This is a genomic window from Streptomyces sp. NPDC048142 (genome assembly GCF_043202835.1).
GTDB lineage: Bacteria > Actinomycetota > Actinomycetes > Streptomycetales > Streptomycetaceae > Streptomyces.
In genome coordinates this window covers 172,071-229,741 of record NZ_JBIDBC010000002.1, presented here as the reverse complement: position 1 = coordinate 229,741, position 57,671 = coordinate 172,071, and the positions used below count along the sequence as shown (strand labels likewise).

Genomic DNA, 57,671 nt, shown 5'->3' with positions numbered 1-57,671 from the left:
GAAGAGCTGGCCCGGCTCCAGCAGCAGTTCCCGCAGACCCGCTTCCGCGCCCGTATCGGCACCCGCCTCTGGCTCGGCGACCACGAGGCCACCGAGTACCGGGGGGCCGTCCTGGACGTCACCCCCGTCGTCAAGGGCGACCGGTTCGGCTACCGCCAGCAGAAGACCGCGTCCGACGGCTGGCTGGTCGTCGTGGCCGGCGGTACGTCCCACGGGGTCGGCCTGGAGGCGCCCAAGGCGCTGCACGGCGTGATGCCGCGGGCCAAGGGCGTCGCCCGTGCGGGCCTGGCCACGGTCAACCGCAACCTGTCGCCGTTCGTCTGGGCGGGCAAGCAGCGGTGGTTCGCCGAGCCGCCGCACATGCAGGTGTCGATCCTGTTCGTGCCCTCGGACGCCCAGGAGCCCCGGGTCGGTGACGAGCTGGTCGCCCATCTGCGTCACACGACCACCCAGTACGACCGGCTCGTCGACCGCTGAGCCACCCGGGCGCGGCCGCTCAACGGCCGCGCCCGGCCCCGGCTCAGCCGTCCCGGGTGGGCGTGACGCCCCACTCCACCTGGGGTCCCGTGGCCGTCGGGGCCGTGTGCCCGGACGGACGGGCCTCGGGCGTCAGCACGAACGTGTCCGGAGCCCCGTCGAGGACACCGCCCGACGGGTCGTCCGACCCGTCCCCGCGGACCGGATCCTTCTCCGGCAGGAGGATGTCCCGGACGATCAGCGCGCACAGGTACAGCGTGCCCAGCAGGTGCAGGGCGATCGCTGCCTGGTAGCCCTCCTGCGGCAGTCCCTGGTGCGTGTCGCCGCCGCTGGTGTAGGCGAGGTAGAACCAGATCCCGAGGAAGTACATGACCTCGCAGGCCTGCCAGATGAGGAAGTCGCGCCAGCGCGGCCGGGCCAGGACGGCCAGCGGGATCAGCCAGAGCACGTACTGCGGTGAGTAGACCTTGTTCGTCAGGATGAACGCGGCCACCACCAGGAACGCCAGCTGGGCGAAGCGCGGCCTGCGGGCCGCGGACAGCGCCAGGCCCGCGATGCCCGCGCAGAACACGGCCATCAGGACGACCGAGGCGGTGTTGACCGTGTCCACATCGATGGGCTTGCCGGTGCGCTGAGTGATGATCAGCCAGAACGAGCCGAAGTCGATGGGCCTCTCCTGGCTGAAGGTGTAGAACTTCCGCCATCCCTCGGGGGCGAAGAGCATCACCGGCAGGTTCACCACGAGCCAGGCCGACCCCGCGCCCAGCAGGGCCGTCCCGAACTCGCGCAGCCTGCCCGCCCGCCAGCAGAGCAGCAGGAGCGGGCCGAGCAGCAGGACGGGGTAGAGCTTGGCGGCCGTCGCCAGGCCGATGAGGATGCCGAACGCGAGGACCCGGCCCCGGGACCACATGAGCATCGCCGCGGCCGTCAGGGCGACGGCCAGCAGGTCCCAGTTGATGGTCGCGGTGAGGACGAACGCGGGAGCCAGCGCGACCAGGAGTCCGTCCCAGGGGCGGTGGCGGTGCGTGCGGACGGTGCACACGGCGACGACGACCGCGCAGATCATCAGCATGCCCGCGTTGACCATCCAGTACATCTGCTCGCGCTGCTGGATGGGGTCGCTGTCGGGCGTCAGCGTCAGCCAGGCCGCCACCTGCATGAACACCCCGGTCAGCACGGGGTACTCCAGGTACTGCATATCGCCGCTCAGCCGGTCGAAGTACGGCACCAGGCCGTCGGCGAAGCCGCGTCCCAGAAAGAGGTGCGGAATATCGGAGTAGCAGGCGTGCGTGTACTGCGAGGTGGCCCCGCGGAACCAGGCCCATTCGTAGCAGGGGATCTTCTGCACCATGCCGAGGGCGAACATCCCGATCATGACCAGCGCGACGACCCGCACGGGCGTGAGCGGACCGTCGCCGAGCCGCGCCCAGCGTCCCACCCGGCCACCGAACAGCTCGCTGCCGGCCGCCGCGACCTCGTCCTGATCGGTGGGCCGCACGGCGGGCCGCTCCTGGTGCACGCTCGTGTCTCCTGCGCTGGGGCTTGGCATGCCGCACATCCTGCCGTACGGGGCTGTGCCCGGGGCAGGGACCGCCCGGGGGACACGGCAGGAGAGCCCAGGAGGCCGCACACCGCAGGGAACACGGCGAGGGCCGCCGTACCCGGATGGATACGGCGGCCCTCGCCGCTGTGCTGGGCCGGCCCCGAGAGCTCCGGCCTGCGATCCGACTATCCCGAGTTGCCCCAGATCGAGCCGGTTCCCCCCGGGGTGCCGTTCCCTCCCTGGACTCCGGCGTTGTCTGCGCCGCCGTCGCCCCCGCCGTCGTCTCCGCCGCCCTCGCTCCCGCCGTCCGCACCGCCGTTTGCCCCACCGCCGCCGTCCGCACCGGCGTTCGCCCCACCGTCTGCCGCCTGGCAGTTCGGGTCGAAGATGCCGCAGGTCCTGCTCGGCGTCGGTGTCGGACTCGGAGTGGTCGGCGTCGGGGTCGGCGTCGGAGTCGGCGTCGGCTCCTCGGAGGCCTTCTCCGAAGGCGTGGGACTGGGCGTCGGGCTGGGACTGGCCGCGCCACCGCCCCATACGATCTCGCCGAGGTCCTGCGGCTCCGGGAAGGAGACGACCTTCCTGCCCTTCATCGCCCCGGTCATGTAGTCGTGCCAGATGGAGGCCGGGAACGAGTTTCCGTGGATCTTGTCCTCACCACCCGTGCCGAACATCATCTCGAACTCGCGCTCTTTGTTCGTCTCGTCGTCGTCATACCGGAACATGCTGATGGCGGTCGAGACCTGCGGCGTGTACCCGACGAACCAGGCGGACCGGTTGCCGTCCGTCGTACCGGTCTTGCCCGCGGCCGCACGGCCCTCCAGCCGGGCGGGCTTGCCTGTTCCGTTCTCCACGACGTTCTTCAGCACGTCCGTGACGTTGTCGGCGATGACCGGGCTGAAGGCGCGCTTGGACCTCTTCTCGTGCTTGAAGACGGTCACGCCCCCCTGCTTCACCTCGGTCACCGAGTACGTGTCGTTCTGCTGGCCACTCGTGGCGAAGGTGGCGTAGGAGCCAGCCATGCGGATGGCGCTGGGCGACGAGGTGCCGATGGAGAACGACGGAACGGTGGAGTTCGCCATGAAGGTGTCGTCCTTCAGGCCCGCTGCCACGGCGACGTCCTTGACCTTGTCCGTGCCGACGTCCATACCGAGCTGCACGAAAGGCGAGTTGGCGGACTGCTCCATGGCCTTCCGCAGATCGATCTCGCCGTAGTCCCAGTCGCCGTCGTTGGTCTGGCGCCACTCATCGCCGTTCTCGTTCTTCCAGACCTTCCCGGTGTAGTCCCTGATCTTCAATCCGTTGTCGCCGTTGTAGATGCTCTCGGGCGAGACCTGGGTGCGCTGGGAGTTGTCCTGGACCGGTCCGCCGGACGGGTCGCGCACGCCGTACTGCATGGCAGCGGCCAGCACGAAGGGCTTGAAGGTCGATCCGACCTGGGCACCGGTGGCGTCCGCGTTGTTCGTGAAGTGGGTGGTGGCGTCCTGGCCGCCGTACGTGGCGATGATGGCGCCGGTCTTCGCGTCCACGGACGCACCGCCGAACTCGACATGCGTGTCCGTCTTGGGACGCTCCTTGGGCCGGATCTTGGCCTTGTAGACCTTGTCCACCGCTGCTTCGAGCTCCTGCACCCTCTTCTTCTGGAAGGTGGTGTGGATCTCGAAGCCGCCCAGTTCGAGCTGCTTGCCGTCGATGCCCTTCTCGTTGTTGGCGAGGAAGTACTTCTTGGCGAGGTCCACCAGGTAACCGGTCTGACCGCCCAGCTTGGCGTCCTTCTTCGGCGGCAGCGGGTCCGGGAACTTCGTGTACTTGGCGCGTTCCTCCGCCGTCATGCGCCCGTCCTTGACCTGCTCGTCAAGGATCCACTTCCAACGCTCCTTGGCCCGCTTGGTGTTCTTCTCCCGGGTCGCGTTGGTCTTGTCGATGTCGACAGCGCCGGCGGGGTCGTAGTAGCTCGCGCCCTTGAGCAGGGTGGCCAGGAAGGCGCACTCGCTCGCGTCCAGCTCGCCGGCGTCCTTGTTGTAGTAAGTGCGGGCCGCTGCCTGCAGGCCGGAGGCCCCACGTCCGTAGTACGAGACGTTGAGGTAGCCCGCCATCACGTCTTCCTTGTTCTCCTCACCGGCGACCTTGAGCGTGATGAAGAGTTCCTTGAACTTCCGGGTGAGGGTCTGGTCCTGGGAGAGCCGGGAGTTCTTCACGTACTGCTGGGTGATGGTCGATCCGCCCTGGGTCTCACCGCCCGTGGCCATGTTGAACAGCGCGCGCCCGATGCCCTTCGGGTCGATGCCGCGGTCCGTGTCGAAGCTCTTGTTCTCGGCGGAGATCACGGCGTTGCGCATCGCCTCCGGGATCTGCTCGTACTTGAGGATCTGGCGGTTGACCGCACCACCGGTCGCGACCATCTGCGTGCCGTCGGCCCAGTAGTAGACGTTGTTCTCCGCCTCGGCCGCTTCGTTGATGTTCGGCTTGGACACCAAGGCGTACGAGATGCCCGCCACGCCCATCAGCAAGCCGAGGAACCCCAGACAGAGCCCCGACACCAGCTTCCACGAGGGCACCCAGCGGCGGAATCCGTACTTGCCATGGCGGGGGTAGTCGATAAAGCGCTTCTTGCCGGAGCCGCCGCTGTCCCGTCCCCGGCCTCCCGGTCCGTCGGAACCGCCGCCACCGCGTCGTCGGCCGCCACCGCCACCCGCTCCGTGCCCCCCGGCGTCGGCGCCGCGGCGCCGGCCGCCGCGCTGGGCCGCGCGCCGGGCCTCGGCGCGACTGCCGTACTGCCGCTCCTCACCACCGTGTGACTCGGACGGCGATTCGGAAGGTGACTCAGAAGTGGCTCTGCGTGACGGGACCGCTCGGCGTCCGGTCGACTGCTGGGCGGCTCGTCTGGCCGCGGCACGCCCGCCACCCTGTGGCTGAGGCGTTTTGCGACGGTGCTCGCTCATGGAACGACTACTCCTCGGGCAGGCGAGAGCGCCTGGAAGCGGCAGTTGAGATCCGGTCCCCCCGAATGACGGACAAGCCCCTGCGGAAGGCTCATCCGCAGCACATCCGGCAGTCCGCGATGACTGACGCGCGAAAGCGTCTCGCGGTTCCCGGTGGTCTGCATGCCGCACAGACTACGCACGGTCAAAACCCGCCTAGGGCCGAACTTCACCCCAAACAACGCAAGTCGAACTCTGGGAATCGCGGATGTGACGCCGTTCACGAAGGTCACCCTTGTCGAACCGGCCGGACCGATCTATCGTGCTGATGTATCGAGTCGATACATCAGTGCGGCATAAGTACACCGGTGGTCCCGGTGGACCGTGCCGGCGGAAGCAGCGGGAGAAGGAGGAGGCACCGGTGAGCCGACGCTCCGGCATCCTCGAGTTCGCCGTGCTCGGCCTGCTCCGCGAATCGCCGATGCACGGCTATGAGCTGCGCAAACGCCTCAACACCTCGCTGGGGATCTTCCGTGCGTTCAGCTACGGGACCCTCTACCCCTGCCTCAAGACGCTGGTCGCCAGCGGCTGGTTGATCGAGGAGCCCGCCGGTGACCCGGCGGACACCGCACCGGTCACCGGACGCCCGGCCGCCTCCCCCTCCTCGTCACTGACAGGACGCCGGGCGAAGATCGTCTACAGGTTGACGGCAGAAGGTAAGGAGCACTTCGAGGAGCTGCTGTCGCACACCGGTCCGGACGCCTGGGAGGACGAGCACTTCGCAGCGCGCTTCGCCTTCTTCGGCCAGACCGAACGCGATGTGCGGATGCGGGTCCTCGAAGGCCGGCGCAGCCGGCTGGAGGAGCGCCTGGAGAAGATGCGCGCCGCCCTCGCCCGCACCCGTGAACGACTCGACGACTACACACTTGAGCTGCAGCGACACGGCATGGAGTCCGTGGAGCGCGAAGTGCGCTGGCTGAACGAGCTCATCGAGAGCGAGCGGTCGGGACGGGATCGGCGACGATCCTCGCCCGACGGCTCCGCTCAGCAGGACACACCTGGAGAGACGGGCGGCCTGCCCCGGCATCGGGACAACACCCCGCCGGATCCGTCCGACGACACCGCCAAGTGAAGTCATCGCACTCCGCGGCGACTTCATCGGAAACACCGATTACACAGGGAGCAACCGGAATGGGTTCGGTTCGCGTAGCCATCGTAGGCGTGGGCAACTGCGCCGCCTCGCTGGTGCAGGGCGTCGAGTACTACAAGGACGCCGATCCGGCCGGCAAGGTGCCCGGTCTGATGCACGTCCAGTTCGGCGAGTACCACGTCAGTGACGTCGAGTTCGTCGCCGCCTTCGACGTCGACGCGAAGAAGGTCGGCCTCGACCTCGCGGACGCCATCGGCGCCAGCGAGAACAACACCATCAAGATCGCGGACGTGCCGAACACGGGCGTGACCGTCCAGCGCGGCCACACCCACGACGGTCTCGGCAAGTACTACCGCGAGACGATCGAGGAGTCCGCGGACGCCCCGGTCGACGTCGTCCAGATCCTCAAGGACAAGCAGGTCGACGTTCTCGTCTGCTACCTGCCCGTCGGTTCCGAGGTCGCTGCGAAGTTCTACGCGCAGTGCGCCATCGACGCCAAGGTCGCGTTCGTCAACGCTCTCCCGGTGTTCATCGCCGGCACCAAGGAGTGGGCGGACAAGTTCACCGAGGCCGGTGTCCCGATCGTCGGCGACGACATCAAGTCCCAGGTGGGCGCCACCATCACGCACCGCGTGATGGCGAAGCTCTTCGAGGACCGCGGTGTCATCCTGGACCGCACGATGCAGCTGAACGTCGGCGGCAACATGGACTTCAAGAACATGCTCGAGCGTGAGCGCCTGGAGTCCAAGAAGATCTCGAAGACGCAGGCCGTCACCTCGCAGATCCGTGACCGTGAGCTCGGTGCGGACAACGTCCACATCGGCCCCTCGGACTACGTGGCCTGGCTGGACGACCGCAAGTGGGCGTACGTGCGCCTCGAGGGCCGCGCGTTCGGCGACGTTCCGCTGAACCTGGAGTACAAGCTCGAGGTGTGGGACTCCCCGAACTCGGCCGGTGTCATCATCGACGCCGTCCGCGCGGCGAAGATCGCCAAGGACCGCGGCATCGGAGGCCCGATCCTCTCCGCTTCGAGCTACTTCATGAAGAGCCCGCCGGTGCAGTACTTCGACGACGAGGCCCGCGAGAACGTCGAGAAGTTCATCAACGGCGACACCGAGAGCTGAACCGGCCTCCTCGGCTGACAGCCTCACCGGAGCGCTGAGCGGAGACGCTCGCCTCTTCCTGCCGCGCGTCGGGGGTCCCCGGGCAATCCGCCCGCGGATCCCCGACGTGTGTGACGCTTGCTCCCATGTCTGTCGCGCGTGATCTGCGCACTCTGCTGCGCCTGCGGAACTTCCGCCGCCTGCTCACCGTGCGGCTCCTGTCACAGTCCGCCGACGGCGTCTACCAGGTCGCCCTCGCCGCGTACGTCGTCTTCTCCCCGGAGAAGCAGGCGTCGGCCGCCGCCATCGCTTCAGCGATGGCCGTGCTCCTCCTGCCCTACTCCCTGATCGGGCCCTTCGCGGGGGTCCTGCTGGACCGCTGGCCCCGGCGTCAGGTCTTCCTCTACGGGAACCTTCTGCGGGCCGCCCTGGCGTGCTCCACGGCGCTGCTGATTCTCGCCTCGGTGCCCGACTGGCTCTTCTACGTCTCGGCCCTCTGCGTCACCGCCGTCAACCGTTTCGTGCTGGCCGGCCTCTCCGCCGCCCTGCCCCGGGTGGTCGACACCGATCGCCTCGTCGTCGCCAACTCCCTCTCCCCGACCGCCGGAACCCTGGCGGCGACCGCGGGGGGCGGCCTCGCCTTCGCCGTAAGGCTGCTGGCCGACGATTCCGACGCGGCGGTCGTGCTGCTGGGGTCGATGCTCTACCTGCTGTCCGCGCTGGCGTCCCTGAGCCTGCCCCGCTCGCTGCTGGGGCCGGATACCGACGAGAGCCCCCTGCGACTGCGGGCCGCTCTGGCCGTCACCGCACGCGGGCTCGTCGCCGGGCTCCGGCATCTGGCGCGGCGGAACCGCGCAGCTCGGGCCCTGGCAGCGATGACGGTGATCCGCTTCTGTTACGGCGCGCTCACCGTGATGGTGCTCATGCTGTGCCGCTACGCCTGGTCGGACACCGAGTCCGAAGGGCTGGCGCTGCTCGGCCTGGCGGTCGGGGTCTCCGGTGCGGGATTCTTCGTCGCCGCCGTCCTCACCCCGTGGGCGGTGGGGCAGCTCGGCCGCTACGGATGGATCGTGGCCTGCACCGGGGCGGCGGCGGTCCTGGTCCCCGCCCTGGGCCTCTCCTTCGCTCCCGCCCCGATGCTGATCGCCGCGTTCGTGCTCGGCGTCGTGACCCAGGGGTCGAAGATCGCGACCGACACGGTCGTGCAGACCTCGGTCGACGATTCCTTCCGTGGCCGGGTCTTCTCGCTCTACGACGTGCTCTTCAACGTCGCGTTCGTGAGCGCCGCGGGGGTGGCGGCCCTGATGCTCCCACCGGACGGCAGATCAGCCGCCGTCGTGGCGGTCGTGGCGGTGCTGTTCGCGGTGACCTCGGGGACGATGTTCCGCTGGCGACACACCGATGCCTACCGGTAGCCGCTCATGGATGCGCTGAGGGCGTTGTTTCACGTGAAACAACGCCCTCAGCACACATCCGGCGGGGTGGTGTTTCACGTGAAACACCACCCCGCCGGGCTCAGTCCTGCCTCGCCCACCATTCCTTGAGCGCCGCCACAGCGGCGTCCCGCTCCATGGGCCCGTGCTCCAGGCGCAGCTCCAGCAGGAACCCGTACGCCTTGCCGATCACCGGTCCGGGGCCGACATCAAGGATCCGCATGATGTCGTTGCCGTCCAGATCGGGGCGGATCGAGTCGAGCTCCTCCTGCTCCTGCAGCAGGGCGATGCGCTCCTCCAGCCCGTCGTAGGTGCGGGAGAGCGCGTTCGCCTTGCGCTTGTTCCGGGTCGTGCAGTCCGACCGGGTCAGCTTGTGGAGACGCTCCAGCAGCGGCCCGGCGTCGCGCACGTACCGGCGCACCGCGGAGTCGGTCCACTCGCCGTCGCCGTACCCGTGGAAGCGCAGGTGCAGCTCCACCAGTTTCGACACGTCCTTGACCAGCTCATTGGAGTACTTGAGCTCGGTCATGCGCTTCTTCGTCATCTTCGCGCCCACCACCTCGTGGTGATGGAAGGAGACCCTGCCGTCCTTCTCGAAGCGGCGGGTCCTCGGCTTGCCGATGTCGTGGAGCAGCGCGGCCAGACGCAGTACGAGATCGGGGCCGTCCTCCTCCAGGCCGATGGCCTGCTCCAGGACGGTCAGCGAGTGCTCGTAGACGTCCTTGTGGCGGTGATGCTCGTCACTCTCCAGACGCAGAGCGGGAAGCTCGGGCAGCACATGCTCGGCCAGCCCCGTGTCGACCAGGAGTCCCAGCCCCTTGCGCGGGTGCTGGGAGAGCAGCAGCTTGTTGAGTTCGTCGCGGACCCGCTCGGCGGAGACGATGCCGATTCGCGCGGCCATCTCCGTCATGGCGGTGACGACGTCGGGGGCGACCTCGAAGTCGAGCTGTGCGGCGAAGCGGGCCGCGCGCAGCATGCGCAGCGGGTCGTCGGAGAAGGACGCCTCAGGCGTGCCCGGAGTGCGCAGCACCCGCTCGGCGAGGTCCTTCAGGCCTCCGTACGGATCGACGAACTCCTTCTGCGGCAGGGCCACGGCCATCGCGTTGACCGTGAAGTCGCGGCGCACGAGGTCGTCCTCGATGGAGTCGCCGTAGGAGACCTCCGGCTTACGCGAGGTCCGGTCGTACGCCTCGGACCGGTAGGTCGTGACCTCGATCTGGTAGCCGTCCTTCTGGGAGCCGACGGTACCGAAGGCGATCCCGACCTCCCACACCGAGTCGGCCCAGGGCCGGACGATCTTGAGTACGTCGTCGGGGCGGGCATCGGTGGTGAAGTCCAAGTCGTTCCCGAGTCTGCCCAGCAGTGCGTCGCGGACCGAGCCGCCGACCAGGGCGAGCCCGAAGCCGGCCTCCTGGAATCGACGGGCGAGGTCGTCGGCGACCGGGGACACCCGCAGCAGCTCACTCACCGCGCGGTGCTGCACCTGGCTCAGTGCACTGGCGTTCTCATCGTTGGCGTTCGGCACAACAGAAAAGGGTACGTGCACGGACCGGCCGAGGCGTCATCGTTTACGAGGACCCTGCGGGACAGCCGCGATCATGTGCGATGGACCCCAGCACTTCGGCCCGCCGCACCTCGTTACCATGCGGGGACGCAGGACCGAACGATCGACAGCATCTGACGACGACAAGGGACGGGTAAGCGCGTGGCCGAGGCGGCAGACTTTCAGGGGACGCGTCCCTCTCCTGCCCGCCGGTGGCTCCGGCTCACGGCCTCCGCGGTGCTCGGAGCGCCGCTGCTGGCCGGTCTCCTGGCCGTTCCGGCCGCCGGTGCCGCCCCGGCCGTCGAGCCCGCCAAGGCCCCTACGGGCTCCCGCACCGTCGATGTGTCCCTGGACACGCTCTCCCCGAGTGTTCCCGCCGAGGACGACACCCTGACCGTCTCCGGAACGCTCACCAACAAGGGCAAGGAGACGATCAGCGGCGCCGAGGTCGATCTTCGGGTCGGCCCCCGGCTCTCCGGCCGGGGAGAGGTCGACGACGCCGCCAAGCGCTCCACGTATGTTCCCGGCGTCGACCCGGTCACCGTCGGGGACAAGTACACGGTGAAGTTCCCCGAACTCGCCAAAGGGATCAGCCAGGACTTCACACTCACCGTGCCCGTCGACAAGCTGGGCCTGGACGACCCGGGCGTCTACCAGCTCGGCGTCTCGGTCTCCGGCCGTACGACCACCACCCCCTACGAGCAGGTGCTGGGCATCGAGCGCTCGTTCCTGCCCTGGCAGCCCGAGGCGAGCGACAGCAGGACCAAGCTCACCTTCCTCTGGCCGCTGATCGCGTCTCCCCACGTCACGGCGGAGACCCGCTCGGACGAACAGCAGACACCCGTGTTCACCGACGACGACCTGGCCAAGGAGCTGGCGCCCGGCGGGCGGCTGGAGCGGATGGTGTCCCTGGGTAGCCGGCTCCCCGTGACCTGGGTCGTCGACCCGGACCTCCTGGCGAGCGTCGCGGCGATGGCGGGGAGGTACGAGGTCGAGTCGGGTGACACGACCGTCCCGGGCAAGAACCAGACCGTCGCCAAGCGGTGGCTCACCGCTCTGGAGAAGGTGGTGGAGGACGGCAAGGTGATCGCGCTGCCGTTCGCCGACCCCGACCTGGCATCCATCGCGCACCGCGGAAAGAACGTCTCCGGGACGCTCAGCCGTCTGCAGAACGCCTCCGCAGTGGCCGCGACCACGGTGGAGACCATCCTCCATGTGAAGCCGTCCACCGACTTCGCCTGGCCCGTGAACGGCGCGGTGGACTCCTCCATCGTCGATGTGGCGACCTCGGCGGGCGCCCACAACGTGATCGCCCGCAGCGACAGCTTCCGGGAGACCACACGGCTTCCGTACACGCCGACCGCGGCGCGGCCAATCGGCGGCGGGACCACCGCGGTCGTCGCCGACGCACGGCTGTCGACCTTGTTCGACGGCGACATGTCGAGGGCTGGCCCCTCCACCCTCGCGGTCCAGAAGTTCCTCGCCCACACCCTCGCGCTGACCGAGCAGGCGCCCGACAACGAACGCAGCATCGTCGTGGCCCCGCCGCGCATGCCCTCCACCGCGCAGGCCCAGACGATGGCCCGCGCCCTGGAGGGCCTGACGGGCAACCGCTGGACGCAGCCCCTCGACCTCGTCGCCGCCGCCGAGGTGAAGCCCGACCCGAGGGCCACCTCCAGGGTCCTGCGGGCCGCCGCGTACCCGAAGAAGCTCCGCGCCCAGGAACTGCCCACACAGGCCTTCCAGGACATCCGCACCACCCAGGGCTCACTCGACAGCTTCGAGACGATCCTGACGCAGCCCGAGCGCGTGGTGACGCCCTTCGGCAACGCCGTCAACCGCTCGATGTCGACGTCCTGGCGCGGACGGCCCCTGGAGGCGCAGCAGTACCGGAACGCGGTCCGCGACTACCTCCAGAGCCTCACCTCCGAGGTGCAGCTCATCAAGAAGTCCGACGTCACCCTCTCCGGGCGCAGCGCGACGATCCCGGTCACCGTGCAGAACAAACTGGTGCAGGACGTGGACCGGCTGGTTCTCCGGCTGACCTCGGACAACATCCGGCTCAAGTTCAACGACGACGGGACCACGGCCGAACTGCCGGTCAGCATCGCCGGCGGGCACAGCCAGTCGGTGAAGTTCGACACGGCGACCAGCGCCAACGGCCGGGCCCAGGTGACCGCCCGGCTGTTCACGGAGGACGGCACCCAGTACGGCGAGGCGATGACCTTCACCGTGAAGGTCTCCGAGGTGACGCCCACCGTGCTGCTCGTGATCGCCGGCGGACTTCTGCTCCTGGTGCTGGCAGGCATCAGGATGTACAGCCACCGCAAGCGCGCCGTGGCAAGCGACACGACGGACGGCAACGGCGACGGACCCGAGCAGCCGAGTGACCCGACTCCGGACACCGGTCCGGAAAGCGGGGCCCCGTCGGGAACGGGTGAGAAAGTGGACCGTTGAGCGATGTCTGTCGTGGCCGGTCGGCCGGGGACGATGAGGTAGGGGTTTCGATGAACGCGCCGTACGACGGTGACCGCGGGCAGGGCGCGGGCGGAGCAGCGTCTCCGAGCGGCCCTCCGGTTCCTCCGGGCGCGGGCCAGGACGGCTCCGTGCCGCCGGACCCGTATCTCCAGCACGCCTACGAGGACGACCCCTACCGGGCGCGGGACCTGGCCGCCCAGGACCCGGTGGGCGAGGCGCTCTACGACCGCGCCGCGCACCCCCCGCCGCCTCCCGGCACCTACCAGGAGCCGGGGCCGCTCTACCAGCAGCCGCCCGCCGCCCCGTACGCCCCCGACCCGCGCATCTGGGCCCAGCCCCCGCCCCCCGAGCCGGCGGGGCCCTCCCGGCACCTGCCGTACGGGGACCGCCCGGAGACCACGCAGTTCGTCGGCGTCGACGACCTCGTCACCCAGGCGTCGGACGACCGGCAGGAGCCGGACGCCTTCGCCCACCTCTTCCGGGACCAGGAGGCGTCGGGGAAGCCTCCGGCGCCGCCCCAGCCCGAACCGGCTCCCGCACCCGCGCCCGCCAAGGGCGGCGGCGGCAAGGTCTCCGGACTCCTCAAGTCCAGCGCGGTCATGGCCGCCGGCACCCTCGTATCCCGGCTCACCGGATTCGTGCGGTCCCTGGTGATCACCGCCGCACTCGGCGCCGCGCTGCTCGGCGACAGCTTCACCATCGCGTACACGCTGCCGACGATGATCTACATCCTCACCGTCGGCGGCGGCCTGAACTCGGTCTTCGTCCCCCAGCTCGTCCGCGCCATGAAGGACGACGAGGACGGCGGCGAGGCCTTCGCCAACCGGCTCCTGACCCTGGTGATGGTCGCGCTCGGCCTGATCGTCGCCGCCGCGGTCCTCGTCGCGCCGGTGCTGATCCAGCTGATGTCCAACACGATCGCCGACGACGTGTCCGCCAACAGTGTGGCCGTCACGTTCGCCCGGTACTGCCTGCCCACCATCTTCTTCATGGGTGTGCACGTGGTGATGGGCCAGATCCTCAACGCCCGCGGCAAGTTCGGCGCGATGATGTGGACCCCGGTCCTGAACAACATCGTCATGATCATCACGTTCGGGCTGTTCATCTGGGTCTACGGCACCTCCGCCGAATCGCGGATGGGCGTCGACACCATCCCGCCGGAGGGCATCCGCCTGCTCGGCATCGGCACCCTGCTCGGACTCGTCGTCCAGTCGCTGGCGATGATCCCCTACCTGCGCGAGACGGGCTTCCGCTTCCGCCCCCGGTTCGACTGGAAGGGCCACGGGCTCGGCAAGACCGTCAAGCTGGCCAAGTGGACCGTGCTGTTCGTCCTGGCCAACCAGGCGGGCGTCCTGGTCGTCACCCAGCTCGCCACTGCGGCCGGCAAGCTCTCGGGCAAGGACGGCACCGGGTTCCTGGCCTACTCCAACGCCCAGCTGATCTGGGGCATGCCGCAGGCCATCATCACCGTCTCGGTCATGGCCGCGCTGCTGCCCCGGATCTCCCGGGCCGCCCATGACAACGACCCCGGCGCGGTCCGCGACGACATCTCGCAGGGACTGCGCAACTCGGCCGTCGCCATCGTGCCGGTGGCCTTCACCTTCCTCGCGCTCGGCCTGCCGATGTGCACCCTGCTGTACGCCTCCAGCGGCGCCGAGGCCGCCCGCTCCATGGGCTTCATCCTCATGGCCTTCGCGCTCGGCCTGATCCCGTACTCCGTGCAGTACGTCGTGCTCCGCGGGTTCTACGCCTACGAGGACACCCGCACCCCGTTCTACAACACGGTCATCGTGGCCGCTGTCAACGCCGCTGCCTCCGCGCTCTGTTACATCGTCCTGCCCGCCCGCTGGGCCGTCGTCGGCATGGCCTTCTCCTACGGCCTGGCCTACGCGGTCGGCGTCGGCGTCGCCTGGCGGCGGCTGAGCAACCGGCTGGGCGGCGACCTGGACGGCGCGCACATCGTCCGGACCTACGCCCGTCTCTGCATGGCCGCGGTGCCCGCCGCCCTGGTCGGCGGCGCCGTCGGATTCGGGATCCTGGAACTTGTCGGCCCCGGCGCTTTCGGCTCGTTGGTCGCGCTGATCTGTGGCGGCGCCCTCCTCCTGGGCATCTTCTTCGCCGCGGCGAAGAAGATGCGCATCGAAGAGGTCAACGGCCTGGTCGGCATGGTCCGTGGACGGCTCGGACGCTGAGTGAGCGCCCGCCCGCACAACCATCGCCGCGCTCCGCGTGTCGTGCATAGCGCTGGAGTGTGGGCACAATTGGCGTGACTGTGCAGAGCTGGCTGGCATCGCGCAACGGATGGGGAGGCAGGAACGACGGTGGCGGAACGTAGCACGGCCGCCGTCGACGTGGCCGACAACAGCGGCGACGAGCCGCTGACCGCCAAGGCGGACGAGGCCACGTCCGACGGGACGGCGCAAGCCGAGGACACCAAGGGCGCGAGCCCCAAGGACACCCAGAGCACGGACGGTGAGCGGGAGCGTTCCGAGGCCGTTCCGGCGTCACCCGATCTGCACAGCGGTCACAAACTCGCCGGGCGCTACCGCCTGGAGGAGTGCGTCACCCGTCTGGACGGCTTCAGCAGCTGGCGCGCGGTCGACGAGAAGCTCCGCCGGGCGGTGGGCGTCCACCTGCTGCCCGCGGACCATCCGCGGGCCCGCTCGGTGCTGGCCGCCGCCCGCTCCTCCGCCCTGCTCGGCGACCCCCGCTTCGTCCAGGTCCTGGACGCCGTCGAGGAGAACGACCTCGTCTACGTGGTCCACGAATGGCTGCCGGACGCCACCGAGCTCACCGCTCTGCTGGCCACCGGGCCGATGGAGGCCCACGACGCCTACCAGCTCGTCATCCAGCTCTCCCAGGCGATGGCCGCCGCCCACCGCGAGGGACTGGCCCATCTGCGCCTCACCCCCGGCGCGGTCCTGCGCAGCTCTACCGGGCAGTACCGCATCCGCGGCCTCGCCGTGAACGCCGCCCTGCGCGGCATCACCGCCGAACGCCCCCTCCGTACGGACACCGAGGCCATCGGCGCCCTCCTGTACGCGGCGCTGACCCACCGCTGGCCGTACGGGAGCGACGCCCACGGGCTCGCCGGGCTGCCCAAGGGCATGGGGCTCATCGCCCCGGACCAGGTCCGGGCCGGCGTCCACCGAGGCCTCTCCGAGCTCGCCATGCGGGCGCTCGCCAACGACGGCGCCACCGCCTCCCGGCAGGAACCGCCCTGCACCACCCCGGACGAGCTGGCCAGGGCCGTCGCCGCCATGCCACGCATCCTTCCTCCGGAACCCACGTTCACCGCCCCGCCGGCATACCAGCGCACGACCTATCAGCAGGGCACGTACGGACGCCCGTCCTCCCACCCGTCCGCCGTCACCCAGCCCGTGATGCCGGCCCCTCCGCCCCCGCTGCAGAGCCGTGCCGGCCGAGCACTCAAGTGGACCGTCTCGGCGCTCCTCATCGCCGCGCTGGGCCTCGGAAGCTGGCAGCTCGCGGAGGCCCTGCTCGACCGGACCAAGGGCTCCGACGACACCGGCGTCACCGAGCCGAACGAGAACGACAAGAACAAGGACGGCAAGCCCGCGCCGTCCGCCGAACCTCTGGACATCGCGGGGGCCACGGAGTTCATGCCCGATGGCTCCGGCATCAGGCAGCGGATGGTGCCGAACACCATCGACGGCAATCCCGGAACCCACTGGGTCACCCCGCGGTACGAGAACTTCGCCAACTTCGGCAACCTCCCCCAGCGCAAGCAGGGCAGCGGAATCATCGTCGACCTCGGCAAGGTGCGGGACGTCTCCGGCATCGACGTGTCCATGTACCGGAAGGGGCAGACGACGACCGTGCTCGCCGCTTCCCCGGACGCCTCGTCCCCGTCCACGACGGCCGACTTCGACCAGCCGATCGTCAAGCGGACCGTCTCGGGAAAGAAGATCGAGGAGAAGCTCGACAAGCCCGTCCGTACCCGCTACGTCCTGATCCACATCACGGAACTCCCGTCGGACGGAACGGGCGGATACCGGGGCGGCATCACCGACATCTCCGTCCTCGGCTGATCCACCATCCCGCTACTGTGGGGCGGACCGTTCGCCCACCGAGCGCCCGCGACGCCAGGGTTGCGGCTGTCATACCCGTGACGGCAGGCTTCTCCCCGTCGCACCGCTTCGCCGGGCGCGGCCCACATGTGACATCGGATCCGGTTCGGAGGGGGAGCACGGTGGAGTCCGTTCCACCCGCGGCACCGAGCGACTCGGACCTGCTCGCCCAGCATGTCGCGGGCGACCCCGACGCCTTCGGTGAACTCGTACGCCGCCACCGCGACCGGCTCTGGGCCGTGGCGCTGCGCACCCTGGGGGACAGGGAGGAAGCAGCCGACGCCGTCCAGGACGCCCTCGTCAACGCCTTCCGCGCCGCCCACACCTTCCGCGGCCAGTCCGCGGTCACCACCTGGCTGCACCGGATCACCGTCAATGCCTGCCTCGACCGGGTCCGTAAGGCCGCCTCCCGCAAGACGTCCCCGGTGGACGACGCCGAACGGCTCGATCAGCTCCTGGAGCCCCACGAATCGGCCGAGGCCCCCGCCGTGCGGCAGGACCTCCACCGCCAGCTCCAGGAAGCCCTGGCCACGCTGCCCGCCGAGCAGCGGGCGGCCCTCGTCCTCGTCGACATGCAGGGCTACCCCGTCGCTGAGGCGGCCAGCATCCTTGAGGTGCCGACCGGCACCGTGAAGAGCCGATGCGCCCGGGGCCGCGCGAGACTGGCCCCCCTGGTCCGCCATCTGCGCGCGGGAACCGGGGGGCAGACCCCCGGCAGGGAGAACGACGGGGCCGGAAGGAACCGGACGCCCGGAGCATCCGTCCCATCTGCGTCAGGCCCCAGAGACGCAGGAGCAAGCGATCCTGCCACTACGAAGGGAGGAGGTGGGCGCCCGTGACATCCACGGCCGACACGGCTCAGCACCCGGAGGTCTCCGAGATCTCCGATCTCGCCGAGGGACTGCTCTCTCCTTCCCGTACGGCGGAAGTCCGGCAGCACGTCGCGGGGTGCGACCTCTGCTCCGAGGTCGCTGACTCCCTGGAGGAGATCCGGGAGATGCTCGGATCGATGCCCTCCTCCGAGCCGATGCCCGAGGACATCGCCGCCCGCATCGACGCGGCCCTCGCGGCGGAGGTCCGCCCCATCGCTCCCGCCGTGGACGAGCCGGTCGTTGTTTCACGTGAAACAACGACCGCCGAAGACACGACGACCGACCGTGCGACCAGTGAGCCCACTCCCAGGAGCGTCGGCACCCCCGCCCCGGACCGTCCAGCGGGCCGGTCCCCCGCCGCTACCGGCCCTGGCCGCCGTCCCGCCCGCCGTCGTCGGCGTGCTGTGGTCCTCGGCACCGCGTTCGGCACTGCGGTCATCGGGATGAGCGTCTTCCTTCTTCAGTCCATCGCCCCCTCCGGCGATGCCTCGAAGACCACGGCCGACAGCGGAGTCAGCGCCTCGGAAAGCGGTGCGCACGCCTACGCCGACGGCACACTCGAAGCCCGGGTGCAGGACCTCCTCGGCGGCAGGGCGGGCCAGGAGAGCCAGGGCGCCAAGAAGGTACCGCCCCACGCGGACACCAAATCGACGAGTGAGGCCCTCACTCCCGACGCCGAGGCGTCCAGGAGCCCCTTCCAGGCCTCTGCCGTCGCCGTTCCCCCTTGTGTCCAGCAGGCCACCGGCCGCACCACCCCGGCCCTCGCCCTCGACAAGGGGACGTACCAGGGAACGAACGCCTACCTCGTCGTCCTTCCGCACCCGAGCGACCCCTCACGCGTACAGGCCTACCTCGTGGCCGCCTCCTGCGTGGACACCGCCCCGGAGTCCACCGGGCAGCTGCTGCTCACCCGCGCCTACCACCGCCCCTGAAAGCCGTCCGCGACCGCCGCGGCACGTTCGGGAATGCATCGGCCGTAGGATCCGTTGGGTGGGGTGAGAGTCGTTGAACCGACCCCGTAAGCAGTTAGGCAGTCTGCAGAAACGAGGAAGAAACCCGTGAGCGACGTCCGTAATGTGATCATCATCGGCTCCGGACCGGCCGGGTACACCGCCGCGCTGTACACCGCCCGCGCCTCGCTGAACCCGTTGGTCTTCGAGGGCGCCGTCACGGCCGGCGGTGCGCTGATGAACACCACCGACGTGGAAAACTTCCCCGGCTTCCAGGACGGCATCATGGGCCCCGAGCTCATGGACAACATGCGGGCCCAGGCCGAGCGCTTCGGCGCCGAACTGATCCCCGACGACGTGGTCTCGGTCGACCTCACCGGTGACGTCAAGACCGTCACCGACACCGCGGGCACCGTCCACCGCGCCAAGGCCGTCATCGTCACGACCGGCTCACAGCATCGCAAGCTCGGACTGCCGAACGAAGACGCCCTCTCCGGACGCGGAGTCTCGTGGTGCGCCACCTGCGACGGCTTCTTCTTCAAGGACCACGACATCGCCGTGATCGGCGGCGGCGACACCGCGATGGAGGAGGCGACCTTCCTCTCCCGCTTCGCCAAGTCCGTCACGATCGTCCACCGCCGTGACACCCTGCGTGCCTCCAAGGCCATGCAGGACCGGGCCTTCGCCGACCCGAAGATCAAGTTCGCCTGGGACAGCGAGGTCGCCGAGGTCAAGGGCGACCAGAAGCTCTCCGGTCTGACCCTGCGCAACACCAAGACCGGCGAGACGTCCGAGCTGCCCGTGACCGGACTGTTCATCGCCGTCGGTCACGACCCGCGCACCGAGCTCTTCAAGGGCCAGCTGGAGCTCGACGACGAGGGCTATCTGAAGGTCGAGGCGCCCTCCACCCGTACCAACCTGACCGGTGTGTTCGGCGCCGGAGACGTGGTCGACCACACCTACCGTCAGGCCATCACGGCAGCGGGCACCGGCTGCTCCGCCGCCCTGGACGCCGAGCGTTTCCTCGCGGCCCTGGCCGACGCGGAGCCCGCCGAGCCGGAGAAGATCCCGGCCATCTGAACGTCCGCACCGCACCCCACTACCCCGAGAGACTAAGGAGGCCGCCGTGGCCGGCGACCTGAAGCACGTTACGGATGACACCTTCGACGAGGTCGTCCTCAAGAGCGACAAGCCCGTTCTGGTGGACTTCTGGGCCGCCTGGTGCGGCCCGTGCCGCCAGATCGCCCCGTCGCTGGAGGCGATCGCAGCAGAGCACGGCGACCAGATCGAGATCGTCAAGCTCAACATCGACGAGAACCCGGCCACCGCCGCCAAGTACGGTGTGATGTCCATCCCGACCCTGAACGTGTACCAGGGCGGCGAGGTCGCCAAGACCATCGTCGGCGCCAAGCCGAAGGCCGCGATCCTCCGCGACCTCGAGAGCTTCATCAGCGCGTAACCGCGCAGTAGTTCCTCGGCGCAATGTTTCACGTGAAACGGGCCCACCCCCTCAGAGGGTGGGCCCGTTTCGCATGGCGGTCGGCAGCGGCCCGGCCGACCTCACAGCGGCCGCAACACCGGATCCTTCTGGACCGCCCCCAGAAGCCGGTCGAACGCCATCTCCACGTCTTCCTTCCAGGAGAGCGCCGTCCGCAGATCCAGCCTCAGCCGTGGGTACACGGGATGGGGCCGCACGGTCTTGAAGCCGACGGCCAGCAGATGATCCGCAGGGAGTACGCACGCGGGTTCCTGGGACCGCGTGTCTCCGAACGCCTCAATCGCCTTGAAGCCCCGGCGCAGAACGTCCTTGGCCACCGTCTGCACCATGACACGGCCCAGCCCCTGGCCCTGGTATTCGGGAATGATCAGCCCGGTGATGAGCTGCACGGAATCGGGGGAGACCGGACTGGTCGGAAAAGCTGTCGAACGGGGGACGTACGCGGGCGGGGCATACAGCACGAAGCCGGCCGGCACGTCGTCCACATAGATCACGCGGCCGCAGGAGCCCCACTCCAGGAGGACCGCAGAGATCCAGGCTTCCTTCTCCAGCTCCGGCTTGCCCGCCTTTACCGCAGCTTCCCCACTGACCGGGTCAAGCTCCCAGAAGACGCACGAGCGGCAGCGCTCGGGGAGATCCGGAAGGTTGTCCAGGGTGAGTGGTACGAGCCGACGCCCCATGACGGCGATTCCTCACTTCCTTCGCCCGCCGCATCACGTGCGGCTGCCAGCGCGCTCCGTTCATGAAACAGGCTGCCGACGAACCCCCCGACAACACCCAGGCCCAGCCCGACCGTGACGAGCCGACTGCGGCTCACTCTTCGCAAGGCCTCCGCCCTCCTCCGAGGTCGATCACCGTGGATGCGCCGTCCCAGAACGCATCGTATCCACCCAGAGGTGATGCGGATAGCGAGAGAGAGCAAAGGGCGGACCGTGTTCCGGTATGCACCGGCGCACGGACCGCCCTTTCACGGGTCCCGCTGCTCAGCCCTCGTCCTCCTCGGACGTCTCGGCGAGCCGACGCTCCAGCACACGGCCCTCGCCCGGGGCGAGACTGCCGAGAATCCGGTCCAGATCCTCCATCGAGGCGAACTCCACGACGATCTTGCCCTTCTTCTGCCCCAGGTCGACCTTCACCCGGGTCTCGAAGCGGTCGGACAGACGGGTCGCCAGATCGGTCAGGGCGGGGGACAGACGGCCGCCTGCTCTCGGACCCTTGGGCTTCGGAGAGCTCGTGGGTCGCGAGCCCATGAGCGTCACGATCTCCTCGACCGCACGCACCGAAAGCCCCTCGGCCACGATCCGGTGGGCCAGCCGGTCCTGCCCCTCGGAGTCGTCCACGGACAGCAGGGCACGGGCATGGCCGGCCGAGAGAACCCCCGCGGCGACCCGGCGCTGCACCGGAGGCGAAAGCCGCAGGAGCCTCAGCGTGTTCGTCACCTGCGGACGGGAGCGGCCGATCCGGTCGGCCAACTGGTCATGGGTGCACTTGAAGTCCTTGAGCAGCTGGTCGTACGCGGCGGCCTCCTCCAGCGGATTCAGCTGAGCCCGGTGGAGGTTCTCCAGCAGCGCGTCCAGCAGCAGCTTCTCATCGTCCGTGGCGCGGACGATGGTGGGAATCCGCTCCAGACCCGCTTCACGGCAGGCCCTCCACCGACGCTCACCCATGATGAGCTCGTAGCTGTCCGGGCCCGCCTTCCGGACGACGACCGGCTGGAGAAGACCGACTTCCTTGATGGAGACGACCAGCTCGGCCAGCGCGTCCTCGTCGAAGACCTCACGGGGCTGGCGGGGGTTCGGGGTGATCGCCCCGATCGCCAGCTCGGCGAAGTACGCGCCGGACGTCCCGGCATCCTGCTCGGCCCGGTCCTCCGGGGCGGAGGCCGGCTCCGGCACCACGGGGACGGACGGCAGCGCGGTCACCTTCGCTGCGGCCACCCCACGCTCCGTCGTCAGAACCGGACTCATGCCGGACGCGGCCGCGCCGCCTCCGTGCGCCGATGCCTGCTTCTCCTGGGGAGCGGCGGGGATCAGCGCACCGAGCCCACGCCCCAGCCCTCTACGACGCTCACTCACTGAATGCCCTCCGAAACGTTCTGCTGGCTGTTCTGACTGCTCGTGTGGGCGTGCTGAGCCTCGTAGTGCACCCCGACCCCCCGCAGAGCGATCTCCCGGGCGGCTTCGAGGTACGAGAGCGAACCACTGGATCCCGGGTCATAGGTCAGCACGGTCTGCCCGTAGCTCGGCGCCTCCGAGATGCGCACCGACCGGGGGATGCTCGTCCGCAGCACTTCCTTGCCGAAGTGAGTACGGACCTCCTCGGCGACCTGGGAGGCGAGCCTCGTCCGGCCGTCGTACATCGTCAACAGGATCGTCGAGACGTGCAGATCCGGATTCAGATGGCCCCGCACCAGGTCGACGTTCCGAAGAAGCTGCCCCAGTCCTTCCAGCGCGTAGTACTCGCACTGGATCGGGATCAGCACCTCGGCCCCGGCCACCAGCGCGTTCACCGTCAGCAGGCCCAGGGAGGGCGGGCAGTCGATGAGGATGTAGTCCAGCGGCTGCTCGTACGCCTGGATGGCTCGCTGAAGCCTGCTCTCCCGTGCCACCAACGAGACCAGCTCGATCTCCGCACCGGCGAGATCGATGGTGGCGGGGGCACAGAAAAGACCTTCGACGTCCGGTACGGGCTGGACCACCTCGGAGAGCGGGCGGCTCTCCACCAGGACGTCGTAGATCGAGGGAACATCGGCATGGTGATCGATGCCCAGAGCCGTGGAGGCGTTGCCCTGCGGGTCGAGGTCGACCACCAGAACGCGCGCACCGTGCAGCGCCAGGGAAGCGGCGAGGTTGACCGTCGTGGTCGTCTTGCCGACTCCGCCCTTCTGGTTGGCCACCACCATGACGCGGGTGCGATCAGGACGGGGCAGCCCTTCGCCGGCGCGGCCGAGGGCCTCGACCGCCAGCTGAGCGGCACGGCCGATGGGTGTGTCGTCCATCGGCGGCGGTGTTTCACGTGAAACACCCTCACCCACGGACTCGGTTCGGGGACCGGGGACCGGGTCGGTCATCGGTCCCGCGATGTTGGCGTCGGACCGCAAGGATTCACTCTCCTCGACTTCAGGCTCGCAATGAACAGAGCCTGCCATGCTTTCGGGGTCGTGAACCAGCGAGGCCCGCTGTTCTGTGGATGGATCCGTGCGTGTGGACAACTCGGCAACCCGTCCGGGCTTGCGGTCGCGCGGCGTGGCGGCCGCACGACCGCGGCCGATGATTCCCTGCAGCAGAGAGCGACGTTTCACGTGAAACACGATGCCCCCGCGGAGCAACTACCAGGCCACGACACTCCGCACGAGGTACGTATCGCTACGTTACGGAAGAACTACCGCTAAGCGGCACAAAAGGCCATAGATTCCGTATACCGGACGACCGATCGGGACCCTGGCCGAACGGCAACGGCACGCTGCGATGCCCCTCAGCGACGCCTGCGCGTGCGGCCCGTCCGGGCCGCCTTGGCCCTCTTTGCGGCGAACCTCACACCGCCCGGACTCTCGCCCACCACGACACGGACCACGGTGGAGAGCGGATCGACCACGCCCTCGCCGACTTGGAGCACCTCGGTCTCCAGCACACCGAGCTTGCTGAGCGCGGCCCTGGCGCCGTTGAGCTCCTCCTCGGCGGTGTCCCCCTTGAGCGCGAGCATCTCCCCGTACGGCTTCAGCAGGGGCACACCCCAGCCGGCCAGCCGGTCCAGCGGCGCGACCGCACGGGCGGTCACCACCTGAACGGGCTGAAGTGTCCCGAGGACCTCCTCGGCCCGGCCGCGCACGACCGTCACATGGTCCAGGCCGAGCAGCTCGACGACCTCCTGGAGGAAGTTCGTCCGCCGGAGCAGCGGCTCCAGCAGGGTGATCTTGAGATCGGGGCGCACCAGCGCCAGCGGGATTCCGGGCAGACCCGCGCCCGAGCCCACATCGCAGACGGTGACGCCTTCGGGCACGACCTCGGAGAGCACCGCACAGTTCAGCAGGTGCCGCTCCCACAGCCGGGGCACTTCACGCGGCCCGATCAGGCCTCGCTTGACCCCGGCATCCGCAAGAAGCTCCGCGTACCGGACAGCCTCCGGGAAGAGCTCTCCGAACACCGCCTGTGCCTCCGCAGGTGCCTGGGGGAGCTCTGCTGCCTCCGTCACGGGGACCGTCCTTCCATACCGCACTAGCGCACTGTGGGTGGCTGACTTTCAGGCTGACAAAGATCGGCCCCGCCTGCGAACAGACGGGGCCGACAGTACAAGGATCCGGTCAGGCCGGGAGAACGACGACGAAGCGCTGCGGCTCCTCGCCCTCCGACTCGCTCCGGAGACCGGCTGCGGCGATCGCGTCATGCACGACCTTGCGTTCGAACGGCGTCATCGGGTCCAGCTTCACCGGCTCGCCCGAGCTCTTGACCTCGTCCGCGGCCTTGGCACCCAGCTCCGCGAGGATCTCGCGCTTCTTGGCCCGGAAACCGCCGATGTCCAGCATCAGACGGCTGCGGTCGCCGGTCTCCCGGTGGACGGCCAGCCGCGTCAGCTCCTGGAGCGCCTCCAGGACCTCACCGTCGCGGCCCACGAGCTTCTCGAGGTCGCGTGCCGACTCGCTGATGATCGACACCGCGGCCCGGTCCGCCTCGACGTCCATGTCGATGTCGCCGTCGAGGTCGGCGATGTCGAGCAGTCCCTCAAGGTAGTCGGCCGCGATCTCGCCCTCCTGCTCCAGGCGGGTCAGGGTGTCGCTGCCGGCCTCAGCGGCGGCCGTGGAAGTGGTGCCTTCCGTCACGGATGGACTCCTTCTTACTTCTTGGACGGGTGCTTGGGCCGCTGCGGGCCCTTGCGCTGTCCGGACTTGGCTTGGCGTGAGGAGCCGGAGGCGGGCTTGCCCGCCGACTTCGGCTGGTCGTCCTGCGGTGCGTCCTGCTTCTCGAGCGAGGTCTTGGAGCCGGCTGCCGCAGGCTCCGAGTCCTTGGCTCCACCGGCCGTCTGGCGCTTCGCCTTGGTCTGGCGCTTGGGCTGCTGACGCTTGTGCGCCTGGCTGCCCTCGGCGTCGGCGGCGGCCGTCTCGCTCTTGTGCACCGTGCCGTCCTCCTGGGCCGCGAGACCCAGCTTGCCGAGACCGGTGATGAACTTGCGCTCGATGTCGTTGCGGTCGGGACCCTTGGCGACGATCGCCTTGACGGTGTTGCGCCGAGTACGGCCGCGTACCTGCCCGTGGGAGGCCACGCTCTTGAGAACCCGCTGGAGGTAGGCGTCCTGCGCCTTGCTGCCCGGCGTCGGGTTCTGGTTGATCACGTACATCTGCTGACCCATGGTCCAGACGTTCGTGGTCAGCCAGTAGACGAGGACACCGACGGGGAAGTTGATGCCCATCACGGCGAAGATGACCGGGAAGATGTACATCAGCATCTTCTGCTGCTGCATGTACGGGGTCTTCACCGTCAGGTCGACGTTCTTCGTCATCAGCTGGCGCTGGGTGAAGAACTGCGACGCGGACATCAGCACGATCATGATCGCGGTGATGATCCGGACGTCCAGCAGATCGGCGTTGAGCGAGGTGACCTTCTCGACGCTGTCCGTGAACTTCGCGGCGAGCGGGGCACCGAAGATGTGGGCCTCACGGGCGCTGTCCAGCAGGTCCTGGTTGATCGCCCCGATCTTCTTGCCCGAGGCGATGGACGAGAGCACGTGATACAGGGCGAAGAAGAACGGGGACTGCGCCAGGATGGGAAGACACGAGGAGAGCGGGTTGGTGCCCGTCTCCTTGTACAGCTTCATCATCTCTTCGGACTGACGCTGCTTGTCGTTCTTGTAGCGCTCCTGGATCGCCTTCATCTTCGGCTGGAGCACCTGCATGTTGCGGGTCGACTTGATCTGCTTCACGAAGAGCGGGATCAGGCAGATCCGGATCAGCACCACCAGGGACACGATCGACAGACCCCAGGCCCAGCCGGAGTCGTCGCCGAAGAGCGCCCCGTAGATCTTGTGGAACTGAACGATGACCCATGAGACAGGTGTGGTGATAAAGCTGAACAGACTGGCAATCGTGTCCACTAATCAGGCTCCTTGAGCATTGGGCGAGGTCTCTGCGGCCGGGCTCGGAGGTTCGGAGACCGACCCCCCGGACGGCACATCAGCGGCGGACTCCCCGCCCTTTTCGCCGCGCAGGGCATTGCGCAGCAGCTCGTGCCACCGTGGGCGCTTGCGTGGCGGAACATGATCCACACCGCCGGGTGACCACGGATTGCACCGCAAGATACGCCAGGCTGTCAGCGCTGTTCCCTTGATGGCACCGTGCCTGTCGATCGACGTATATCCATAGTGGGAACACGACGGGTAGTAACGGCAGACAGGTCCCAGGAGTGGACTGATCGTCCACTGGTACAGCTTGATGAGAGCAAGCAGCGGATACTTCATCGCGCGCCCCCTCCCAGCAGCCGCTGAAGAGCGGCGTCCAGGTCTCGGGCCAGCTGTGCATGGTCAGCGTCGCCCGCACCGGGCAGCGCCCGTACGACAACAAGGCTACCGGGGGGCAGCTGAGCCAGCCGGTCGCGGACCAGGTGGCGAAGCTTCCGCTTCACCGCGGTACGGACGACGGCGCCCCCCACGGCCTTGCTGACAACGAAACCCGCACGCGGCGGGGGAACAGTCTCCCCCGTCACGTGCGGGTCCGTTTCACCGCTGCGTAGATGGACGACGAGCAGCGGACGTCCGGCTCGACGTCCTCGTCGTACCGCGGTCGCGAAGTCCTCGCGCCGCCTCAGCCGATTCTCGGTAGGCAGCACGTCATGGACCTGTAAGCGATATCAGGCGGACAGGCTGCTGCGGCCCTTGCCACGGCGGTTCGCGAGAATCGCACGGCCGGCACGGGTACGCATACGCAGCCGGAAGCCATGGGTCTTGGCGCGACGACGGTTGTTCGGCTGGAAGGTGCGCTTGCTCACTCGGGGGCTCCAGAACTGATTCGTGTGTTGGCGGGACATCGCCTGGCTGTCACCGTGCGCCCACGAGGAACTCGCGTAAACGCCTTAGTGCACCGCTTCACAATCACAGATCGTGATCTTTGCCCATCGGAGGCAGGCGGCAGCAGCCATCGACAACTCGACCTGGTCACGGTACGCGCGGCTACGCCATCCGGTCAAACCGGCTTCGCGTGACCCCTCATTGTGCACAGCCTGTGGACAACAACTTGAACCGCGCGGGTCGGCCTGACTACCGTGGCTGAACTCCGGTTCTTTTCCTTCCCGACTGCCGGGCCTCACCCGACCCGACCCATCCCGTCCCGAGAACCACACATTCGTGGGACATGCGAGAGAGCGTGCCTTGTGGCTGACGTACCTGCCGATCTTGCCGCAGTGTGGCCGCGAGTGCTGGAACAACTCCTCGGGGAGGGTCAGCAGGGCATCGAGCCGAAGGACAAGCAGTGGATCGAGCGCTGCCAGCCGCTGGCACTCGTCGCCGACACCGCGCTGCTGGCCGTTCCCAATGAATGGGGCAAGCGTGTCCTGGAGGGCCGGCTCGCGCCGCTCATCAGCGAGACCCTGACCCGCGAGTGCGGCCGCCCCATCCGCATCGCGATCACCGTCGACGACTCCGTGGGCGAGCAGCCCGCTCCGCCGTCGCCCCCGATGCACCAGTCGCACCAGAGCCAGCAGGGCCACCGCTACCCGGCGCAGCAGCCGCGTGAGGACGCCCAGCGCAACGACGCGTACGACGGATACGGCCACCGGCCCTCCGACGACGGGATGCCGACGGCCCGGCCGGCCTACCCCGACTACCAGCAGCAGCGCCCGGAGCCCGGCGCCTGGCCGCGTACCCAGGAGGACCTCTCCTGGCAGCAGCCGCGGCACGGCGGGTACCAGGACCGCGAGCAGCCCCCCGGCGAGCCGTACCGCGAGAGCGAGTCCTACCGGGAGAACGAGCAGTACCGGGAGCAGCCCTCCGAGCAGTGGCGCGAGCCGTACGGCACCGGGCGCCCCCAGCAGCCGCAGCACGACTACCGCTCGCAGCCGCCCGAGCACCAGGGGTACGAGCAGCAGCGTCCCGACCGGCAGGACCAGCAGCCGCAGCACCGCCAGGGCGGTCACGGCCCCGGGCGGACCGGCGGATCGGTTCCCGGTCCGATGGGCGCGCAGCCGGCCCCCGCGCCGGGACCGGGCGAGCCGCACGCCCGGCTGAACCCGAAGTACCTCTTCGACACCTTCGTCATCGGGGCGTCCAACCGGTTCGCGCACGCCGCGGCCGTCGCCGTCGCCGAGGCGCCCGCGAAGGCGTACAACCCCCTCTTCATCTACGGGGAGTCGGGGCTCGGCAAGACCCACCTGCTGCACGCCATCGGGCACTACGCGCGGAGCCTCTACCCGGGGACCCGGGTGCGGTACGTGAGCTCGGAGGAGTTCACCAACGAGTTCATCAACTCCATCCGCGACGGCAAGGGCGACACCTTCCGCAAGCGCTACCGCGACGTGGACATCCTGCTGGTCGACGACATCCAGTTCCTGGCGAGCAAGGAGTCGACGCAGGAGGAGTTCTTCCACACCTTCAATACGCTGCACAACGCGAACAAGCAGATCGTGCTCTCCTCGGACCGGCCGCCCAAGCAGCTGGTGACGCTGGAGGACCGGCTGCGCAACCGCTTCGAGTGGGGCCTGACCACCGATGTCCAGCCGCCCGAGCTGGAGACCCGGATCGCGATCCTGCGCAAGAAGGCGGTGCAGGAGCAGCTCAACGCCCCGCCGGAGGTCCTGGAGTTCATCGCCTCGCGGATCTCGCGCAACATCCGTGAGCTGGAGGGCGCCCTGATCCGGGTGACCGCCTTCGCCTCCCTGAACCGGCAGCCGGTGGACCTCGGGCTGACCGAGATCGTCCTGAAGGACCTGATCCCGGGCGGCGAGGAGTCGGCGCCGGAGATCACCGCGCCGGCCATCATGGCGGCCACCGCGGACTACTTCGGCCTCACCGTGGACGACCTCTGCGGATCCTCGCGCAGCCGGGTCCTGGTGACGGCGCGCCAGATCGCCATGTATCTCTGCCGGGAGCTGACCGACCTCTCGCTGCCGAAGATCGGTGCGCAGTTCGGCGGCCGCGACCATACGACGGTGATGCACGCGGACCGGAAGATCCGGGCGCTGATGGCGGAGCGCCGCTCCATCTACAACCAGGTCACCGAGCTGACCAACCGCATCAAGAACGGCTGACGCCGGCTTCGAGCGGCCGGCACCTGCTTACCCGGGCTTCTCCGGGAGCGCTTCTCAGGGCGTCTGCCGCGGACCTCCACGGTCCGCGGCAGACGCCTTTCCGCGTTCCCGGAGCCCGTGGAAGGCCTTCCCAGCAGCCCGGCGAATGCGTTCCCGCCGCCCGTGGAAGGGGTGCCCAGGCCCCGTCGAAGGCGTGCCCGGAGCCCGTGGAAGGGATTCTCAGGGCCCGTGGAGGGGTTCCCGGCGCCCGTGGAGGGGTTCCCGGAGCCCGTGGAAGAGGCCCCAGGGCCGCCGGAAGAGGCTCCCGGCGCCTGCGACGAGCCCTCCCGAGCGTCACCGAGGCCCGCGACGAGTGCCCCGACGGACCCGTGCTGTTCGAATACGGGCTGCTCAGAGGCCCTTCTCCACAGATGTGCGGGAAATCTTCCGTCCACAGCCTGGGGACTGGGAAGTTGTCCATATTGTGTCCACAGGGCGCGCTGCCGATACTCCATCAGGCCAGGTCACGTGGTTGGGGATTTGTGGTCAACCGCTGTCCACAGGCTGTGGACAGTTTTTTCGTCCACAAGGGGCCATCGAGGTTGTCCACCGGCAGCCCACAGGCTGAGCCCTGTTGTCCCCAGCTTCGCCCGGCTTCTCCACACCTCTGTCCACTGTTCGGCAACGCAACACACGCTCTCACCGCCCGGAGTGAACCGCGTCACACCAAGGTGGTCGGTTGGGCTGTGGGGAACATGGGTAAAGCTGGGGACAGGCCTGGGGAGAAGTGGCCCCCTCCTGTGCATCGGGTGTGCAGAACTTTCGCCCGTCCACAGAAAGCCCCGGTTGTCCACGGGCGCCACCCACAGGACCGGTGGACAAAAAACCGTTGCTGACCTGCGCAAACGACGTTATCCACGGTATCCACAAGGCCTACTACTACTACCACCCAGAGTTAGCCAGGAATCAGCTTCGAAGTGGGTCCTGTGTACAACTCGGCCTTCGACCGCCGCGGAGCTCCTGGCCCGACTTGACCCCGAGCAGCAACGACTGTCGGTGCCGTACGTCAGACTGGACCCCGGAGCCTCCCCAGCCCTCGGCAGGGAGCTCCGGTCCAGACGACGAAGGCCAGCAGGGCGAGCGAGCAACAGCAGGAGGCGGTTCCGGTGAAGATCCGGGTGGAGCGCGATGTACTCGCGGAGGCGGTGGCCTGGGTGGCCCGCAGCCTCCCGGCCCGTCCGCCGGCGCCCGTTCTCGCGGGCCTTCTGCTGAAGGCCGAGGACGGGGCTCTCAGCTTCTCCAGCTTCGACTACGAGGTCTCCGCCAGGGTCTCCGTCGACGCGGAGATCGACGAGGACGGCACGGTGCTCGTCTCCGGCCGGCTGCTCGCCGACATCTGCCGCGCCCTGCCCAACCGCCCGGTGGAGATCTCCACCGACGGTGTGCGGGCCACGGTCGTCTGCGGCTCCTCCCGCTTCACCCTCCACACCCTGCCGGTGGAGGAGTACCCCGCGCTGCCGCAGATGCCGACCGCCACGGGCACCGTCCCCGGCGAGGTCTTCGCCTCGGCCGCCGCCCAGGTCGCCATCGCCGCGGGCCGTGACGACACGCTGCCGGTGCTCACCGGTGTGCGGATCGAGATCGAGGGCGACACGGTCACCCTCGCCTCCACCGACCGCTACCGCTTCGCGGTCCGTGAGTTCCTGTGGAAGCCGGAGAACGCCGACGCGTCGGCGGTCGCCCTGGTGCCGGCCAAGACTCTCCTGGACACCGCGAAGGCGCTCACCAGCGGCGACACGGTCACCCTGGCGCTCTCCGGCTCCGGCGCGGGCGAGGGTCTGATCGGTTTCGAGGGCGCCGGACGCCGGACGACCACGCGTCTGCTCGAAGGCGACCTGCCGAAGTACCGCACGCTCTTCCCGACCGAGTTCAACTCCGTCGCGGTGATCGAGACGGCCCCCTTCGTCGAGGCCGTCAAGCGTGTGGCCCTGGTCGCCGAGCGCAACACCCCCGTACGGCTCAGCTTCGAGCAGGGCGTCCTCATCCTGGAAGCCGGTTCCAGTGACGACGCACAGGCTGTGGAGCGCGTCGACGCGGTGCTGGAGGGCGACGACATCTCGATCGCCTTCAACCCGACGTTCCTGCTGGACGGTCTGAGCGCGATCGACTCCCCGGTCGCCCAGCTCTCGTTCACCACGTCCACCAAGCCCGCCCTGCTCAGCGGCCGCCCGGCCGTCGACGCCGAGGCGGACGACGCGTACAAGTACCTGATCATGCCGGTGCGCCTCTCCGGCTGATCCCGGCATCCCCCGGCCGATCGGGGGACGTATGCGCGGCAGTTTCCGGCGGGCCCGCTCGGCGCGGAGCGGGCCCGCCGTGCTGTCCCCGGCCGGGCGTAGGCTCGGTCCTGGGCGCACCTGCCCCGACGCTTATCGCCACGACGCTTAAGGAATCTCTGATGGAGCTCGGTCTCGTCGGCCTCGGCAAGATGGGCGGCAACATGCGCGAGCGCATCCGCCGCGCAGGCCACACCGTCATCGGTTACGACCGCAACCCGGATGTCGCCGATGTCCACAGCCTCGAAGAGCTTGTGGGCAAGCTGAAGGGCCCGCGGGTCGTCTGGGTCATGGTCCCGGCCGGTGCCGCGACGCAGTCCACGATCGACGAGCTGGCCGAGCTGCTCTCGCCCGGCGACGTCGTCGTCGACGGCGGGAACTCGCGGTGGACCGACGACGAGAAGCACGCCGTCGAGCTGGGCCTCAAGGACATCGGCTTCGTCGACTGCGGTGTCTCCGGTGGCGTCTGGGGCCTGGAGAACGGCTACGCCCTGATGTACGGCGGCACCGAGGAGAACGTGGCGAAGGTCCAGCCGATCTTCGACGCACTGAAGCCCGAGGGCGACTTCGGCTCCGTGCACGCGGGCAAGGTCGGCGCCGGCCACTTCGCGAAGATGGTCCACAACGGCATCGAGTACGCCATGATGCAGGCCTACGCCGAGGGCTGGGAGCTGCTGGAGAAGGTCGACTCCGTCACCGATGTGCGCGAGGTCTTCCGCTCCTGGCAGGAGGGCACGGTCATCCGTTCCTGGCTGCTCGACCTCGCGGTCAACGCGCTCGACGACGACGAGCACCTGGACAAGCTCCGGGGCTTCGCCGCCGACTCGGGCGAGGGCCGCTGGACGGTGGAGGCCGCGATCGACAACGCGGTGCCGCTGCCCGCGATCACGGCGTCGCTGTTCGCGCGGTTCGCCTCGCGTCAGGACGACTCCCCGCAGATGAAGATGATCGCCGCGCTGCGCAACCAGTTCGGCGGGCACGCGGTCGAGAACAAGAAGTAGCCCCGCCGCACCACCAGGAAAAGCGGCACCAGCACCAACAGCGGAACAGAAAGGCCCGGGAGGTCGGCGCACATGCATGTCACCCATCTCTCGCTGGCCGACTTCCGCTCGTACGCCCGGGTCGAGGTCCCTCTCGACCCGGGCGTCACCGCGTTCGTGGGGCCCAACGGGCAGGGCAAGACCAACCTCGTCGAGGCCGTCGGCTATCTCGCGACCCTCGGCAGCCACCGGGTCTCCTCGGACGCCCCGCTGGTGCGGATGGGCGCGGAGCGGGCGGTGATCCGCGCGGCGGTCACCCAGGGCGAGCGTTCGCAGCTGATCGAGCTGGAGCTGAACCCCGGCCGCGCGAACCGGGCCCGGATCAACAGGTCCTCGCAGGTCAGACCGCGTGACGTGCTCGGTATCGTCCGGACGGTGCTGTTCGCGCCGGAGGATCTGGCGCTGGTCAAGGGCGACCCCGGTGAGCGGCGGCGGTTCCTGGACGAGCTGATCACGGCGCGTTCCCCCCGGATGGCCGGGGTCCGCTCCGACTACGAGCGGGTCCTCAAGCAGCGCAACACCCTGCTGAAGTCCGCGGCGATGGCCCGGCGGCACGGCGGCCGCTCGATGGACCTGTCCACCCTCGACGTCTGGGACCAGCATCTGGGCCGGGTGGGCGCCGAGCTGCTCGCGCAACGTCTCGATCTGATCGCCACGCTCCAGCCGCTGGCCGACAAGGCGTACGGGGACGTCGCGCCGGGCGGCGGTCCGGTGGCCCTGGAGTACCGCAGCTCGGTCGGCGAGGACGTGGGCCCTGCGCGCACCCGTGACGAGCTGTACGAGCAGTTGATCGCGGCGCTCGTGGGGGTCCGCAAGCAGGAGATCGAGCGGGGTGTGACCCTGGTCGGTCCGCACCGCGACGATCTGGTGCTCGGACTGCGGGGGATGCCGGCGAAGGGGTACGCGAGTCACGGCGAGTCCTGGAGTTACGCGCTGGCGCTGCGGCTGGCCTCGTACGAGCTGCTGCGCTCCGAGGGCAACGAGCCGGTGCTGGTCCTGGACGACGTCTTCGCCGAGCTGGACGCCCGCCGCCGGGAGCGGCTGGCGGAGCTGGTGGCCCCGGGCGAGCAGGTGCTCGTGACGGCCGCGGTGGCTGAGGACGTGCCGGGTGTGCTGGCGGGGGCGCGGTACGCGGTGACCGCGGGCGAGGTGGAGCGGGTATGACCGGCCGGGGCGAGAGCGGGGCGGGCCGACGGGGTGCGGCCTCCCGCGCGGGCGGTACGGGTGCGGCTCGGGCGAAACGTACGGGCGCGGACCGGCCCGGTGGGACCGGTGGCACGGGAGACGCGCTGCCGGATCCGGGAGCTCCCGGGGCGTCGTCCGGGGTGTCTTCCGGGGTGTCGAGTCCGCCCGAGGTGACCGGGGTCGATCTCGCCCGGGTCGCGTTGCGGGCGGCGAAGGAGCAGGCCAGGGCCCGGGGTGCGGCGGCGCAGCAGAAGAAGCAGGCCCGGCGGGGCGGCGGGCTGCGCTCGGGGGCCCGGTCGGACGGCCGGGATCCGCTGGCCCTGGGCTCCGCGATCAACCGGCTGATCACCGAGCGGGGCTGGGAGACGCCCGCGGTGGTCGGCGGGGTGATGGGGCGGTGGCCGCAGATCGTCGGCGAGGACCTGGCGAAGCACTGCGTGCCGTTGCGGTACGACGACGATCCGGATGCCCGGGTGCTGACCGTGAGCTGTGACTCGACGGCGTGGGCGACGCAGCTGCGGCTGCTGGCTCCGCAGCTGGTGGCCCGGTTGAACGCGGATCTGGGGCAGGGCACCGTACGGCTGATCAAGGTGGTCGGGCCGGGCGGTCCGGAGCGCCGGTACGGGCCGTTGCGGGCGCCCGGCAGCAAGGGCCCCGGGGACACCTACGGGTGAGGTTTTGGGCCGGCCGCCGGAAGCGGCCCGCCCGCAGGGGGTCCCGCGGTCGGTTTCCCGCTTTCCCGCCGCCTGCCCACGGATCGTCGCTCGGCAAGGCTGAGCTGCACTTTCGGCATAAAATTGTCGTGTACCGGGCGGGCTTTGCGTCGGGTTCGTCATGGTTCGCGCCGGAGGAAACCGGACGGTACGGCCGGGGTGTCCCGCACCGTAGCGGGAGATTGACAGGCCGAAGCGCTCAAAGCCCGCCAGGGCCTCTTGGAGCCCCTTCCCGAATATGGGGAGTCGTCAGCCGCTCATTCAGGGCGGCACATGCGTACTCAGGTACCGGCAAACCCCCATTCATGTCAGTGCTACCGGTAGACTGGTGAGTAATCCCGCCGCTGAGGCGGGAGTCGTTGATACAAGCCGAACGACGCAGCCGCTCCCGCCTGTCCGGAGAACGGCCTGTGCTGTGCCAGAAAGGGCGCTTCGTGGCCGATTCCGGCAACCCCAACGAGAACATTCCGTCCCCAGCCGGTGAGCACGGCGAGGTCACCGCCTCGTACGACGCCAGCGCGATCACCGTGCTGGAAGGGCTGGACGCGGTCCGCAAGCGACCCGGCATGTACATCGGCTCGACCGGTGAGCGCGGTCTGCACCACCTCGTGCAGGAAGTCGTCGACAACTCGGTCGACGAGGCGATGGCGGGCCACGCGGACACCATCGACGTCACGATCCTCGCCGACGGCGGGGTGCGCGTGATCGACAACGGCCGCGGCATCCCGGTCGGCATCGTGCCGTCCGAAGGGAAGCCGGCCGTCGAGGTCGTGCTGACCGTCCTGCACGCGGGCGGCAAGTTCGGCGGCGGCGGTTACGCCGTCTCCGGCGGTCTGCACGGCGTCGGCGTCTCCGTCGTCAACGCCCTGTCCACGCGGGTCGCCGTCGAGGTCAGGACGGACGGCTACCGCTGGACCCAGGACTACAAGCTCGGCGTCCCGACCGCCCCGCTGGCCCAGCACGAGGCCACCGAGGAGACCGGTACGTCGGTCACGTTCTGGGCCGACGGGGACATCTTCGAGACCACCGAGTACAGCTTCGAGACCCTTTCGCGCCGCTTCCAGGAGATGGCGTTCCTCAACAAGGGCCTCACCCTCAAGCTCACCGACGAGCGGGAGTCGGCGAAGGCGACGGCGGGCGCGGACAGCGCGGACGCGGTCGAGCCCACCGAGGAGGAGGCCGCCCGCTCGGTCACGTACCACTACGAAAACGGCATCGTCGATTTCGTGAAGTACCTCAACTCCCGCAAGGGCGACGTCATTCACCAGTCGGTGATCGACATCGAGGCCGAGGACAAGGAGCGTCTCCTCTCGGCCGAGATCGCCATGCAGTGGAACACGCAGTACACCGAAGGCGTCTACTCCTTCGCCAACGCGATCCACACGCACGAGGGCGGCACGCACGAGGAGGGCTTCCGGGCGGCGCTGACCTCGCTGGTCAACCGGTACGCGCGCGACAAGAAGCTGCTCCGCGAGAAGGACGACAACCTCACCGGCGAGGACGTCCGCGAGGGCCTCACCGCGATCATCTCGGTGAAGCTGGGCGAGCCGCAGTTCGAGGGCCAGACGAAGACCAAGCTGGGCAACACGGAGGCCAAGACCTTCGTGCAGAAGGTCGTCCACGAGCAGCTGACGGACTGGTTCGACCGGAATCCCAACGAGGCCGCCGACATCATCCGTAAGGGCATCGCCGCCTCGACCGCCCGGGTGGCGGCCCGCAAGGCGCGCGACCTGACGCGGCGCAAGGGGCTCCTGGAGAGCGCCTCGCTGCCGGGCAAGCTCAGCGACTGCCAGTCGAACGACCCCACCAAGTGCGAGATCTTCATCGTCGAGGGTGACTCCGCCGGTGGTTCGGCGAAGTCCGGCCGTAACCCGATGTACCAGGCGATCCTGCCCATCCGCGGCAAGATCCTGAACGTCGAGAAGGCCCGGATCGACAAGATCCTCCAGAACACCGAGGTCCAGGCGCTGATCTCGGCGTTCGGCACCGGGGTCCACGAGGACTTCGACATCGAGAAGCTCCGCTATCACAAGATCATCCTGATGGCGGACGCCGACGTCGACGGTCAGCACATCAACACCCTGCTGCTGACCTTCCTCTTCCGCTTCATGCGGCCGCTGGTCGAGGCGGGGCACGTCTATCTCTCGCGCCCGCCGCTCTACAAGATCAAGTGGGGCCGGGACGACTTCGAGTACGCGTACTCGGACCGGGAGCGCGACGCCCTGGTGGCCCTCGGCAAGCAGAACGGCAAGCGGATCAAGGAAGACTCGATCCAGCGCTTCAAGGGTCTCGGCGAGATGAACGCCGAAGAGCTGCGCGTCACGACCATGGACGTCGACCACCGGGTCCTCGGCCAGGTCACGCTGGACGACGCGGCGCAGGCCGACGACCTGTTCTCGGTGCTCATGGGTGAGGACGTCGAGGCACGGCGCTCGTTCATCCAGCGCAACGCCAAGGACGTCCGCTTCCTCGACATCTGAGTCGGCCGTACCAGCGACGCCGCAGCTCGAAAGGACTTTGACCAGCAATGGCCGACGAGAACACCCCTGTGACACCTGAACCCGTGATGCCCGAGGAAGCGATCGTTCCCGGTGTGGGCATGCGTGTCGAGCCCGTCGGGCTCGAGACGGAGATGCAGCGCTCCTACCTCGACTACGCGATGTCCGTCATCGTCTCGCGTGCGCTGCCCGACGTACGGGACGGCCTCAAGCCCGTCCACCGCCGGGTGCTGTACGCGATGTACGACGGCGGCTACCGCCCCGAGAAGGGCTTCTACAAGTGCGCCCGCGTCGTCGGCGACGTCATGGGTACGTACCACCCGCACGGCGACTCCTCCATCTACGACGCCCTGGTGCGCCTCGCGCAGCACTGGTCGATGCGCATGCCGCTGGTGGACTCCAACGGCAACTTCGGTTCCCCGGGCAACGACCCGGCCGCCGCCATGCGGTACACCGAGTGCAAGATGATGCCGCTGTCCATGGAGATGGTCCGGGACATCGACGAGGAGACCGTCGACTTCCAGGACAACTACGACGGCCGCAACCAGGAGCCGACGGTCCTGCCGGCGCGCTTCCCGAACCTGCTGGTCAACGGTTCCGCGGGGATCGCGGTCGGCATGGCGACCAACATCCCGCCGCACAACCTCCGCGAGGTCGCCGCCGGCGCCCAGTGGTATCTGGAGCACCCCGAGGCCTCGCACGAGGAGCTGCTGGACGCGCTTATCGAGCGCATCAAGGGCCCCGACTTCCCCACCGGCGCGCTGGTCGTGGGACGTAAGGGCATCGAGGAGGCGTACCGCACCGGCCGCGGCTCCATCACGATGCGCGCGGTCGTCGCGGTCGAGGAGATCCAGGGCCGCCAGTGCCTGGTCGTCACGGAGCTTCCGTACCAGACCAACCCCGACAACCTCGCGCAGAAGATCGCCGACCTGGTCAAGGACGGCAAGGTCGGCGGGATCGCGGACGTCCGCGACGAGACCTCCTCGCGTACGGGTCAGCGGCTGGTCGTCGTCCTCAAGCGGGACGCGGTCGCCAAGGTCGTCCTGAACAACCTGTACAAGCACACCGACCTCCAGACGAACTTCGGCGCGAACATGCTGGCGCTCGTCGACGGGGTGCCGCGCACGCTGTCGATCGACGCGTTCATCCGCCACTGGGTGACGCACCAGATCGAGGTCATCGTCCGGCGGACGAAGTTCCGGCTGCGCAAGGCGGAGGAGCGGGCGCACATTCTGCGCGGCCTCCTGAAGGCCCTGAACGCCATCGACGAGGTCATCGCCCTCATCCGGCGTTCCAACACGGTGGACATCGCGCGTGAGGGCCTGATGGGCCTGCTGGAGATCGACGAGCTCCAGGCGAACGCGATCCTGGAGATGCAGCTGCGCCGGCTGGCCGCGCTGGAGCACCAGAAGATCACCGCCGAGCACGACGAGCTCCAGGCGAAGATCAACGAGTACAACCAGATCCTGGCCTCGCCCGCCAAGCAGCGCACGATCGTCAGCGAGGAGCTGGCCGCGATCGTCGATAAGTTCGGCGACGACCGGCGCTCCCAGCTGGTGCCCTTCGACGGTGACATGTCCATCGAGGACCTGATCGCCGAGGAGGACATCGTCGTCACGATCTCCCGCAGCGGCTATGTGAAGCGCACGAAGACGGACGACTACCGCTCGCAGAAGCGCGGCGGCAAGGGCGTGCGCGGGACGAAGCTGCGGGAAGACGACATCGTCGACCACTTCTTCGTCTCGACGACCCACCACTGGCTGCTGTTCTTCACGAACAAGGGCCGGGTCTACCGGGCCAAGGCGTACGAGCTCCCGGACGCCGGCCGGGACGCGCGCGGCCAGCACGTCGCCAACCTGCTGGCCTTCCAGCCGGACGAGAAGATCGCCCAGATCCTGGCGATCCGCGACTACGAGGCCGTGCCGTACCTGATCCTGGCGACGAAGGGCGGTCTGGTGAAGAAGACCGCGCTCAAGGACTACGACTCGCCGCGCTCGGGCGGTGTCATCGCGATCAACCTGCGCGAGATGCCGGACGGCGGCGACGACGAGCTGATCGGCGCCGAGCTGGTGTCGGCCGAGGACGATCTGCTGCTCATCAGCAAGAAGGCCCAGTCGATCAGGTTCACCGCGACGGACGACGCGCTGCGCCCGATGGGCCGTGCCACCTCGGGTGTGAAGGGGATGAGCTTCCGCGAGGGCGACGAACTGCTCTCGATGAATGTCGTCCGGCCCGGTACGTTCGTGTTCACCGCTACCGACGGCGGGTACGCGAAGCGGACCCCCGTCGACGAGTACCGCGTCCAGGGTCGCGGCGGCCTCGGCATCAAGGCCGCCAAGATCGTGGAGGACCGCGGATCGCTCGTCGGTGCGCTGGTGGTCGAGGAGACCGACGAGATTCTCGCCATCACGCTCGGCGGTGGTGTGATTCGTACGCGAGTCAATGAAGTCAGGGAGACGGGCCGTGACACCATGGGCGTCCAACTGATCAATCTGGGCAAGCGCGATGCCGTCGTCGGTATCGCGCGCAACGCCGAGGCCGGTCGTGAGGCGGAAGAGGTCGATGGGGCCGATGACGCCGATGACGCCCGCGGCGAGATGGCCGAGGTTCGCGCCGAGGGCGTGAGCGAGGGCACTGTCGAGGGCACGGAGCCTTCGACCGGGGAGCACGAGGAGTAGAGCGTGAGTGGAGCCACGGGCGCCGGTTCGGCCGCTTCCGGAGCCGGCGCGAACGGTGCCCGTGGCCCTGCCACGGACTCCCAAGGGGGCACTGTGACGGACACACGAGGACCTCAGCCCCAGTACGAGGGTTACGCGACCGGGCCGCTGCCCGGCGAGCGTGAGCCCGCACCGGGGCCTTCGGGGCCGTACCACCCGCCCCGGGCGTACCAGGCGCCCGAAGGCGGTACCCAGGGCGGCCGGCAGCGCCCCGGACAGCCGGCCGACGGCACCCTGGGCGGTGCGCAGGGTGTGGGCGGCGCCCAGGCGGCGCGCAAGCCGCGCACGGGGGCGCGGACCACTCCGCGTACCCGCAAGGCCCGTCTGCGCGTGGCCAAGGCCGACCCGTGGTCGGTGATGAAGGTCAGCTTCCTGCTGTCGATCGCGCTGGGCATCTGCACGGTGGTGGCGGCGGCGGTGCTGTGGATGGTCATGGACGCGATGGGCGTCTTCTCCACCGTGGGCGGCACGATCAGCGAGGCCACCGGCTCGAACGAGAGCAACGGCTTCGATCTGCAGTCGTTCCTGTCGCTGCCGCGGGTGCTCATCTTCACCTCGGTCATCGCCGTGATCGACGTGGTGCTGGCCACCGCGCTGGCGACGCTGGGCGCCTTCATCTACAACCTGTCGGCGGGCTTCGTGGGCGGCGTCGAGCTCACGCTGGCCGAGGACGAGTAGCGCGCCGGGTATCGATTTTGGGACTGGCCCCGACGTGCGCTAATCTTCAGAAGTCAGCGCGACAGCGCGACAGCGCGGCGGGGCTATAGCTCAGTTGGTTAGAGCGCATCCCTGATAAGGATGAGGCCACAGGTTCAAATCCTGTTAGCCCCACAGAACGAAGACCCCCAGTCACCAGGTGGCCGGGGGTCTTCGCGTTGGCGTGATCAGTCCGAGGGGTTCAGCTGGACGAGGTAGCCGGGCTGGACTCCGTCGATGGTCTCCAGCAGGTTGCCGGACGCGACCCAGACCGTGGTGGGCTCGGCGTCGACCGGGATCTGGAAGACGCCGTGTTCCGGGCCCCTGCTTTTGGGGTTGATGCCGGATGACGGGTCGGGCTTTCCCTGGTCGGACCAGTAACGCGCGTAGTGGTCCGCGAGTTCGTTGTCGCTCTGGGTCGGGCTGTACGCGGTGTCGTCGACGTTGAGGGTGGCCGCGTCGTCCGCGCTCCAGTCGGCCTCGCTTTTTCCGACGTTCAGTACCTCCATGCTGACCACGCAGTACTGCTTGCCCTCCTCGGGCGTCGGCTCGGTCACTCGGTCGCCCGCATGAGCGCGGACTTCCGGGGCCAGTGGTTCTCCGCACCGGACTTCGTCGACCGTCACCTCGAACTCGTCCAGCTTGGGTGTGTTCGAGTACGCGATGGTCAGCTTGAACGGCTCTCCGGTCATGGGCCTGCCCAGGACCTCCGCGCCCGGCGGCGCGCCGACGTCCGGGCTGCTGGTCGCCGCCGCCGGTACGGCGCTGCCGGGGCTCGACGCCGTGCCGACGGATGCTGCCCCGCAGGCCGGGAGCGTGAGGAGCGCGAAGGCGGCGCCGAGTGCCGCGCAGGTACTGCCACGAGAGCTCATCGGACGGTCCTTTCGGCGGTGCGCCGGACCTCTCCATGGTCATCCGGTCCACCGGGAACCGCTCGTCGGCGGTTCCGGAGGCGTACGGAAAGTGCCCCCGGGCGCGCGAGAAGAGCCCCCGTGCGCACACGAAGGCCCCCGGTACGCGAAAAGGGCCCTCGGCCGGTGTGAACCGGACCAGGGGCCCCGGAGTGCGGTGGCGCCGGGATCAGGGGGGTGGCGCCGGGGAGTCGCCTTCCGGGGCTGTGGGGTGGGAGCCGGCCGGGCCGGTCGTACGCGCGGTGTCCGCGGGGTCGAGCGACAGGTGGCGGGTGGCCGGGGAGGAGCCGTGGGCCTCGGCGCGGATGCGCTGCTTCATCGTGGGCGGAAGGGCCCGGTCACGCGGAAGGGTCCATCGGACCGAGGGGGCGAGTGGGGTTGCCGCGGTGGCACCCGTGTGCTCCTGGGTCGTGGCGCTCGGCTGCGCGGCGGCGTTCGTGGCGTTCGTGGCGCTCGCCGTGGCGGTGGCGAGGCCCAGCGACGCCAGGAGGGCGAAGAAGGCGGTGATGAGGGCGGTCCAGATGTTCTTGGGCTGGAAGGTGCTCATGGCCCCTCGCTTTCGGACGGTCCGGTTGCTGACTTCTCCGATCATGTGGATCCGGGCCGCGATTCCGGGGAGCGACGCCCGCACTGTGCCGATCTTCGGATGAACACCACTCGTATGGTGCAACCGGAGTGGACAGACCCTCGCGGGCGGTCGGAAGGGGGTGCCGGGAGGCCGTTCGGGAAGCCGCGGAGGGGTCGTTCAGGGGTTCCGGGCAGGTCACCGATCGGTATCGGCCGGTGTGTATAGTCGGCGGCAGAAGGCCCTTACGCCAAGGAAAGACGAGGTCGCGCGGTGAAGAAGCTTCTCCTGGTCGCACTGGCCGCCATCGGCGGGCTCCTCGTGTACCGCCAGATCCAGGCGGATCGCGCCGAGCAGGATCTGTGGACGGAGGCGACCGACTCCGTGCCCGCAGGTTCGGGTGTGTGAGACGGCACAGTCTGTTACGGGCCCCGGTCGCTGAGCGGCCGGGGCTTCGTGCTGTTCGGGACCCGATCGCTCTGTTCGGGGCCCGTTCGCTGCGCGGGCCCTTTGTGGTGCCGCCGGCTCCCGTGCGGCTCGGGCCCTTGGTGATGCGCCGGCTCCCTGCGGCTCGGGGCTTCGTGGTGTGTGGGCGGGAGGACCGTATCTCCCGGAGGGCCCGTATCTCCCGGAAGGGCTGTATCTCCTGAGTTCACTTGTCTCTTGGGTTCATTTGAGTACCTGCATGAATTGCTCAAGTGAACTGCCTCGCGGCGTCGGCGAGGGCGGGAACGCGACAAGAAGGGCAATCCGGCTATGGCCGGAGACAGCGGCGGTGCGGGCGGGGCAGGATGGACCGGCATCGCGGCCCGGTCGACGGGTACCGGCGCGTGTGGACGACGAGGGGAAGCGCGTGAAGAGGCAGCGCAGCAGGGGGCGGGTGGCGGCCGCGGTACTCGCGGCGATGTGCGCGGCGGCGGTCCTGCCGGGGCAGGCACACGCGGCGGGCCCCGGACCGTACGCGTTCGACCCCGACGCGAAGAACGTGCAGGGCGCGACGGCGAACGTCGAGGCGTCCGAACTCGACGAGGGCGTTGCGTACCGCAGCACGATCAGGCCGGGCGAGAAGCTCTACTACCGGGTCACGCTGGACGACGTCTCCGCCGCCTATGTCTCGGCGGTCGCGGTGCCCGGCGACAGCGGCCCGGCCGCCTACGGCGACGGCATCACCCTCAGCCTCCGGGAAACCGACGACACCCGGTGCGACTACCGGCGGGCGAACTTCGGACCGGGCAAGTACACCCGTCCCATCGCCGCGTACGTCTCACGGACCGTCGGGGAAGGCCGCACCACCTGCCAGGAGAGCGGCCAGTACGACGTCCTCGTCGAGCGCGAGAGCAAGGAGACGTCCGACACCGGGGCCTGGGACCTGGAGTTGCGCTTCCTCCAGGAGCCGCAGCTGAAGAGCGGGTCGGCCATACCGACCGACGGGCCCGACAACTGGCCCTCGGCCTCGGCGAAGCCGCTGACCGGGGAGCAGCGGAAGCGGTCCGGCGGGGCCGGGTACTCCGAGGCCACCAGCCTGGAGAACGGCCGCTGGCAGGACACCGTCGCCCCGGGGCAGACCCGCTTCTACCGGGTGCCGGTGGACTGGGGCCAGCAGATCCACGCCACCGCCGGGCTCTCCAACAGCACGAGCGCCGAGAAGGACTTCGTGGGCAGCGCGCTCACCCTGTCGCTGGACAACCCGGCCCAGGGGCATGTCTCCGACGCCACGCTCTCGTACTCCGGAGGGCCCGCTTCCGCTTCCCTGCGGCCGCTGCCGCCGGTGGCGTACCGCAATCGGTTCGACTCCTCGGCCCAGGTCAGCGCCATGCGGTTCGCGGGCTGGTACTACCTGTCGGTGTCCCTCAGCCCGAAGCTGAAGGAGTCCTACGGCTCCGAGCCGATCCCGTTCGAGCTGTCGGTCCAGGTGAAGAACACGGCCGAGGAGTCCCCGTACGAGGGTGATGCCGGGGTCTTCGGTGTCACCGACCAGGACCGGGAAGTGGCCCGGAAGGGGAAGAGCGCCCGGGAGGCCGCGCGGAGCGGCCCGATGACCGTGGTCGCGGCGGCCGGGATCGGCACGGGGTCCGTGCTGGTGCTCGGGCTGGGCGTCTGGACGCTGCTGGCCCGCCGCCGCGCCACGGCCGCCGGCTACCCGGCCGGTGGGGGGCACCAGCCGCCGCAGGGCTGGTAGCCGGCCCGCCGGCGGCCCGCGCCGGGCCCCCGGGAGGGCGGCTGCCGCTCCTCCGGGGCGTCGGCTGCCGTTCCCCCGGCGCCGGACCTGGGGTGTCGCACCTGGGTCCTTCAGCTCTGGAACCGTCGACCTGGGGCCGTCAGACCTGGGTCAGGGCCCAGATCCCGACCGCGAAGCAGATCAGCGCCACCACCAGCACCGGGACCGCCACCTTCGGGGGCGGTCCCGGACGCGTTCGCCGTACGGGTGCGTGGGGTGCATGCGGTGCGTGCGGTGCGGCGTGCTGTGCCGGCGCCTGCGGGTGCTGCTGCTGGGCGGTGTACGCGCGGGTGGCGGCGGGATCCTGCGGTACGCCGGAGGGCGGCGCCTGGGAGGGGGCCGGCGCGCCGACGGCGTACGGGGGTGGCGGGTCCGGGGCGAACGGTGCGGCCGGCGGCTGCTGGAACCCCGGCTGCGCGTACGGCTGTGGCTGTGGGGGCGAGGCCCCGGGCGAGGCCCCGGGCGAGGCCCCGGGCGAGGCTTTGGGCGGCGGCGCGAGGCGGAAGCTGCCCGTCTCCGACATCGAGGCGGGGGGCGGCGCCGAGGACTGCTGACCGGACGGCTGCGCGAGGGCCTGCGGTGAAGCGGCCTGCGGTGAAACGGCCTGCGGTGAAACGGACTGCGGCGAAACGGACTGCTGCGCCGGTGCGGGCGCGGGTTCCGCGGGCTGCTGGGGGGCGGTTACGGGTCCGTCGGGGCCGAATCCCGCCGGCAGGGGCCCGATCTGGTCGAACACCTCCACCGGCTCGTCGTCCGGGCCGGATTCGGGCAGCATCTCGACCGCCGCGGTCAGGGCCTTGCGCGCGCCCGTCGCGGTCCGGAACCGGGCGTGCGGGTCCGGCTGGAGCAGTCCGGCGAGAACCTGCCACAGCGGCTCGGGAATGCCGTTCGGGGCGCTGGGGGTGCCGTGCGCGGCGAAGTGCTCGACCAGCGCCTGGGCGTCGGGCTTCTGGCCCTGGAGGAGGTAGAGCGCGACCAGGCCGACCGCGAAGAGGTCCGCGGGGAAGTCGGGCTCGGCGCCCAGCATCTGCTCGGGGGCGAAGTAACCCGGCGTACCGACCACGTAGTTGGTCTCGGTCAGCCGTGGCTCGCCCTTGCGCATCGAGATGCCGAAGTCGGAGAGGCGCAGATGCGGGCGGCCCGTTCCGGTCGCCTCCATCAGGATGTTGGCGGGCTTGATGTCGCGGTGCACCACCCCTTCCGCGTGCACCGTGGAGAGGCCGGAGAGCAGCTGGTCCAGCAGCAGGCAGACGAAGCGCGGGGGCAACGGGCCGTAGTCGCCTATGACATGGGCGAGCGAGCCGCCGCTCACCAGGTCCATGGTGAACAGGACCTTGTCGTCGTCGGCGGCCCAGCTGGCCGGGGCCAGCACATGCGGGTGCTCGATGCGCAGGGCCTGCTCGCGGACGAAGCGCAGCAGCGTGTGCGCGTCGCTCTGCTGGAGCACCTTGGCCGCGACGTACCTGCGGCGGCGGTGGTCCCAGGCCCGCCAGACGGCACCGGCCCCACCCCGTCCGACCGGATCGATCAGCTCGTACCGACCAGCGAAGACCTCACCCATCGCGCTGCGCCCGCTCCCCGTTCCTGTGGTGCCGCGGCGTCCGCCGCGGCCCGTGTCCGGCCCCCGTGTCCGGCCCCCGTGTCCGGCCCCGTGTCCGGGCCGGCACCAGGGCGCCACGCGGTGCGCGTGCCCTGGCTCCGCCGTCCGTCGTTCCGGAGCCGCTAGCTCTGGTGCCCCTCGTAGTGCGCGACCGCGTCCGCGGTGCGTCCCGCTCCGTACACCTTGAGGAACTCTGCCAGCTCCGGGTGGGTCGGGGCGAGGGCATCCGAGGCGTCGATGATGTCGCTGGCCGCCGCTACGGACCGCAGCAGGGACTGGATCTCGCGCACCACACGGCGGACGGTGGGCGCGCCGCTGGTGGAGCCGGTCTGGCCGGTGGCGGTCAGGACCGACCCGCCCTGCGACTTCTTGATCTCCTCCATGCGGTCGGTGGCCTCGCCCGCGCTGACGCTGCCGTCGGCCACCTGGCTCGCCAGCTCCTGGAGGGCCTGGACGCGCTGGACCACCGCGGGGTTCCCGATCTTGGCCCGCTGGCCGCTCATCAGCTGGGAGAGCATCGGGGCGGAGAGCCCGAGAACAGCGGCCAGCCGGGCCTGGTTCAGGCCGAGGTCATCGATCAGCCGACGGAAGAGCGCCCCCAACGGCTCTCCGTACCAACTGCGTTGAAGCTCTCTGGCTCTTGCCGTCGCCTCTTGTTGCGCTGCGTCCATGGCGTCTCCCCATCGCTGCGGCTTCGCTGCTGCGAACCTTGCGAGCATCCTACGGAGCGTGGTCGTTCACCGGGAGTCCCTATCCTTTTGCAGGATCACGGGGGTGACCCGGTACTCTGGTCTGCGACGGTAGCCCTGGCGCGGACGTGCTGGGCGTTGCCTTCGTTCGTTGTGGCCCGGGGCCTTAGCTCAGTTGGTAGAGCGCTGCCTTTGCAAGGCAGATGTCAGGAGTTCGAATCTCCTAGGCTCCACTCGCTTCGCACCCCTCTGACCTGCGGAAACGCGGTCAGAGGGGTGTTTTTTGTCTCCGCCGGTGGGCACATGGTGGGCACATCGAGTCGTCTACGGTCGTTTCATGGCCTACATCGAAACCAAGGAGCGAAGGGGCGGAGACACCACCTTCGTCGTCCGCTGGCGCTCAGCTGGCGCGCGGAACGGCAAGCGGGAGTCGGAGTCGTTTGACGATCTCCCGTCCGCTGAGAAGTTCCGCGACCTCGTGAAGGCGCACGGGGAACACTGGCCGCCCGGGTGGACCCGCGGTCACGGGTTCGTTGCAGACCGCCGCCGCAAGGAGACGATGTTCGAGCCCTTCGCGCTCGCCTATGTCGACCGGCTCACCGGTATCCAGGGCGACACACGCAGTAAGTACAAGACGCGCATACGTGCCAACATGACGCCCTGGTTCGGTCCCTACTCCGTGGAGGACGGGGAGGGCTCGATCCGACGAGAGATGGTGCAGGACTGGGTCAACGACCTGGAGGCCGGACGGCTCGCCCCGCTCGACCCTTCAGACCGGAAGCCTCGAACGAAATACCGGCCGAAAACCATTCAGAACGAGCACGGCTTGCTCTTCTCGATCCTTCAGGCAGCGGTGGACGCGGAGCCGTCCCTGCGGGCCTCGAATCCGTGCGCGAAGACCCGTCTCCCGCGGCTTGACGGCGCTGAGGACGAAGAAGAGATGGTCTTCCTCGAACGCGAGGAATGGGCCTGGATCTACGAATGCCTCAGCGACGATGCCAAGGACCTCGGCGAGGCCATCGCGGAGACCGGTTTCCGGTGGGGCGAGGCAACAGCGCTCCAGCCCCGTGACCTTCGGCGGCGCAACGGCCGACCCGCCATCCGTGTCCAGAGGGCCTGGAAGAAGGACGAGAACGGTAAATCCATTCTCGGCGCCCCGAAGACCAGGAAAGCGCGGCGGACCGTCGTGATCACTCACAAGCTTGACCGGATGCTGCGGCGCCGTGCCAAGGGCTTGGCTCCCAACGCCCTGATCTTCACGGGCCCTGAAGGGGGCAAGTGGGACCCCGGCACATTCCGCCGTCTGCGCTGGCTGCCCGCGATCGAACTGGCCGCCGAGAAGTACGGACTCCTCAAGCGACCGCGCATCCACGACCTCCGCCACTCTCATGCGTCGTGGCTGATCGCCGCGAAGGTTCCCCTGCCGGCCATCCAGGGGCGGCTGGGGCACGAGTCCATCACCACCACCGTGGACCGCTACGGCCACCTCCTGGACGCCCTGGACGACGAGGTCATGGCCGCCGTCGAATGGGCCATGGATCCCACCGCGCAGCTACCTGGAATGCTTCCAGGTCCCATCCTCACATCTGCGACTGATCAGGTTTCCCTCCCGCAGCAGCGGTCGGCCGCCGGACCCATAACGGTTTAGGCCACCGGGCAAGCATGAGTAGGTAAATCCGCTCGGATTACTGGGAAGATGGCAAGAACGGTGTGGTGTGCGAGCTGCTGCTGGCTTCACGGCTTCCAGATGTTCGGCTCGTTATCAGGACCGGAATTAGCTTCCTGTACGTCTCCGGCAGGATATTCGTTCGGGAGCAGCATTCCCGGTTTTCCATTTACTAGGTTTGGCTTTAGGTGGACGCGGCAGCCAGCCTCCCGTGCTTGGTTGACCAGATTCACCACCCACTCAAATGGGGGAGAGAACGCAGGAACCTGCTTCCTTTGGTCGCCTTCCCCTTGCCAAGTTTCTGTTTGTGCACCGATTACGACCCAGTCAAACATGGAGAGGTCGGTAAACTTCAGTGGCTCTTTGAGAGGTTCGATCGAGAGCCATTTCACCTTGACTCCGTCAATCTGGCGAAAGGCGTCTTCCGCGATGCGTACGCGTTTTTGTTCATCCACGCTGGTTCCGACCCACGCAGACGGCGGAAGGTCCACCTTATTGTATCTAGCTGGAAATTTTGTGAGTAGCAAGTACTCCCACTGAGGATTTGCAAGCATGGATGAGTGGACCTGGAGAATCCATTCCTCGGGTACCCAGCGGCCGTAGAGGTCAGCCATGGAGCAAACGAATACTCGTTTCCAGGATGGGTCGGAAATATGATGCTCTGGAATACGGGTATTCTTGGGCGCGTTTAGGCGTTCATGATGAAGCAACGGAGTGAATCCAGCGGGATTCACTTGTTTGAAGCGCAGGGTGATTTCTCGGGCGTAACAGTAGTCGCAGCCGTGAAGGCAGCCCGTTACTGGGTTCCATGACCAGCGAGCCCAAGAGATTCCCTCCCCGTCGGTGTTATTGAAAGTGGCCTGTCCTATCGGCTTGTTGTAAGAGACTTCCTTTCCGTCGTACGTACGCAATGTCAGGATGACAGGACCGGGCTTGCTGAGTGGAGCTGCTTCTGGCATATCGCGGCGGCGTTGGCGAGCTTGCTTATCGGCCTGATCCAAGGCCATTTCGCCAGACTTGACCTTCTCGACTAGTTCTGGTGCGTAGGTCTCGACGGTCTTAGCCCGCTGTACGGAACGTTGCGATGCCCCTACGGTCCGTGCAGCTGTGGCCGTAGCTTCCCGATCGTGACGTTCTGTTACTGCTTCCCGCCGATCGGCGGGAAGCTGCATCCCTGTGACCTGCGCATCTGCTTGGGCCGCGCGTTGACGGCCGGCCTCGCGCTGTCGCTCCTTCGCTCCTTCTTCGAACGCCTTCTCGTACTCAAGGGCCAAGAAGGCACGTTGCCCAGCGGTGAGCTGACGGCGGGAGATATTTTTGGAGACAATGAGGTCGAGGATTTCGGCCTCACTTTGTTCGGCCGGCAAAGCCTCAAAGAACATTTCGGCGTTCGCCGCCTCGCAAGCACGATACCGATTTCGCCCATCGATGAGGACCGTACGGTCGTGGTTAAGAAGGATTGGGTCCCTCAGTCCGTTGCGTTTGACGTCCAATACCATTTCGTCGAATTCTTCGCCCTCAATCAAGGGGAAAACGTCGGCAAAGGCATGGACGTCGTAAGAACCAAGCTTGCTCATGTGGGTGAGTCCTCGTTACTGCGCGGCAATTCGAATAATGTGTCCTGCTGCTGTGGGATTGACGACAGGGGTCTTACCCGCTTGACCTCCGGTCCAAGGAGGTTGAGGCGACCCTCGTAGGTAGCCGCCACCCATTCGGATTCTCTTCCTCGAACGGAGGAGTACTCTGCCTTGGTGAGTGACATACGCATGCGCGCGTTACGGAACCGAACTGGGTCGTCCCGATACCAGGTGATGTGTACTTCTAGCTTGTTGCGGATGAAGGCTCGCCGGATTTCATCTTCCGTGGCTGTGCGCCAGTCGTGAGGGGTCTCCAGGAGGTAAGACCACTGGGCATCGTCGCGATCGATCCAAGCCAGACAAAGATCACGCTGTCGGGCGAGATTCAGCAGCTGAGGCGTGATCAGGTCGTAGCGTTCGATACGATCTTTGCGACTCGCCCACGCTTTGGCGCCTTTTGCGTTCCAGCCGATGGTTGAAAAACTACGGAAACGTTCGGTGCGTCGGCTGATCTCTGTTGGTAGAGTTTCACGCATGGCCCAACCGTTAACGCCATTAGGGTCATTGAGAACAAGTACGGCGTCAGCGGGCCGGATGAAGTCCACGGAGATATCCCGACCATCCATGTTCAGCGCTCGTACCGTAACTCGTTCGCCACAGCGCCAAACGTTCTCCTCCAGCTGGGAGTATCCGAGGGCGGGCAGGCGTAGAGCGAGATTGACGAGCAGCCGGTCGTAGGTTTTCGGGTTGATCTCGACAAGTCGGACTTCTACCGGCTTGACTCCGCGCTCCCATCGAGCGTGATGGGCCAAGATTCCCGGTGAGGAGTTCTTGTGCCAGTCGTCCGTCTCATCTTGCAGGCTGGCGTCACCAGCGGTCAGGTCGAGCCACACGAGCCGTCTGCAGCTCTGTAGGAACCTCGAACCGCCTCGGTTGACGACCCCGATCTCCTTGCCGACGAAGCGACTGAGCGTCTCGTGCTTGCTGTAGGTACGGGCTCCACTCCGCCCAACGCGGTCAGTTTGCGCAGACAACCGAGTGCTCTCCTCTTGATGTCCTGATTCCCGCCCGTAACAGCCGTATGGCTGAGCGTCACAGTAGCTGCAACAAAGGTGCTATGAGGGCCAGTTGCCTAAAAATCACTCACTTGTGTACGAACAGCGTGATCTTGGTTGAAGATGATCATTCGTTGCTGGACTGTCTCACCAGAGACTCAGCGGGCGTCCAGCTGCGACGGCGGCTTCGATGCGACTGAGGAGCTGTCTCTCCGTTTCACGTTCTGCTCGGTCAGCGCGAATAGCGGCACCGATGTTGCGTGCCCGGCCAGCGGGCCCTCGGAGGTCGGCCAAAGGGCTGGCGGGATCGCGGCGCCTGGCGAGCCATTCGGCTCGGTTCTCCGCGGCGGTCCCCAACCGGAGGTGTGTCGGTTGCTGGCAGGAGTGGTTGTCGCAGGTGTGGCAGACGGTCGGGCTCTCGGTTCCCCAGCCGAGCCGAGGGATGACACCGTGCGCGAGCTGGTACCCGTAGAGGTGGCCTGGCACCGTGCCGCGTCGCGTCCTGCCCGGCCGCGACGCCGCCCTGAAACTGGCGTGGCCAGTGCTGGAGATCCCGCCGAAGAAGAACCAGCAGTCCTCGGTTGACGAGGTTCGGTAGACCTTCGCCCAGTACCGGGCCCGAACGGACTCGTTGGCCAGCCAGGACATCCACTCAACAGCGGTTATACGAACGGGCGTTGGCTCGCCGATGAGGGAAAGTTGCTCGTCAACGTGAACGGGCCCGGACCCGTTCACCGCCGCGAGCGGGAAGAGTCCGGGCCCGATGTCGTTCTCAGGCGGCATCAGCCCGGCTGTCGTCCGGCGTGACGACCGGGGCCGGGGCGCCCGAGGTCGAGGAAGCTGCGTCTGCCGCATCTGTCCGAGGCTTTCGGATTCGGGTTGTGCGGGGCCGCTCGGCGCGGGCACGCAGCGATTCGATGATCTCCTTCGCCCGAGCAGCGGTAACAGGCTTCGCCTCCCGTTCCAGCTCCTCCGCCGGGACGCCCAGCAGTTCCGAGACCAACTCGGCATCGTTGTCGAAAAGCCGCAGGACTACAGCAGCAGCCTCCCGTGCCGTGACGTCGGCTTCCTCCTTCGCCTTGGCCGCCTTCACCGCAGCCTCGCGTGCAGTCAGCACGTGCTCGGCGGCCATCTCCCGCGTTTTCGCCTTCACCGCTTCAGCAGCGCGAACCCGCCGCCGCAGCTCCGATGCGCTCACCGGTCCTGCCGAATTCGTGCTCACCCATGCCCCCAGTTCTGTTCGAAATCAGTGCTCGTCGTGCGCACCGTAGGCACAGGTCCGCGGACATCTCGAACCACGCCTTCGTTGGGTGCCGGCGAGGGCGAACAGGCTGCCTCCGGCGGGTCCTCCTCGGAGGGGGTGGGGGCTGGTTGGTCGGGTGCCGCGCCGTCGTGGTGCAGGTGGTGAAGGCGGGGTTCCCTCCTCGGCCGGACACCCCAAGGGGCGTACCAGGAACCCGGACACGGCGTCCAGGCCAAGCCGCTACGCGGTCGCTACGCGAGCCAGGACACCGCGCCCGGAACCCTGGTACGGCGGAGCTGTCCGACCGAGGAGGGAACCCCGCCCAGGTGCGTGGTGTGCCGGGCCCGGCAGGGCGGGTGCGGGCAGGTGGGGGCGGGAAAAGGCCAGGTCAGAGCGCCTATTCAGGTTGACCCAACCCATAGAACATGGTTTAATTAGTGATGTCGGAAGGGGAGGGCAACCCCCGATCGGCACACGGCAGGCCGACCGGCCGCCGACAACCTCTCTCACCAGGAGAACGAACGTGAGCACCACGAAGGCACCCGCGAAGCTCGAAACCATCCGCGCCCTGCTCGCCAAGGCGGAGGACCCCCGCACGCCGGAGTCGGAGGCGGAGTTGGCCCGGAAGCGGGCGTTCGAGATGATGGCGAAGTACGGCGTCGAACAGGCGATGCTCAACGACGCCAACCCGGCCAGCGACGGCCCGACGGACCGCAAGATCGTTCTGGATAACCCGTGGGCGATGGAGCGGGTCCGCCTCATCAACCGCATTGCGCTCGCCCTCGGCTGCGAGCTGATCCACCTTGGCCGGGACGGCAGTGGCCCGGCACGCCGGGTACACATCTTCGGGTACGCGAGCGATCTTCAGCGTGTCGAACTGCTCTACACCTCTCTTCTCCTCCAGATGAACAGCGGACTGGCCGCTCAGTCGGTCCCGCCGGGCCAGGGTGCGCGTGCCTGGCGTCGATCCTGGCTTCTCGGCTTCATCAACCGGGTGGGCGACCGCATCGAGGAGGCCGAGCGCGGCGCACGCGACGAGGCCAGGGGCGAGACCACCGCCACCGGCCGCAGCGCGGCCCTCGTGCTCGCGGACCGCAAGGCCGTCGTCTCGCGCAGCTATCAGCAGGCGTACCCCCGTGCACGGAAGGGTGGCACCACCACCATGACCGGCAACGGGTACGGAGCCGGATGGATGGCGGGAAGCCGCGCCGACATCGGCGGTAAGCGGATCGGCCGCTCCACGGCCGGGTCCATAGCCGCGTAACCCCGTCAAGGCCGGGGGGTGGTCATCCGCCGCCCCCCGGCCGCCGAGCCCGCGACCTAACCCAGGAGGCATGACCGTGCCCGCTCGAAAGCCACTGGCCACCCCCGCCCGCATCCTCACCGCCGCCGCCGACCACATCGAACGCGTCGGCCTCTACCAGGGTGACCACCTCTGGCAGCCCGGCCGGATGGGAGACACCGCCCCGTGCACCGTGCTGCACGCATGGGAGCGCGGCGTGCGTTCCGTCCGGCCCCGCTGGTCCGTGCGCGGTGAACCGTGGAACATCTTCCAACGAGCCCTGTTCGACTCCCTTGTGGTGCTCAGCAACCAGGTCAACGGCCGCCCCGTGTCCGGGGTCCGGTGGCGAAAGCTACGGCTCACCGAGGACGCCTACCGGCGCACCCTCCTGTGGTGCTGGGGGGACGAGCCCGAGCGGACCACCGCCGAGGCCACCGCGATGATCCGCACCGCCGCAGCCCTGCATTCGAGTGACGGCGATCACAGCACCCCGGGTTGTCCCACCCTCAAGAACATGGTTTAATTAATGGTGTCGGAAAGGGGAGGGCAACCCCCCGACCGACACCGGGCCGAAGGGCCCGAACAACTCTCACCAGGAAGAGAAGGACCGATGACGAACACCAAGACCCAGGCCGGCGTCCAGACTGCTCCTGCCCCGTGGCCGACCCTCATGGTCTCCGAACTTGCCGCGCACCCCGGCAACGTCCGCGACATCGAGGCCCCGGCCGATCTGCTGGCCGACGTGAAGGACAACGGTGTCGTCGAGCCGCTGTACGTCGTGCGCACCCACGGTGACGTGCCGCAGGTCATCGACGGATTCCAGCGACTGGCCGCCGCCGTCGCGGCAGGGCTGGAGACTGTGCCGGTCACTCCCCGCCCCGTCATCCGGATCGACGCGCTCACCCCGCACCCGAAGAACGCCCGTGAAGATCTCGACCTCAACGCGCCGTTCGTGGACTCGCTCCGCACCGAGGGGTGCCGCATCCCCGTCAAGATCCAGCGGCTCGACGGCGGAGTCCTCCAGGTCAACGACGGAAACCGGCGCTACCACGCAGCGACGGACGCGGGTCTCACCCACCTGCCGTACGAGTGGGAGGAAGACGACCGCGACGCGGCCGGACAGTTCCTCGACATGATTACGACCGCTCAGCACCGTAAGAGCCTCACCACATCCGAGATGAACCAGGCTATGTTCAGCGCGGCCGAGGCGGGCGCGCAGGTCGGCCGAATCGCCAAGGCCGCAGGCGTGCGGCAGAAGGACGTCAAGACGCTGGTCAAGGTCAGGTCTGACGAGAAGCTGAGCGCCGCCGTCAGCGGCGCGGGCAGCTACGAGTGGACTTTCGAGCACCTGGCCGCGCTCTCGGAGTTTGCCGACGACGCCGAAGCGCTCGCCGCGATCACCGAGGCCGCCGCCGAGGGCGACGCCGACGAGGGAGACGTTGACTGGGCCATCGCCATCGAGCGGACCAAGCGCGACAAGCGGAACAAGGCGGAGGCGCACCGCGCGGAGCTGGAGACGGCCGGGCAGAAGATCAGGGACGCCGAGGAACTGTCCGAGCGGGCTATGCCCGTGTGGCGACTGCGCGGCATCAGCACCGAGGGGCACGCCGAGTGCAAGGGGCTTGTCTGGGTGTTCGATGAGCGGCGGGGGGACCGGTACGAGCCTTACTGCTCCGCCCCCGGCCTGTACGGGCACACGGTGCCCGAGGGTGCCATCGCCAGCGGCAGCACGATGACCGCCGCCGACAAGGAGGCCGAGCGCGCCGCCCGCGCCGCCGTCAAGAAGGGGAACATCGACTGGGACGCGGCCGAGGCCCTGCGCCGGAAGTGGATCACGGACCTGATCAAGCGGCGCAACCTCCCCAAGAACACCACCAACACTCTGATAGGGCACGTCAATAACGCTCTGCTGAACGGTAGTTGGGGTATCGCCGACGACCTGAACAAGGAGGGCACCACGGAGATTCTGGCCGGATTCCTGGGGCTGAACGCCGAGCAGGCGAAGGACCGGAGCAGCTTTGCCGGGCACGTTGCCAAGGACCCGCGCCGGGCCCCGCAGCTCCAGTTCGCCGCCATCGCGGCCGTCCGGGAGAAGTGCGCGAACCGATCGGCATGGCGGACGGACAGCCAGCACGCCCCGTGGACGCGGAAGCCCACCGGCCGGTGGTTCCAGGTGCTCGCGTCCCTCGGGTATCCGCTCACCCCCATTGAGCAGTCGGTCGTGGACGAGGAGCCCTACGACCCGTCGAAGAAGAAGCCCCGCGCCGCGATCACGTCCGGCAGTGAGCCGGAGACCGAGCAGGAGCCCGGCACCGACGAGGAGACGGGCGAGCCGGAGGCCGAGGAAGCCGACGACCCGGCCAGCGACGACGAAGCCACCGCCTAACCACCTCAGCCGCCCGACGCCGGGGGCGGGAACCGCCCCGCTCCCGGCACCCCCAGGAGCCCCACAGTGACCCGTACAGTTCTGTTCGAGACCCACGCCGACGACCACGGATGCGGATGCGTCCCCGCCCCCGCCGAGCCCGACCCCGGCACGACCGCCGACATCATGCAGGCCCGCGCCATCGCGGGCGGACTCGCGGAGTTCGGCGTAGGTCCCGCCCGCTGGTCTGCCGCCTACGACCACGAGGCCGCCGCCGTCGTCCTGCGCGTGGACACCTCGCGCGGACTGTACGCACTCGCCATCCCGGCCCCCGGCCAGCCGTTCCCCGTCCGCCACCGGGGCGAGCGCATCGGCGCGCTGGACTGCCGACGCACGTACGGCACCGCCGACAGCTACACCGCCGCCCTGTTCGCCGCGTTCCTACGCGACCGCGCCGCACTGGACATCCCTGGCCGGGATGCTTGCCCCACACCTAAAAATATGGTTTAATTAATGATGTTGGAGGGGGCGGGCAACCCCCCTCCAACCGTACGGGCCGCTATCCGGCCCGACCCCGGCCGCACGCGGAGGGCAACCCGCCCGGCCGGGCCCCCAATTCCTCTCTCACCAGCAGGAGCACCCACGATGACCAGCGCAGCCATGCGGTTTTCCATCCCCGCCACGGCTCAGTCTCGCGTCCGTCAGCTTGTCGAGGCCACCAACACCCGCGCCGCCGTCCATCACCTCAGCGCGTACACGCTCGACATCTCCGCGCCCTTCCTGGCCGACTACCACGACATCGACGGTCGCCTGATCGGCAAGCGTCCCACCATCACCGTGACGATCTCCGGTGACATTCCCCGTCACCAGGGCTGGACCGTCATCGCCCGCCTGGACCACGACGAGGAGGGCGAGACGATCACAAGCCTGTTCCCCGGTCTGCCTGAGCAGGACGCGGAGGCCGCGCGCCAGTACCGGGCCATCGAGAACTTCTGCCACGGGTGCGCCGTCGCCCGCCACCGCACCGCCACCTACCTCGCCCGCCACGAGAACGGCGAGATGCGGCAGTTGGGCACGACGTGCGTGGAGCCGTACACCGGTCTGCCGATCAAGGGATTGGAGGCGTTGTGGCGGTTCGGCACGCTGAAGGACTCCGATTGGGACGGCGAAGAGGGCGGCATCCCGGCCGATCTCCGCGTCCCGGTGATCGAAGTCCTGCGGGTGACCGCCGCCATCGTCAAGACGGAGGGCCGGTTTTACAGCCGGTCCGAGCAGTGGAAGAACTCCATGCCGACCGCCGACGGCGTCGAAGCGTACTTCTTCGACCGCAAGGCCCCGATGGAATGGCGGGCCGACATCGACGCCGACACCGACGCGCCGACCACGGCCGCCGCCGTCCGGGCATGGGCCGTCCAGGGATACGGCAGCCTCTCCGACTACCGCCACAAAGTAGGCCAGTTGGCGAAGGGCGAAACCGTCGACCCGCGCCACCTGCCGACGCTCGTGTCCGCCATCGCGGGTTGGTACCGCGACCAGGAGAAGGAGGCCACCGAGCGGGCCGCGCAGAACAGCAAGCCGCAGGGCACCGTGGGCGAGCGCATCACCACCCCCGCCACCGTCACCACCGTCATCGAGCTGGAGGGCCGGACGTACGGCTACCAGACCCAGCGCCGCCGACTGGTGAAGTTCCAGGACCCGCAGGGCAATGTGTTCGTCTGGTTCAGCAGCGCCGCCGACGTCCCCGACCAGGGCGACGAGGTCGAGCTGACCGGCACGGTCAAGGACCACAGCATCTACGGCGAGACCGCACAGACGGTTCTCACCCGGTGCCGCGTCGCCGCACGCGAACCGGTCGCCGCTTAGCAGGTCCGGCCGGGCGGGGAAGACCGCCCGGCCGGACCCCGGCCGCCGGGCCGTGGGGGGGGGGGGGGGGGGGCGCCCCCCCCCCCCCCCCCCCCCCCCCCGCCCGGGGCGCCCCCCCCCCGGGGCGGGGGGGGGGCGGCGGGGGCGCCGCCGGGGGGGGCCCCCGCGGCGGGGGCCCCACGCCGCCCGC

The 57,671-nt window shown here is 68.7% G+C and carries 47 protein-coding genes and 2 tRNA genes (1 of these 49 only partly in view); 30 read left to right on the top strand and 19 right to left on the bottom strand.

Annotation, left to right across the window (positions count from 1 at the left end; translation table 11 throughout):
* Positions 1 to 477, top strand: the 3' portion of a protein-coding gene (locus ACGF2Y_RS03610; RefSeq protein WP_392942937.1) for an alanine racemase. The gene continues 555 nt to the left of window position 1, outside the view; 477 of the gene's 1,032 nt are visible here — the last part of the coding sequence; the start codon falls outside the window, past its left edge; the stop codon is at positions 475 to 477.
* Between the two features lie 43 nt (positions 478 to 520).
* Here the strand turns inward: ACGF2Y_RS03610 and ACGF2Y_RS03605 are convergent, their stop codons facing one another.
* Both ACGF2Y_RS03605 and ACGF2Y_RS03600 read right to left on the bottom strand, forming a co-directional pair.
* Positions 521 to 2,035 carry a glycosyltransferase family 87 protein gene (locus tag ACGF2Y_RS03605; RefSeq protein WP_392942936.1) on the bottom strand — a complete coding sequence of 505 codons (1,515 nt, stop codon included), beginning with the start codon at positions 2,033 to 2,035 and terminating at the stop codon, positions 521 to 523.
* A 170-nt stretch (positions 2,036 to 2,205) separates the two neighbouring features.
* A complete protein-coding gene (locus ACGF2Y_RS03600) occupies positions 2,206 to 4,575 on the bottom strand; it encodes a transglycosylase domain-containing protein (RefSeq protein WP_392942935.1) in 2,370 nt (789 codons plus the stop codon).
* Positions 4,576 to 4,599: 24 nt separating this feature from the next.
* Between ACGF2Y_RS03600 and ACGF2Y_RS03595 the strand changes: the two genes are divergently transcribed.
* The 4 genes from ACGF2Y_RS03595 to ACGF2Y_RS03580 all read left to right on the top strand — a co-directional run bounded on the left by ACGF2Y_RS03595 (position 4,600) and on the right by ACGF2Y_RS03580 (position 8,606).
* A complete protein-coding gene (locus ACGF2Y_RS03595; RefSeq protein ID WP_392942933.1) occupies positions 4,600 to 4,815 on the top strand; it encodes a hypothetical protein in 216 nt (71 codons plus the stop codon).
* Between the two features lie 544 nt (positions 4,816 to 5,359).
* On the top strand, positions 5,360 to 6,070 hold the full coding sequence (locus tag ACGF2Y_RS03590; RefSeq protein ID WP_392942932.1) for a helix-turn-helix transcriptional regulator: 711 nt from the start codon (positions 5,360 to 5,362) through the stop codon (positions 6,068 to 6,070).
* A gap of 59 nt (positions 6,071 to 6,129) precedes the next feature.
* Positions 6,130 to 7,212 (top strand): inositol-3-phosphate synthase, encoded by a 1,083-nt coding sequence (locus ACGF2Y_RS03585; RefSeq protein WP_069752210.1) that lies wholly within the window; start codon positions 6,130 to 6,132, stop codon positions 7,210 to 7,212.
* A 125-nt stretch (positions 7,213 to 7,337) separates the two neighbouring features.
* On the top strand, positions 7,338 to 8,606 hold the full coding sequence (locus ACGF2Y_RS03580) for an MFS transporter (RefSeq protein ID WP_392942929.1): 1,269 nt from the start codon (positions 7,338 to 7,340) through the stop codon (positions 8,604 to 8,606).
* 100 nt (positions 8,607 to 8,706) lie between these two features.
* Here ACGF2Y_RS03580 and ACGF2Y_RS03575 read toward each other — a convergent pair whose 3' ends face one another.
* On the bottom strand, positions 8,707 to 10,149 hold the full coding sequence (locus ACGF2Y_RS03575; RefSeq protein ID WP_392942927.1) for a CCA tRNA nucleotidyltransferase: 1,443 nt from the start codon (positions 10,147 to 10,149) through the stop codon (positions 8,707 to 8,709).
* A gap of 180 nt (positions 10,150 to 10,329) precedes the next feature.
* On the opposite strand from ACGF2Y_RS03575, the gene ACGF2Y_RS03570 reads away from it, so the two are divergent.
* From ACGF2Y_RS03570 to trxA, 7 genes are all read left to right on the top strand, one after another.
* Positions 10,330 to 12,624 (top strand): DUF6049 family protein, encoded by a 2,295-nt coding sequence (locus tag ACGF2Y_RS03570; RefSeq protein WP_392942926.1) that lies wholly within the window; start codon positions 10,330 to 10,332, stop codon positions 12,622 to 12,624.
* A gap of 50 nt (positions 12,625 to 12,674) precedes the next feature.
* Positions 12,675 to 14,837: a murein biosynthesis integral membrane protein MurJ gene (murJ, locus tag ACGF2Y_RS03565; protein WP_392942924.1), complete on the top strand. Its 2,163-nt coding sequence runs from the start codon at positions 12,675 to 12,677 to the stop codon at positions 14,835 to 14,837.
* A 129-nt stretch (positions 14,838 to 14,966) separates the two neighbouring features.
* Complete coding sequence (locus tag ACGF2Y_RS03560) at positions 14,967 to 16,697, top strand: protein kinase family protein (protein ID WP_392942922.1); 1,731 nt, start codon at positions 14,967 to 14,969, stop codon at positions 16,695 to 16,697.
* A 161-nt stretch (positions 16,698 to 16,858) separates the two neighbouring features.
* Complete coding sequence (gene sigM, locus ACGF2Y_RS03555) at positions 16,859 to 17,575, top strand: RNA polymerase sigma factor SigM (RefSeq protein ID WP_392942920.1); 717 nt, start codon at positions 16,859 to 16,861, stop codon at positions 17,573 to 17,575.
* Positions 17,572 to 18,540 (top strand): anti-sigma factor family protein, encoded by a 969-nt coding sequence (locus tag ACGF2Y_RS03550; RefSeq protein WP_392942918.1) that lies wholly within the window; start codon positions 17,572 to 17,574, stop codon positions 18,538 to 18,540. Before sigM ends, ACGF2Y_RS03550 begins: the two co-directional genes overlap by 4 nt.
* A gap of 126 nt (positions 18,541 to 18,666) precedes the next feature.
* Entirely contained in the window at positions 18,667 to 19,638 is a 972-nt protein-coding gene (gene trxB / locus ACGF2Y_RS03545; RefSeq protein ID WP_392942916.1) for a thioredoxin-disulfide reductase, read from the top strand.
* A 46-nt stretch (positions 19,639 to 19,684) separates the two neighbouring features.
* On the top strand, positions 19,685 to 20,017 hold the full coding sequence (gene trxA, locus ACGF2Y_RS03540; RefSeq protein ID WP_392942914.1) for a thioredoxin: 333 nt from the start codon (positions 19,685 to 19,687) through the stop codon (positions 20,015 to 20,017).
* Positions 20,018 to 20,118: 101 nt separating this feature from the next.
* Here trxA and ACGF2Y_RS03535 read toward each other — a convergent pair whose 3' ends face one another.
* From ACGF2Y_RS03535 to rpmH, 9 genes are all read right to left on the bottom strand, one after another.
* A complete protein-coding gene (locus ACGF2Y_RS03535; RefSeq protein ID WP_392942912.1) occupies positions 20,119 to 20,736 on the bottom strand; it encodes a GNAT family N-acetyltransferase in 618 nt (205 codons plus the stop codon).
* 303 nt (positions 20,737 to 21,039) lie between these two features.
* The gene (locus ACGF2Y_RS03530; protein ID WP_392942910.1) at positions 21,040 to 22,131 is read right to left on the bottom strand and encodes a ParB/RepB/Spo0J family partition protein; all 1,092 of its coding nucleotides are present in this window, start codon (positions 22,129 to 22,131) and stop codon (positions 21,040 to 21,042) included.
* Positions 22,128 to 23,204: a ParA family protein gene (locus ACGF2Y_RS03525; protein WP_078585112.1), complete on the bottom strand. Its 1,077-nt coding sequence runs from the start codon at positions 23,202 to 23,204 to the stop codon at positions 22,128 to 22,130. The genes ACGF2Y_RS03530 and ACGF2Y_RS03525 overlap by 4 nt, the downstream gene beginning before the upstream one ends.
* 326 nt (positions 23,205 to 23,530) lie before the next feature.
* On the bottom strand, positions 23,531 to 24,247 hold the full coding sequence (gene rsmG / locus ACGF2Y_RS03520) for a 16S rRNA (guanine(527)-N(7))-methyltransferase RsmG (RefSeq protein WP_392942908.1): 717 nt from the start codon (positions 24,245 to 24,247) through the stop codon (positions 23,531 to 23,533).
* Positions 24,248 to 24,356: 109 nt separating this feature from the next.
* Positions 24,357 to 24,872 carry a protein jag gene (locus tag ACGF2Y_RS03515; RefSeq protein WP_392942906.1) on the bottom strand — a complete coding sequence of 172 codons (516 nt, stop codon included), beginning with the start codon at positions 24,870 to 24,872 and terminating at the stop codon, positions 24,357 to 24,359.
* 14 nt (positions 24,873 to 24,886) lie between these two features.
* The gene (gene yidC / locus ACGF2Y_RS03510) at positions 24,887 to 26,140 is read right to left on the bottom strand and encodes a membrane protein insertase YidC (protein WP_392942904.1); all 1,254 of its coding nucleotides are present in this window, start codon (positions 26,138 to 26,140) and stop codon (positions 24,887 to 24,889) included.
* A 3-nt stretch (positions 26,141 to 26,143) separates the two neighbouring features.
* On the bottom strand, positions 26,144 to 26,503 hold the full coding sequence (yidD, locus tag ACGF2Y_RS03505) for a membrane protein insertion efficiency factor YidD (RefSeq protein ID WP_006125986.1): 360 nt from the start codon (positions 26,501 to 26,503) through the stop codon (positions 26,144 to 26,146).
* Complete coding sequence (gene rnpA / locus ACGF2Y_RS03500) at positions 26,500 to 26,871, bottom strand: ribonuclease P protein component (RefSeq protein ID WP_006125985.1); 372 nt, start codon at positions 26,869 to 26,871, stop codon at positions 26,500 to 26,502. Before rnpA ends, yidD begins: the two co-directional genes overlap by 4 nt.
* 21 nt (positions 26,872 to 26,892) lie before the next feature.
* A complete protein-coding gene (gene rpmH / locus ACGF2Y_RS03495; RefSeq protein ID WP_003967884.1) occupies positions 26,893 to 27,030 on the bottom strand; it encodes a 50S ribosomal protein L34 in 138 nt (45 codons plus the stop codon).
* A 381-nt stretch (positions 27,031 to 27,411) separates the two neighbouring features.
* Here rpmH and dnaA point away from each other — a divergent pair, with 381 nt between their 5' ends.
* From dnaA to ACGF2Y_RS03450, 9 genes are all read left to right on the top strand, one after another.
* Positions 27,412 to 29,283 carry a chromosomal replication initiator protein DnaA gene (gene dnaA, locus ACGF2Y_RS03490; RefSeq protein ID WP_392942902.1) on the top strand — a complete coding sequence of 624 codons (1,872 nt, stop codon included), beginning with the start codon at positions 27,412 to 27,414 and terminating at the stop codon, positions 29,281 to 29,283.
* Positions 29,284 to 30,428: 1,145 nt separating this feature from the next.
* Complete coding sequence (gene dnaN, locus ACGF2Y_RS03485; RefSeq protein WP_003967886.1) at positions 30,429 to 31,559, top strand: DNA polymerase III subunit beta; 1,131 nt, start codon at positions 30,429 to 30,431, stop codon at positions 31,557 to 31,559.
* Positions 31,560 to 31,720: 161 nt separating this feature from the next.
* Positions 31,721 to 32,599, top strand: a complete 879-nt coding sequence (gnd, locus tag ACGF2Y_RS03480) for a phosphogluconate dehydrogenase (NAD(+)-dependent, decarboxylating) (RefSeq protein WP_392942901.1) — start codon at positions 31,721 to 31,723, stop codon at positions 32,597 to 32,599.
* Between the two features lie 72 nt (positions 32,600 to 32,671).
* The gene (recF, locus tag ACGF2Y_RS03475) at positions 32,672 to 33,802 is read left to right on the top strand and encodes a DNA replication/repair protein RecF (RefSeq protein ID WP_392942899.1); all 1,131 of its coding nucleotides are present in this window, start codon (positions 32,672 to 32,674) and stop codon (positions 33,800 to 33,802) included.
* Positions 33,803 to 33,993: 191 nt separating this feature from the next.
* Positions 33,994 to 34,497: a DUF721 domain-containing protein gene (locus tag ACGF2Y_RS03470; protein ID WP_392943292.1), complete on the top strand. Its 504-nt coding sequence runs from the start codon at positions 33,994 to 33,996 to the stop codon at positions 34,495 to 34,497.
* A gap of 449 nt (positions 34,498 to 34,946) precedes the next feature.
* Positions 34,947 to 37,016: a DNA topoisomerase (ATP-hydrolyzing) subunit B gene (gyrB, locus tag ACGF2Y_RS03465; protein WP_392942897.1), complete on the top strand. Its 2,070-nt coding sequence runs from the start codon at positions 34,947 to 34,949 to the stop codon at positions 37,014 to 37,016.
* 47 nt (positions 37,017 to 37,063) lie between these two features.
* Positions 37,064 to 39,712 carry a DNA gyrase subunit A gene (gene gyrA, locus ACGF2Y_RS03460; protein ID WP_392942895.1) on the top strand — a complete coding sequence of 883 codons (2,649 nt, stop codon included), beginning with the start codon at positions 37,064 to 37,066 and terminating at the stop codon, positions 39,710 to 39,712.
* 93 nt (positions 39,713 to 39,805) lie between these two features.
* Positions 39,806 to 40,429, top strand: a complete 624-nt coding sequence (locus ACGF2Y_RS03455) for a DUF3566 domain-containing protein (protein WP_392942893.1) — start codon at positions 39,806 to 39,808, stop codon at positions 40,427 to 40,429.
* A 79-nt stretch (positions 40,430 to 40,508) separates the two neighbouring features.
* Positions 40,509 to 40,582: transfer RNA gene (locus ACGF2Y_RS03450), tRNA-Ile, on the top strand.
* 53 nt (positions 40,583 to 40,635) lie between these two features.
* Here the strand turns inward: ACGF2Y_RS03450 and ACGF2Y_RS03445 are convergent.
* Positions 40,636 to 41,319 carry a hypothetical protein gene (locus ACGF2Y_RS03445; RefSeq protein ID WP_392942891.1) on the bottom strand — a complete coding sequence of 228 codons (684 nt, stop codon included), beginning with the start codon at positions 41,317 to 41,319 and terminating at the stop codon, positions 40,636 to 40,638.
* Between the two features lie 208 nt (positions 41,320 to 41,527).
* Complete coding sequence (locus ACGF2Y_RS03440; RefSeq protein ID WP_392942889.1) at positions 41,528 to 41,905, bottom strand: DUF6344 domain-containing protein; 378 nt, start codon at positions 41,903 to 41,905, stop codon at positions 41,528 to 41,530.
* A 291-nt stretch (positions 41,906 to 42,196) separates the two neighbouring features.
* On the opposite strand from ACGF2Y_RS03440, the gene ACGF2Y_RS03435 reads away from it, so the two are divergent.
* Positions 42,197 to 42,331 (top strand): DLW-39 family protein, encoded by a 135-nt coding sequence (locus tag ACGF2Y_RS03435; protein WP_003958712.1) that lies wholly within the window; start codon positions 42,197 to 42,199, stop codon positions 42,329 to 42,331.
* A 445-nt stretch (positions 42,332 to 42,776) separates the two neighbouring features.
* Positions 42,777 to 44,102 carry a hypothetical protein gene (locus tag ACGF2Y_RS03430; protein WP_392942887.1) on the top strand — a complete coding sequence of 442 codons (1,326 nt, stop codon included), beginning with the start codon at positions 42,777 to 42,779 and terminating at the stop codon, positions 44,100 to 44,102.
* Positions 44,103 to 44,241: 139 nt separating this feature from the next.
* Here ACGF2Y_RS03430 and ACGF2Y_RS03425 read toward each other — a convergent pair whose 3' ends face one another.
* Positions 44,242 to 45,702: a protein kinase gene (locus tag ACGF2Y_RS03425; RefSeq protein WP_392942885.1), complete on the bottom strand. Its 1,461-nt coding sequence runs from the start codon at positions 45,700 to 45,702 to the stop codon at positions 44,242 to 44,244.
* A 161-nt stretch (positions 45,703 to 45,863) separates the two neighbouring features.
* Positions 45,864 to 46,412 carry a helix-turn-helix domain-containing protein gene (locus ACGF2Y_RS03420; protein ID WP_392942883.1) on the bottom strand — a complete coding sequence of 183 codons (549 nt, stop codon included), beginning with the start codon at positions 46,410 to 46,412 and terminating at the stop codon, positions 45,864 to 45,866.
* Positions 46,413 to 46,590: 178 nt separating this feature from the next.
* Between ACGF2Y_RS03420 and ACGF2Y_RS03415 the strand changes: the two genes are divergently transcribed.
* Positions 46,591 to 46,663 (top strand) — tRNA-Ala (locus ACGF2Y_RS03415).
* A 104-nt stretch (positions 46,664 to 46,767) separates the two neighbouring features.
* Positions 46,768 to 48,078, top strand: coding sequence for a tyrosine-type recombinase/integrase (locus ACGF2Y_RS03410; RefSeq protein WP_392942882.1), 1,311 nt, complete (start codon positions 46,768 to 46,770; stop codon positions 48,076 to 48,078).
* An 86-nt stretch (positions 48,079 to 48,164) separates the two neighbouring features.
* On the opposite strand, the gene ACGF2Y_RS03405 is transcribed toward ACGF2Y_RS03410, so the two are convergent.
* The 3 genes from ACGF2Y_RS03405 to ACGF2Y_RS03395 form a co-directional block, all read right to left on the bottom strand.
* The gene (locus ACGF2Y_RS03405) at positions 48,165 to 49,673 is read right to left on the bottom strand and encodes a DUF5131 family protein (protein WP_392942880.1); all 1,509 of its coding nucleotides are present in this window, start codon (positions 49,671 to 49,673) and stop codon (positions 48,165 to 48,167) included.
* Positions 49,670 to 50,566: a hypothetical protein gene (locus ACGF2Y_RS03400; RefSeq protein WP_392942878.1), complete on the bottom strand. Its 897-nt coding sequence runs from the start codon at positions 50,564 to 50,566 to the stop codon at positions 49,670 to 49,672. The genes ACGF2Y_RS03405 and ACGF2Y_RS03400 overlap by 4 nt, the downstream gene beginning before the upstream one ends.
* 934 nt (positions 50,567 to 51,500) lie before the next feature.
* A complete protein-coding gene (locus ACGF2Y_RS03395) occupies positions 51,501 to 51,926 on the bottom strand; it encodes a hypothetical protein (RefSeq protein WP_392942876.1) in 426 nt (141 codons plus the stop codon).
* Between the two features lie 568 nt (positions 51,927 to 52,494).
* Here ACGF2Y_RS03395 and ACGF2Y_RS03390 point away from each other — a divergent pair.
* From ACGF2Y_RS03390 to ACGF2Y_RS03370, 5 genes are all read left to right on the top strand, one after another.
* Positions 52,495 to 53,235: a DUF2786 domain-containing protein gene (locus ACGF2Y_RS03390; RefSeq protein WP_392942874.1), complete on the top strand. Its 741-nt coding sequence runs from the start codon at positions 52,495 to 52,497 to the stop codon at positions 53,233 to 53,235.
* A gap of 76 nt (positions 53,236 to 53,311) precedes the next feature.
* Positions 53,312 to 53,776: a DUF6197 family protein gene (locus ACGF2Y_RS03385; RefSeq protein WP_392942872.1), complete on the top strand. Its 465-nt coding sequence runs from the start codon at positions 53,312 to 53,314 to the stop codon at positions 53,774 to 53,776.
* An 87-nt stretch (positions 53,777 to 53,863) separates the two neighbouring features.
* Positions 53,864 to 55,639 (top strand): ParB N-terminal domain-containing protein, encoded by a 1,776-nt coding sequence (locus ACGF2Y_RS03380; protein WP_392942870.1) that lies wholly within the window; start codon positions 53,864 to 53,866, stop codon positions 55,637 to 55,639.
* 66 nt (positions 55,640 to 55,705) lie between these two features.
* Positions 55,706 to 56,128, top strand: coding sequence for a hypothetical protein (locus ACGF2Y_RS03375; protein WP_392942868.1), 423 nt, complete (start codon positions 55,706 to 55,708; stop codon positions 56,126 to 56,128).
* A gap of 135 nt (positions 56,129 to 56,263) precedes the next feature.
* Positions 56,264 to 57,481: a hypothetical protein gene (locus ACGF2Y_RS03370; protein WP_392942866.1), complete on the top strand. Its 1,218-nt coding sequence runs from the start codon at positions 56,264 to 56,266 to the stop codon at positions 57,479 to 57,481.
* The last annotated feature ends 190 nt before the right edge of the window (positions 57,482 to 57,671 follow it).

Coding starts and splice junctions, on each gene's coding strand:
- ACGF2Y_RS03595 (WP_392942933.1), top strand. CDS start 4,600: ATGGCGGGGGTAGTCGATAAAGCGCTTCTTGCCGGAGCCGCCGCTGTC.
- gnd (WP_392942901.1), top strand. CDS start 31,721: ATGGAGCTCGGTCTCGTCGGCCTCGGCAAGATGGGCGGCAACATGCGC.
- ACGF2Y_RS03605 (WP_392942936.1), bottom strand. CDS start 2,035: ATGTGCGGCATGCCAAGCCCCAGCGCAGGAGACACGAGCGTGCACCAG.
- murJ (WP_392942924.1), top strand. CDS start 12,675: ATGAACGCGCCGTACGACGGTGACCGCGGGCAGGGCGCGGGCGGAGCA.
- ACGF2Y_RS03410 (WP_392942882.1), top strand. CDS start 46,768: ATGGCCTACATCGAAACCAAGGAGCGAAGGGGCGGAGACACCACCTTC.
- yidD (WP_006125986.1), bottom strand. CDS start 26,503: ATGAAGTATCCGCTGCTTGCTCTCATCAAGCTGTACCAGTGGACGATC.
- ACGF2Y_RS03420 (WP_392942883.1), bottom strand. CDS start 46,412: ATGGACGCAGCGCAACAAGAGGCGACGGCAAGAGCCAGAGAGCTTCAA.
- recF (WP_392942899.1), top strand. CDS start 32,672: ATGCATGTCACCCATCTCTCGCTGGCCGACTTCCGCTCGTACGCCCGG.
- ACGF2Y_RS03535 (WP_392942912.1), bottom strand. CDS start 20,736: ATGGGGCGTCGGCTCGTACCACTCACCCTGGACAACCTTCCGGATCTC.
- ACGF2Y_RS03425 (WP_392942885.1), bottom strand. CDS start 45,702: ATGGGTGAGGTCTTCGCTGGTCGGTACGAGCTGATCGATCCGGTCGGA.
- ACGF2Y_RS03580 (WP_392942929.1), top strand. CDS start 7,338: ATGTCTGTCGCGCGTGATCTGCGCACTCTGCTGCGCCTGCGGAACTTC.
- ACGF2Y_RS03585 (WP_069752210.1), top strand. CDS start 6,130: ATGGGTTCGGTTCGCGTAGCCATCGTAGGCGTGGGCAACTGCGCCGCC.
- gyrA (WP_392942895.1), top strand. CDS start 37,064: ATGGCCGACGAGAACACCCCTGTGACACCTGAACCCGTGATGCCCGAG.
- ACGF2Y_RS03445 (WP_392942891.1), bottom strand. CDS start 41,319: ATGAGCTCTCGTGGCAGTACCTGCGCGGCACTCGGCGCCGCCTTCGCG.
- ACGF2Y_RS03405 (WP_392942880.1), bottom strand. CDS start 49,673: ATGAGCAAGCTTGGTTCTTACGACGTCCATGCCTTTGCCGACGTTTTC.
- ACGF2Y_RS03440 (WP_392942889.1), bottom strand. CDS start 41,905: ATGAGCACCTTCCAGCCCAAGAACATCTGGACCGCCCTCATCACCGCC.
- ACGF2Y_RS03370 (WP_392942866.1), top strand. CDS start 56,264: ATGACCAGCGCAGCCATGCGGTTTTCCATCCCCGCCACGGCTCAGTCT.
- ACGF2Y_RS03525 (WP_078585112.1), bottom strand. CDS start 23,204: ATGGCAGGCTCTGTTCATTGCGAGCCTGAAGTCGAGGAGAGTGAATCC.
- ACGF2Y_RS03380 (WP_392942870.1), top strand. CDS start 53,864: ATGACGAACACCAAGACCCAGGCCGGCGTCCAGACTGCTCCTGCCCCG.